Raw genomic sequence first — 57,671 nt, forward strand, 5'->3', positions numbered from 1 at the left:
GGGGTACGAAGGCATGCAGATTGCCCTGCCATCCGAGTACATGCCCGTTGTTCCGATGGAAAACCTGGCTCAGCGCCTGCTGGAGCTGGCCAGAAACATCCAGCCCAGACAGGTTGCGAAAAGCCCACGAGGCCCCAAGGTGCTCAAAGCGAAGGCCTGGGCGCAAGGGACGGCTGTACATGCTCATGTTTCGACGGATCGGGTCATCAAAGCCGCCAAAACCAAAAGACCTTGAAAGGGATGGCCGTAAGGGCGAAAAGGTGAGTCAGCGTCGCCATCGCAAATGGACGGTTCGCCGAGTCAAAACAGACGAGTTCGCTCTTTGCTTCTTGCTTCTTGCTTCTTGGATGTGAGCATCCACATCAAGTAGGTATTCATTCGCGAAGGTGGCGCATAGTCACCTTTCCGCCCTTACGGCGGGTCCCTTTTTGTCGTGGCAAAAAGGAACCAAAAACCGTCGGCTCCCATCATCCGGCCCCTGCGCTGCGCTCCGGGGTCCCCTCGCTCCGGGCTTGCTCCCGGGAGGACCGCGCTGCAGGCCCCATCCTGGGGCCCAGCGCTTGACGGGCATCCATGCCCGTCACCTCCCTTCGCAAACCCTGCACTCGGCCTCCTGAAGTCGCAATCTGTGTCGCCTGAACTATCGCGCGCTTAGAAGCAACAGCAAAAGCAGAGGCAGAGGCAGAAACAGAACGACACGCTGGCCTCAGCGTGGCTTCAAATCGAGCCGCCGCAGGTGGCAGGTTACTTCTTCACGGTCGTGGTAAAGCTGCTTGCAGGCAATCGACACCCTGATCTTGCGTGCCTTGAATGTTGCCTCCATACGGTCGAGCAGGCGCCGTACTTCGGCATAACGCTGCTTCATCGGCAACTTCAGGTTGACCACTGCCTCGCGGCACAACCCCTCACCCAGCCAGGTTTCGATCAGCGAGGTGGTACGCGCCGGCTTCTCGACGATATCGCACACCATCCAGTCTACCGGCTGCTTTGGCTGCCAGGTAAAGCCATCGGCCATCAAGTGCTGGACCAGGCCGGTGTCCATCAGGCTTTCGGCCATCGGCCCGTTGTCAATGGCTGTCACCAGCATGCCACGGCGCACCAGCTGGTAGGTCCAGCCGCCCGGCGAGGCTCCCAGGTCGACACCGGTCATGTCATCACCCAGACGCTGCTCCCACTGCTCACGCGGAATGAATTGGTGCCAGGCTTCTTCCAGCTTGAGTGTCGAACGGCTAGGTGCCTCGCGAGGGAACTTCAGGCGCGGGATGCCCATGGGCCACAACGCGCTGTTGCTGGCCGATGCAACGCCGACAAATACCCGCCGGCCGCTGATGAAGGTCAGTAGCAAACGTGGGCGGCCAGGGTCGTCGACCAGGCGGCCGGCCTTCTCCAGGGCCTTGCGCAACGGCACTTCGAACTTTCGGCAAAAGGTAGACAATTCCTTGCCTTCGTTGCTGTCCAGCACCTCAAGCCACAAGCTACCGAACACCGGGAGATCGGCCAACTGCGCCAGCAGTACGCTGATGCGGTCACTTTCCGGCAGTTCGACGTAACCGCCACGTGCCCACTGCCGCGGGAAAATCAGCTGGTTGAAGCGCAGCTCCCCCATCAAGCGCTCGGCACCGCCCTCCTCGCTACAGACAAACTCGGCGCTGGCACTTTGCGGCTTGCCTTTGGCATAGCCGGCAATGCCCAGGCGGGCGGCATGTTCGCTGATTTCGGCGCAAACCTCGCCCTCGAAACCGGGCCGGCAATGCATGAACAGGGTATTCATCTCTCACTCCACTACGGCTGGCGCACCACAGGCGCCGGCAGGGCGGCGATGATAAAGGAAGTTCGGAACCTGCGACACGCCCCGCCGGTCCAGAAAAGGGTCAGGTAGCGTAAACCGGTCTAACCTGACCATTCAGCCAGGTCCGTGCCGTGCGGACCGATATAGAGCGGTGCTGCCGGCAAACCGTGAATATTTGCCGGGCACCGGTGCAGAAGGAGTTGGCAATGCCCTCGCTCGATAGCCTGAACACCCTCAAGCCCCTCAAGGTCGGCGACCAGACCTACCATTACTTCAGCCTCACCGAGGCCGCCCGCCAGCTGGGTGACCTGCAGCGTCTGCCCATGTCGCTGAAAGTGCTGCTGGAAAATCTGCTGCGCTGGGAGGATGGTGCGACCGTCACCGGCGACGACTTGCGCGCCATTGCCCACTGGCTGGGCGAACGGCGCTCCGACCGCGAGATCCAGTACCGCCCGGCGCGGGTGCTGATGCAGGACTTCACCGGCGTACCCGCCGTGGTCGACCTGGCGGCCATGCGCGCCGCCATGGCCAAGGCTGGCGGCGACCCGCAACGGATCAACCCGCTGTCACCGGTCGACCTGGTGATCGACCACTCGGTAATGGTCGACCGCTACGGCACGCCGCACGCCTTCGCCGAAAACGTCGACATCGAAATGCAGCGCAATGGTGAGCGCTATGCCTTTCTGCGCTGGGGCCAGAGCGCCTTCGACAATTTCCGCGTGGTCCCCCCGGGCACTGGCATTTGCCACCAGGTCAACCTGGAATACCTGGGCCGCACGGTGTGGACCCGTGAGGCTGATGGCCGCACCTATGCCTTCCCCGATACCTTGGTAGGCACAGACTCGCACACCACCATGATCAACGGCCTGGGCGTACTCGGCTGGGGTGTCGGCGGCATCGAAGCGGAAGCGGCCATGCTCGGCCAGCCGGTATCGATGCTGATCCCCGAAGTGATCGGCTTCAAGCTGACCGGCAAGCTGCGGGAGGGCATCACTGCCACTGACCTGGTGCTGACCGTGACGCAGATGCTGCGCAAGAAAGGCGTGGTGGGCAAGTTCGTTGAATTCTATGGCGACGGCCTGGCCGAGCTGCCCCTGGCCGACCGCGCGACCATCGCCAACATGGCACCGGAATACGGCGCCACCTGTGGTTTCTTCCCGGTCGACCAGGTCACCCTGGACTATCTGCGCCTTTCGGGCCGCCCCGAAGCGACCGTGCAGCTGGTGGAGCAGTACTGCAAGGCGCAGGGCATGTGGCGCCTGCCCGGCCATGAGCCGTCATTCAGCGACACGCTGGCACTGGACATGGACGAGGTCGAAGCCAGCCTGGCCGGGCCCAAACGGCCGCAGGACCGCGTAGCACTGGGCCAGGTCAGCCAAGCCTTCGACCACTTCATCGAGCTGCAGCCCAAACCGCTGGCCAAAGAAGTTGGCCGCCTGGAAAGCGAGGGCGGCGGCGGTGTGGCGGTGGGCAACGCCGACCAGACCGGCGCAATCGACTACAGCCATCAGGGCCAGACCCACACCCTGCGCGATGGGGCCGTGGTGATTGCCGCGATCACCTCATGTACCAACACGTCCAACCCCAGCGTGATGATGGCTGCCGGGCTGGTGGCGAAAAAAGCACTGGAAAAAGGCCTGCAACGCAAACCTTGGGTCAAGAGCTCGCTGGCACCGGGCTCCAAGGTGGTCACCGACTACTTCAAGGCAGCCGGGCTCACGCCCTACCTCGACCAACTCGGTTTTGATCTGGTCGGCTATGGCTGCACCACCTGCATCGGCAACTCCGGCCCGCTGGACGAGGCGATCGAAAAAGCCATTGGCAGCGCCGACCTCACCGTGGCCTCGGTGCTATCGGGCAACCGCAACTTCGAGGGCCGCGTGCACCCACTGGTCAAGACCAACTGGCTGGCCTCGCCCCCGCTGGTGGTGGCCTACGCCCTGGCCGGCAGCGTGCGCCTGGACCTGACACGCGACCCGCTGGGGTCAGGCAAGGACGGCCAACCGGTCTACCTGCGGGATATCTGGCCGAGCCAGCAGGAAATTGCCGAGGCCGTGGCCAAGGTCGATACGGCGATGTTCCACAAGGAATACGCCGAAGTGTTTGCCGGTGATGCGCAATGGCAGGCCATCGAGGTGCCACAGGCCGCCACTTACGTGTGGCAGGCTGACTCCACCTACATCCAGCACCCACCGTTCTTCGACGGCATCGGCGGGCCGCCGCCACAAATTGCCAATATTCACGGCGCACGGGTGCTGGCACTGTTGGGCGACTCCGTGACCACTGACCACATTTCCCCCGCCGGCAACATCAAGACCGACAGCCCGGCCGGGCGCTACCTGCGAGAACAGGGTGTGGAGCCACGCGATTTCAACTCCTACGGTTCGCGTCGTGGCAACCATGAAGTGATGATGCGCGGCACCTTCGCCAACATCCGTATCCGCAACGAAATGCTGCCAGGTGAAGAAGGCGGCAACACCTTGCATGTGCCCACTGGCGAGAAGCTGTCGATCTACGACGCAGCCATGCGTTACCAGCAGGAAGGCACCCCGCTGCTGGTGATTGCCGGCCAGGAGTACGGCACCGGCTCGAGCCGCGACTGGGCAGCCAAGGGCACCAACCTGCTGGGGGTCAAGGCCGTGCTGGCAGAAAGCTTCGAGCGTATTCACCGCTCCAACCTGGTAGGCATGGGCGTGTTGCCGCTGCAATTCAAGGCCGGGCACAACCGCAAACAGCTGGGGCTGACCGGCAAGGAGCAGATCGACGTACTGGGGCTGGACGACGCACATATCCGCCCCGGCATGAGCCTGTCCTTGCGCATTACCCGCGAGGATGGCCAGCAGGAACAGATCGAGGTGCTATGCCGGATTGATACCCTGAACGAGGTGGAGTACTTCAAGGCGGGGGGAATTCTGCATTATGTGTTGCGCCAGATGATCGCTGACTGAGACGCATAGCCCGGCACAAGATTTGTGCCGTTCTCTAAACCAAGCGCCGCGCGGGCGGCGCTTGGTTACATGGGCGCCGATGCCCCACAGCCGCAAGCGTCCTAGTCCCGCGCGACAGGGCTGGCCCTTGGCCACCCATTCGGTCATCATCTGACTCACCCGTCATTGATGGCAACCAATGAACCAAATATCCATTCAATAAAACCAGCGGCTTGCCGATACCTGTCGAAAGCCCTGCGGACTATCACCCATGCGTAACAACCAGCCGATTACCCAGAGAGAACGGACTTTCCCTGCCCAGCAGCGGTTGATCTCCACCACCAACGCCAAGGGTGTGGTCACCTACTGCAACGATGCCTTTATCGAAATCAGTGGTTTCACCCGCGAGGAGCTGACTGGCGCACCGCACAACCTGGTGCGCCACCCCGACGTACCGCCTGCCGTGTTTGCCCATATGTGGCAAACCCTCAAGCAGGGCCAGCCGTGGATGGGTATCGTCAAGAACCGCTGCAAGTCCGGTGACCATTACTGGGTCAACGCCTATGTCACCCCCATCTTCGATAACAACCAGGTCGTCGGCTTCGAGTCGGTGCGGGTCAAGCCCACCGCCGAGCAGATCCGCCGCGCCGAGGCCCTGTACCAGCGCATCAACCAGGGCAAGCCGCCGGTACCGCGCCGCGACAAGTGGCTGCCGGTGCTGCAGGACTGGCTACCGTTCATCCTGATCAGCCAGATGGGCTTCCTGATCGGCAACTGGCTGGGTCATTCCTGGGGCTTTGCCTTGGCCGCAGGGCTTTCGGTACCACTGGGCCTGCTTGGTCTGAGCTGGCAGCAACGCGGCCTCAAGCGCCTGCTGCGACTGGCCGAGCAAACCACTTCCGACCCACTGATCGCGCAGATGTACACCGACAGCCGTGGCGTGCAGGCGCGCCTGGAAATGGCGATGCTCAGCCAGGACGCACGCATGAAAACCTGCCTGACGCGCCTACAAGACAGTGCCGAACACCTGAGCGACCAGGCACGCCAGTCCGATGCCTTGGCGCACAAGAGCTCTTCGGGGCTGGAGCGCCAGCGGGTGGAGACCGAGCAAGTCGCCGCTGCGGTAAACCAGATGGCTGCCACCACTCAGGAAGTGGCCAACCATGTGCAGCGCACCGCCGATGCCACCCAGGAAGCCAACCGCCTGACCAGCCAGGGCCGGCAGATTGCCGGAGAAACCCGCGAGGCCATCGAACGTCTGTCGGCGGCTGTGGGCGAGACCGGCCAGACGGTTACGCAACTGGCCAAAGACAGCGACGAGATTGGAGGCGTGGTCGACGTGATCAAGGGCATCGCCGACCAGACCAACCTGCTGGCGCTGAACGCAGCCATTGAAGCGGCGCGCGCCGGTGAAATGGGCCGTGGTTTTGCCGTGGTGGCTGATGAAGTGCGTCAGTTGGCCCAGCGCACCGCCGAATCCACCGGGCAGATTCACGGTTTGATCGCCAAGCTGCAACAGACCGCCAGCAACGCAGTACTGACCATGGAAACCGGCCACCGCCAGGCACAGGAAGGTGTTGATCGGGTTATGCAGGCTGACGAGGCGCTGGTAGGCATCAGCGAAGCGGTGGCCAATATTACCGACATGGCCACGCAGATTGCAGCTGCAACCGAGGAGCAGACCGCTGTGGCTGACGAGATCAGCCGCAACATCAGCACCATTGCCGAACTGGCCGACCAGACCGCCGAACAGGCGCAGCACTCGGCACTGCTGAGCGAAGAACTGACCAGCACGGCGGGCAGCCAGTATTCGCTGGTGGAGCGCTTCAACCGCTGAAGCTCGAGACTTCCGCTGGGGGTGACACCGGCTCTGCCGGTGTTCGCGGGTAAACCCGCTCCTACAACGGCTGTGCCGAACCACCGTACGTATGTAGGAGCGGGTTTACCCGCGAATACGGTAGCGCCGGCAACGGTGAACGGCGGGTGGAGATTGGCCCGCAGGTCGGGCCCTTTCGCAGGCAAGCCCGCTTGCTGTGTTACCAGTCCAACCGCAAGCGGCTCTCGAAGTAGCGCTCTTCGCCACTCAGCGGGTCCTCGAAACGCAGGCTCTGCGCCAACAGTTTCAGCGGCCGCTGGTAGTCATCCTCTTCGTTGAGCAATTGCGGATAGAACGGGTCATTGCTGATCCCTGCCCCCAAGGCTGCCATGTGCACACGCAACTGATGGGTCTTGCCGGTCACTGGCGACAGCCCATAGCGCCATCGTTCACCGTTCTTCTCCAGCACCTCGGCCAGGGTTTCACTGTTGGCCTCACCCTCCACCTCATGCATGCGGAAAAATGGCTCGCCATGCACCAGGCGGCTTTTGTGCACCAGCGGAAAGGCATGCTGCGGCATGGCAGCGGCAATGGCCTGATAACGCTTGTCGATACGCCGCTCGGGGAACAGCCGCTGGTAGGCGCTGCGGCTGTGCGGGTTGGCGGAGAACAGCACAAGCCCCGCGGTGTGCCGGTCGATGCGGTGCAATGGCACCAGGTGCGGGTTGTCCAGGCGACGGATCAGGCGGCGCAACAAGGTCTGCTCGACGTATTCACCGGTCGGTGTCACCGGCAGGAAATGCGGTTTATCGGCCACCACCAGGTGCTCGTCCACATGCAGCACCACCTCCTGCACCGGGATCGGCCGTTCGTTCGGCACCTCGCGAAAGTAATGCAAACGCATGCCACGCTTGTAAGGCAGATCGGCGGCAACTGCCTGCCCCTCGGCATCCAGCACTCGGCCACGGGCAAAACGGTCAAGCCACTGGGCGCGGTCGATGGCCTTGAAATGGTCACACAAACAATCGAGCACCGTCACCCAGTTACCAGGTGGCAGGCACACCGTACTGGCTTGCTGGCGGGCAGGGTCGAAAGGCGTGATCATGGCTGGGCTCGAGACGTTCATGGCCGCGCATTATCGCCCAAGCCCGCCCCCTCAACCAGCCCGGGCCATCGCCTCGCAGCGTTCCTTCAGCCAGCGCAGCACCTGCACCGGCTCCCAGCGCCCAGGGTCGTAGAGTGCATAGAGCAACCCCTGATAGCCCACCACATCCAGTCCTCGGTGGTAACCGGCCCGCTGGAACAAGGCCTCGATCTCGGCGAAGCAGGTGTTGAAGTGGACTTTGCCGAACGGCGTGCAGTCGCCGGTCACCAGGCCTTCGAGGCGCAGTTCCAGAACGGCGTCAGCCACCCGCTCCACGGGCATGCGGTTGACGCTGTACTTGAGTTGCTCGACATTGAGCATGGCTTTACCTCGATACTGTATTTATATACAGCATACGAACATCCCCTTGCTGCCGTCAATGCGCTTCATTGCAGGCCCACCAGGTAGCCGCTGCCTTTGCGCAGGGTCAGCACCTGCCTGCGCGGCGTGCCGCGCGTCACCGACAGATGCACCCATTTGTCGAATTCCAGGATCAACTGATCGAAGGGCACCGCACTTTCGCTGATGCGCCGGGCGGTCTCGCGCGGGCTGACCTCGATCACCGTGAAGTCCGCCGCCAGCCCTTGCACGTGCTGGCTGCCGGAGGCGCCACCGATCAACTGATTGACCCTTTCACTGCGATACCCGCTGCTGATGATGATGGGCGCGTCGAACAATGCACGTACCTGTTCCAGCGCACAGCACAGCAACTGCAGGTTGGCCCTGGCTTCGAGGGGCGGTGCATTATCGAACCCATCCCGGGCAGCGAGCTGGGAGACGGTCATTTCATCGAAGGTGAAATGTGGAGTGATCAACATGGCGAGCTATTCCGATGATGGAGAAGGTTACCGGCGACGGTGCGCCTCCACACGATCATCAGCTCGCTTCACAGATCATGGAGCAGGGTTGCAACTCCTCTGCAGCCATCATTGCCCAAGAAAGGCCACCACTTGTTCGGTATCGAACGGCCAGTGCAGCTCGGCGCCGTTGTCACAGCGCCTCAGCACCGGAATGATCAGGCCATAACGCTCGAACAAAAGCTCGTTCTCGGCGATGTCGACCAGCTCTACCAGCAGGCCATGATCGACGAGAGGCATCAACACGGCCTCGGCCACTTCGCACAGGTGGCAGCCGAGGGTACCGAACAGTTGACATTCAGGCAGCATGGGGCAGGTCCCGGGTTGGCGTACACAGAAGCCTATTCTAGGCCCGCTACGCCCACCCTGCACCTGACCTGGCTCAATCCTGGCTGGTAGCACCGATTCGGTGCAGCGACAGGTCCGCGCCCTGGAACTCCTGCTCATGGTTCAAGCGAAGGCCATGCAGCGCACGAATTGCTCCGTACACGGCAAAGCCACCAGCCAAGGCCACCAGCACACCCATCAGGCTGCCCAGCAGCTGGCTGACCAGGCTGACACCGCCCATGCCGCCCAACGCCACCTGGCCGAACACACCACAGGCGATACCCCCCCACACGCCACACAGGCCATGCAACGGCCACACACCCAGGACATCGTCGATTTTCCAGCGATTTTGCGCTGCGGTGAAGGTCCAGACAAACAGAGCCCCCGCCACCAGGCCGGTGACCAGCGCTCCAACCGGGTGCATCAGATCGGAACCTGCGCAGATCGCTACCAGCCCGGCCAGCGGGCCGTTATGCAGGAAGCCCGGGTCGTTGCGCCCGGCCAGCAACGCTGACAGGGTCCCCCCCACCATGGCCATCAGCGAGTTGATCGCCACCAGGCCGCTGACGCCCTGCAAGGTCTGAGCACTCATGACGTTGAACCCGAACCAGCCGATGATGAGGATCCACGAGCCCAGCGCCAGAAAGGGAATGCTCGACGGCGCGAACGCCACCAAGCGGCCATCGCGGTAACGCCCACGGCGCGCTCCCAACAGCAGTACCGCCGCCAGCGCCAGCCAGCCCCCCATGGCATGTACCACGACAGACCCGGCAAAGTCATGGAACGGTGCGCCGAAGCGTGCCTGCAGCCAAGCCTGCACGCCCAGGTTGCCGTTCCACACCACACCCTCGAAGAACGGATAGACGAACGCCACGATCAACGCCGTGGCGCACAACTGCGGCACGAATCGCGCCCGCTCGGCGATGCCCCCGGAAATGATCGCCGGAATCGCCGCCGCAAAGGTCAGCAGGAAGAAGCACTTGACCAGCGCATAGCCATGGTCGACAGCCAGCGTCGTCGCCGGCTGGAAGAAGTTGACCCCATAGGCGATCCAGTAGCCTATAAAGAAGTAAACCAGCGCCGAGATGGCAAAGTCGCTGAGGATCTTCGACAAGGCGTTGACCTGGTTCTTGTGGCGCACCGTGCCCACTTCAAGAAACGCAAAGCCGGCATGCATGGCCAGCACCAGAATGGCGCCCATGAGAATGAACAGGGTATTGGAACCGTGGACCAGAGAGTCCATAGCGCTGTGCATGTTTTCCATGAAATAGGCAGACCTGCTGAAAAAGGCACCAGGACAGTTCAAGAACCTGCATCCCTGCACCGAAACGGTGCCAGCCCCTACCCTGTTCAGGTGAGCGGGGTGAAGCCTGCGTGGTTTTTTCTTGGGTTTGTCGTGGATTGGGTTAAGGTTTATCGGTATCCGCTGCGTGGGCGCCCTGAATCGGCGCAAAACCGGTCACAGGCGCTCCGCAACGTGGCAAAGACTTAGCAAGGCCCATACCAGCACCCGCACTTGAACCTTCAATGCGTGCTGTCACTCGAACTACCAACACTCATCGACAGGGAGAGACCCATGGCCAGCAAATCGGCAAAGAATGCACAAGAGATATTGATGGCTGACTTCCAGGCCTTGGTGCGCGACACCGAGAAGCTGCTGGCCGACACCGCCAACCTGGCCGGCGACCAGGCCGACGAATTGCGCGAGCAGATTCACGAGCGCCTGGCCCAGGCCCGCGAAACCCTGCAGCTGACCCAGGACTCGGTACGAGAACGCGGTCAGGCGGCGCTGGGCAGCGCCGAGCAGTACGTGCAGGAAAACCCGTGGCAGGCGATCGGCATCGCGGCCGGTGTCGGCCTGTTGATCGGTCTGCTGGCCAACCGGCGCTAAGGGGAACCCATGGAGAATGACGCCAACGGCGCCGGCGCTTCGGGCAAGCGCCTGGGCGCAGCCATGCTGGGGCTGCTGCACAGTCACATCGAGCTGTTCGGTATCGAGTTACAGGAGCAGAAGGGCCGCACCTTGAGCCTGCTGCTGTTCGCTGGCCTGGCGCTGGTGTTCGCCCTGCTGCTGCTGACCGCACTGTCCGGGCTGCTGCTGGTGCTGCTGTGGGACAGCTATCGACTGACCGGTATCATTGGCCTGTGCGTGTTCTATGGCATTGCCGCACTGTACTGTGCCATGCGCCTGAAGGCGGCGGTGTTCGACGAATCATCGCCCTTCGGCGCCACCCTCGAAGAACTTGCCAAGGACAGGGAGCGCCTGTTGCCATGAGCCTGCCAGAACTGCCAAACACGCGTAACCCGCGCGAACTGCGCAAGGCGCTGCTGCGCCTGCGCATGGAGATGCACCGCCAGGAAATCCGCCATGAGTCCGGGCAGTTGCTTGAACCACTGCGCCGCGTGCGCGGTATGGGCAGCTCGTTACATGAAGGCCTGGGTATCAAGCATGCGCCACTGTGGGGCATCGGCGCCGTGGTGGCGCTGGGCTTTCTTACCGGCAAGGGCGTACGCAGCGGCAACCTGACGCGCCTGGTACGGTTGGGCAGCACCCTGCTGCCGCTGGTACGCCTGTACCTGCAAGGCAGCCGCCGCCCCTGACCAGTGCGCGTCCCGGCAGCACAATGCCCTTGCTGCGGGTTATGCTGCTGCCTTCAAACTACAGGAGAACGCGCCTTGGACTGGCACACCTTGCTTACCCGCGAACGGCTGGGCAAAGCCCTGTACAGCGCCGATGAACTCGGGCGCAGCCCCTTCCACAAAGACCATGACCGCATCATTTTCTCCGGCGCCTTCCGCCGCCTCGGCCGCAAGACCCAGGTGCACCCGGTGTCGAGCAACGACCATATCCATACGCGCCTGACTCATTCGCTGGAAGTCAGCTGCGTCGGCCGCTCGCTGGGCATGCGCGTCGGCGAAACCCTGCGCGACAACCTGCCGGACTGGTGCGCCCCCAGTGACCTGGGGATGATCGTGCAGTCAGCCTGCCTGGCCCACGACATCGGCAACCCGCCATTCGGCCACTCCGGCGAGGACGCCATTCGCCATTGGTTCCAGCAGGCCGCCGGGCGTGGCTGGCTGGACGACATGAGCGATGACGAGCGGGCCGACTTTCTCAACTTCGAAGGCAATGCCCAAGGCTTTCGCGTGCTCACCCAACTGGAATACCACCAGTTCGATGGGGGGACGCGGCTGACCTATGCCACCCTCGGCACCTACCTCAAGTACCCTTGGAGCGCCCGCCATGCCGACGCCCTGGGCTACAAGAAACACAAGTTCGGCAGCTATCAGAGCGAACTGCCCCTGCTCGAACAGATCGCCCGCAAGCTCGGCCTGCCGCAGCTGGAACACCAGCGCTGGGCGCGCCACCCACTGGTGTATCTGATGGAGGCTGCCGATGACATCTGCTACGCGCTGATCGACCTGGAAGACGGCCTGGAAATGGAGCTGCTGCAATACGCCGAAGTCGAAGCGCTGTTGCTCGATCTGGTCGGCGATGACCTGCCAGAAACCTACCGCCAGCTCGGCCCACGCGACTCCCGCCGACGCAAACTGGCCATCCTGCGCGGCAAGGCCATCGAACACCTGACCAACGCCGCCGCCCACGCCTTCGTCGAACAACAGCAGGCGTTGCTGGCCGGGCAACTGGCGGGCGACCTGGTGGAACACATGCATGGCCCAGCCAAACGCTGCGTACTGCAAGCCAAGGACATGGCACGCAACAAGATCTTCCAGGACAAGCGCAAGACCCTGCACGAAATCGGCGCCTACACCACCCTGGAGATTCTGCTGAACACGTTCTGCGGTGCAGCCCTGGAACAGCACGGTGGACGTACGCCATCGTTCAAGAGTCGCAGGGTGCTGGACCTGATCGGCAACAATGCACCAGACCCGCATGCCTCGTTGCACAGCGCCTTCCTGCGCATGATCGACTTCATCGCCGGCATGACCGACAGCTATGCCAGCGAAATGGCCCGGGAGATGACCGGGCGCTCCAGCCCGACCTGAAACGCGTAGGTGCAGCGCGGGCCAGGCCAGACGCTGCACCACACTTGCAGGAAACTTCCTACACCAACGGGGGCCAGACTAAACAGCACGAATAAAAACTAATGAAAAGTTACCAAAATCGCTTTGACATCTAGTTAAACGCGCCTATTACGTAGTCTATTTTGTTTTATCCTGTAAGCCGTTTCCCATATGAGCCTAACAGCCATTCCTCGCACGCCCGAGGACTTCCAACTGCGATAAGGTGCCTTCTGTCACCCTCAATCGATCGCAGGGAAGTTGAACATGCACTCCATATTTATCGTTGACGACCACCCGGTCATTCGCCTGGCCGTCCGTATGTTGCTGGAAAACCAGAATTACAAGATTGTCGGCGAGTCGGACAACGGCGTAGACGCCATGCAGATGATCCGCGAGAGCAACCCCGACCTGGTCATCCTGGACATCAGCATCCCCAAGCTAGACGGCCTGGAGGTGCTGGCCCGCTTTCAGAGCATGGCCCTGCCCTTGAAGGTTCTGGTATTGACTGCACAGTCCCCGGCATTGTTTGCGGTACGTTGCATGCACTCGGGCGCAGCAGGTTATGTCTGCAAGCAGGAAGACCTGAGTGAACTGCTCAGCGCAATAAAGGCCGTACTGGCCGGTTATAACTACTTCCCCAGCCAGGCAATAAAAAACAACCAGGCGACCGACAGTGACCTGCAACTTTTCCGCCAGGTAAATGACCGCGAACTGATGGTACTTCAACTCTTCGCCCAAGGCCGCAGCAACAAGGAAATTGCCAAGGGCATGTTCCTCAGCAGCAAGACTGTCAGTACCTACAAGAAACGCCTCATGCACAAGCTGCAAGTCAATACGCTGGTCGACCTGATCGAGATGGCCAAGCGCAACGCGCTGGTCTAACGTGGTCATGGCCCGATCTATCAATCGTCTGCTGCTCGCCCTGCTGCTGTTCAGCGGCGCAGCACAGGCCAGCCACCGCGAAGCCGCTTCCTTTACGTTGATCGCGCGCTCATCGGCCCGACCGGTCCAGCCCGTGCTCACGTCCGAACAACGACAATGGCTCGAAGACCGTCAGGAACTGGTGCTGGGCACCTCGGCACCCGACTATCCGCCGTTCGACATCACCGGTGGCGGCAACGACTACCAGGGCCTGACCGCCGAATATGCAAGCCTGATCGGCAAGGCCTTGCAGTTACCAGTGAGGGTGCTGCGTTTCTCCAGCCGGCAGGCAGCAGTGGAGGCGCTACGACACGGCGATATCGACCTGCTGGGCAGCGCCAATGGCTACGAAGCGGCCAGTGACGGCCTGGTACTGTCGCAGCCCTACGCCGTCGACCAGCCCGTACTGGTAACGCGTGAAGACGAGAACCGGGCGCTGGACATGGACCTTGCCGGCATGCGCCTGAGCATGCTCTACCACTATTTGCCCAGACAGGAAGTCCTCAGCGTCTACCCAAAGGCCGACCTACTGGCCTTCGGTTCTTCCAGCCAGGCACTGAATGCCGTCGCGTTCGGCCAGGCCGACGTGTTCATCGGCGATACCATCTCCACGCACTATCAGCTCAACCGCGGCCATCTGCCCGGCCTGCGCATGGCCAACTTCGGCAAGCACGAGGCCATCGGCTTCGGTTTTGCCTTGCGCCAGCAAGATACCGTGCTGCTGGACCTGGTGAACTCCATCCTGGACAGGCAGAGCCCGGCCATACGCTCCAGTATCTTCAAACGCTGGAGTGCTGGCAGCGACCTGCTGCTGAGCGATCGCCAACTGCAGTTGAGCGAGGCCGAGCAACAGTGGTTGCAGAAGCATCCCGTGATGCGGGTGGCGGCAGATGACGCGGCTGCGCCTCTGTCCTATTTCGATGATTCGGGGCATTTCCGAGGCATCACCGCCGACCTGCTGGAGCTCATTCGCCTGCGCACCGGGTTGCGTTTCGAAGTGCAGCGCGCCAATGGCATTGCCGACATGGTCGCCCGCCTCAAGGATGGCCGGGCTGATGTCATCGCCGCACTGGCCAGTGCCGGGAAAGCAGGGGACGATCTGCAAATCAGCCGCCCCTACCTCGAAAGCGCCTATGTGCTGGTGAACCGCAAGGGCAACAACACACTGAGTTCACTGGAGCAGTTGCAGGGGCATCGCATCGCCATTACCCGCTACAGCACCCTGAACGCCATGCTGTCCCGGGACTATCCAAAGATAAGCTGGGTCGAGACCGAAAGCGCGTTCTACGCCATGGCGTTGCTCAACAGCGGGGCCGTCGATGCGGTGATCACCACCCTGATCGACGCCAACCACGCCTTGGCCAGCAACCCCGAGTTGGTCATCCGCACCTCGGTCGACAGCGAACCCGCCAACTTCGCCATGGCCACCACAGCCCCGTCACCGGCGCTGTTGTCTATCCTCGACAAGGCTTTGCTGAGCATCTCACCGGAGGAGCTGGGGATAATCAACAACCGCTGGCGCGGCTTTGGCAGGCATGAGGATGACAACACCAAAGGCTACAGCCGGCTTGCCCTGCAGGTGGTGCTGGCCACGGCCGTACTTCTGCTGCTGGCCTTGCTCTGGAATGCCCGCCTGCGCCTGCAGATTCGCCAACGCCAGCGCGCCGAACGCGCGCTGAACGACCAACTGGCATTCATGCGCGCCCTGCTCAACGGTACGCCCCACCCCATGTATGTGCGTGACCGCGAGGGTTGCCTGAAAAGTTGCAACTACAGCTACCTTGAAGCGGTGCAGGCCCGCTCCGATCAAGTGATCGGCAGAAAACTGAACGACAGCCTGTTTGCCGATTCCGAGCAGGCCCTGCAGATCCAGGCCGATTACCAGAAAGTCATGGCTGCTGGCTCGCCGCTGATCAAGGACCGTCCATTACGGATCAAGGGCCGGGACCTGACCATCTACCACTGGATCTTGCCGTACCGCGACTCCCTGGGTGAGGTGCAGGGGATCATCGGTGGCTGGATCGACATCAGCGAACGCCGCCAACTGGTCATGGAACTGCGCCAGGCCAAGCAGCAGGCCGACGATGCCAACCGCGCCAAGAGCACGTTCCTGGCAACCATCAGCCACGAAATCCGTACCCCGATGAACGCCGTGATCGGCATGCTGGAACTGGCGGTAAAGCGCGCCGACCAGGGCCGGGTGGACCGCAGCGCGCTGGAACTGGCGCACCATTCGGCCAAAGACCTGCTAGGCCTGATCGGTGACATTCTCGACATCGTACGCATCGAGTCCGGGCACTTGTCCCTGGCCCCGGAGGTGGTCGACCTGGCGGCGCTGGTCGAATCGGTGGGGCGCATGTTCGATGGCCAGGCGCGGCAGAAAGGCCTGGCCCTGGAGGTGCAGATCGCCCCGGCCGCACGCTGCCATGTCCTGCTTGACCCGCTGCGCTTCAAGCAGGTGCTGTCCAACCTGGTGAGCAATGCCATCAAGTTCACCGAGCATGGTCAGGTGCGCATCTGCGTCGGCTTGCTGGATGATGGTACCAGCACACCGGCAGTACTGGAGCTGGAGGTGCGCGACAGTGGCATTGGCATCCACCCCGATGACCTGCTGCGCCTGTTCAACCCGTTCATCCAGGCCAACCCGCACAGCCAGGGCGCCCGTGCAGGTACCGGGCTGGGCCTGGCCATCTGCCGCAACCTGTGCGAAATGATGGGCGGCAGCCTGACCATGAAAAGCCTGGAGGATGTCGGTACCCAGGTACGCCTGAAGATGCCGCTGCAACGGGTTGATGGCGCAGCGCAGCCGACACCGCTGCCCGAGCAGCTCGACGTGCCCGACCCACGGCTGAACGTGCTGGTCATTGATGACCACCCGGCCAACCTGCAACTGATGGCGCAACAACTTGGCTACCTGGGCCTGGAGCACGCCAGCGCCCGCGATGGGCGAGAAGGCCTGGCCGCCTGGCGCACAGGCGAGTTCGATGTACTGGTACTCGACTGCAACATGCCGCACATGAACGGTTACCAGCTGGCGACTGCCGTGCGCGCCGAAGAACGCCATGGCAAGCGGCCACGCTGCACCATCCTCGGCTATACCGCCAACGCACAGCCCGAAGTACGCCGCAAGTGCCTGACCGCCGGCATGGACGACTGCCTGCTCAAGCCCATCAGCCTGAGCACCCTCAGCCAGCGCCTGGCTGGCATTCGCCCGCGCCGCCAGCGCCGCCCCCGCCGCAGGCTGTACCAGCTGGACGGCCTGGCCGCCGTGGTCGGGCCTGACCCGGTCGACCGTCAGCGCTTCCTGGAAGCCTTGCATCAGAGCCTTCAGGCCGACCTGGCCAGCCTGATGGCGCTGCACCCGCAGCATGACAGCGGCGCCATTGCCGAGCAGGCCCACAAGGTGCTCAGCGCCGCGCGGATGCTGGAAGCCCCTGACCTGATGGCGGCCTGTGAAGCCCTCGAGGCCAGCGGCTTGTCCACTGCCCAGGTGCGCCTGCGGCGCCAGGCGCTGGCACGGCATATGTGCCGAGTGGAACGTGCGCTGGCCAAGGAATTGGCCACAAGCACAGACACTCAGGCAGGCAGCCAGCCATGTTAACTGGTAGACTGCGCGGCGTTATTACCTAAGAGGATTGTTTCATGGCCACAAACCGCTCCCGTCGTCTGCGCAAGAAGCTGTGTGTCGACGAGTTTCAGGAATTGGGCTTCGAGCTGAACCTGGAATTCAAGGAAGATCTGGACGACCAGGCAATCGATGCTTTCCTCGACGCGTTCCTGGAAGAAGCCATGGACGCCAACGGCCTGGATTATGTAGGCGGTGACGATTTCGGCCTGGTGTGCTCGGTCAAGCGCGGCTCGGTCAGCGAAGAACAGCGCGCTGCCGTTGAGGCCTGGCTGAAGGGCCGTGGCGAACTGACCAAGGTCGAAGTCAGCCCGCTGCTGGACGCCTGGTACCCGGAAAAGCCGATCAACAAGGCTGAGTGATACTTGTCAGCTTCGGGCTGAGAAGGTTGACTGCTGAAAAGGCCACCCCATTCGGGTGGCCTTTTTATTGACGATGCTTTTCCGTCGAACGTGACGCATCGCGGCTGCGCTTGGGGCATAATGCGTACTGTTTACGTCGTGGGGCCATCATCTCTTACAGCCCCAAAGCCCTTTTCCCTCGCCGCAGGGTATTCGCTCACTATGATCAAAATGCTTCGTCCCCTCGTTCTTGCCGGCCTGCTGTTGCCGCTTGCCTTGCCCAGCCACGCCGCCGTCAATACCACCCTGCCTGCCAAAGTGCAGCAGGCGCTCAAGGCCAACAAACTGCAGGACACAGCGCTGTCGCTGGTGATGCTGCCGCTGGACGGCCCCGGCACCCCGACCGTATTCAATGCCGATGTGTCGGTGAACCCGGCGTCGACCATGAAACTGGTTACCACCTACGCCGCCCTCGAGCTGCTTGGCCCGACCTTCCAGTGGAAAACCGAGTTCTACACTGACGGCACCCTGAACAACGGCGTGCTTAACGGCAACCTCTACCTTAAAGGTGGCGGTGACCCCAAACTGAACATGGAAAAGCTGTGGCTGCTGATGCGTGACCTGCGCGCCAATGGCGTGCGCACCGTCACCGGTGACCTGGTACTGGACCGCAGCCACTTCGTGCAACCCAACCTGCCGCAGTTCAACGACGACGGCGGTGATGAGAACAAGCCGTTCCTGGTCAAGCCCGACTCGCTGCTGGTCAACCTCAAGGCCCTGCGTTTCGTGGCCCGCAATGACGGTGGCAAAGTCACCGTCGCAGTCGAGCCGCCTATTGCCCGCATCCGCATCGACAACCAGGTCAAGGCGGTAGCCTCGAAGAAATGCACCGGTGATGTGCGCTACAACCCGGTGCCTCAGGCCGACGGCATCAGTGTAACGGTCAGCGGCCAACTGGGTGACGGCTGCAACTCGCAAACCTACCTGTCGCTGCTCGACCACCCAACCTACGCCGCCGGTGCCGTGCGCGCGATCTGGAGCGAACTGGGTGGCAACATCCAGGGTGGCGACCGCATCGAGAATGTGCCCAAGAGCGCTCGCCTGCTGGCCCGCGCCTTCTCGCCCGACCTGGTGGAAGTGATCCGCGACATCAACAAGTACAGCAACAACACCATGGCCCAGCAGCTGTTCCTAAGCCTTGGCGCGCAGTTCCGCACCGATGCCGATGGCGACGACGGCCGTGCTGCCCAACGCGTGGTACGCCAATGGCTGGCGAAAAAGGGCATTACCGCGCCGCATCTGGTGATGGAAAACGGCTCTGGCCTGTCGCGTGCCGAACGGGTCAGTACCCGGGAAATGGCCGAGATGCTCAAAGCCGCCTGGAAGAGCCCTTACGCGGCCGAGTTCATGAGCTCGATGCCGCTGGTGGGCATGGACGGCACGATGCGCAAGCGTCTCAAGCGCACTGCGATGACCGGTGAAGGCCATATCAAGACCGGCACACTGAACACTGTGCGTGCGATTGCCGGCTTCAGCCGTGACCGCAACGGGCATACCTGGGCGGTGGCGGCGATCCTCAACGATCCGAAACCGTGGGGAGCCTCGCAGGTGCTGGACCAGGTGTTGCTTGACCTGTATCGCCAGCCGAAGCTGGCTGGCAGCACAGCGTCCAACTGACTCCACCGGCATTACCCGGGCCGGCTTCCGCGGTCGACGCGGGAGCGGCCTTGCGTCGCGCAAGGGCCGCAAAGCGGCCCCTACGCCGACCGCGCGCACTGTTTTATACCGGCTCTCCCTCCACCCGGTCCCGGCCGGCCTGTTTGGCCGCGTACACGCCGGCATCGGCGCGCAACAGCAAGGCATCGGCGCCCTCGCCCGACCGCCACTGCGCCACACCAAAGCTCGCGGTCACCTGGCCCACACCTTCCACCGGCACATTGCGCACCCCTTGCCACAACTCCAACGCCAGCAGCCGCGCCTGGTCGACATCACTGCCCGGGCAAAGCACCATGAACTCTTCCCCGCCCAAGCGGCAGAACACATCGGTACGGCGTAGACGCTGACCGATGCGCTGGCACAGGCTGCGCAACACCCGGTCGCCGACGGCATGACCGAAACGGTCGTTGATGCGCTTGAAGTGATCGATGTCGAGCATGATCACCGACAGTGCCAAGCCATCGCGCTGGGCCCGTTCCAGTTCGATCTTGAGCCGCTCCTGGAAGTAGCGACGGTTATGGATTCCGGTCAGCGAGTCGGTGACCGACAGCGCCCGCAACTCTTCCTCCACGCCCTTCAGGTCGGAGATGTCTGTCAGGTAGCCATGCCACAGGGTGCAGCCCTGCTCGCCCACTTCCGGCGTTGCCTCGCCACGCACCCAGCGCAGCCCCGCCCGTGGCAGGCAGACACGATACTCCTCGCGCCAGGGTGACAGGTGTTCGGCCGAATAGCGCACCGAGCGGCGCACACGCTCCAGGTCATCAGGGTGGATACGTTCGAACACCGCCGCGGCATCCTCACGCAACTGCATCAGGTCGACCTCGTAAATGTCATACAGGCCCATGCTGGCGTATGGAAAGCACGAATGGCCATTGGCGTCCAGGCGGTATTGGTAGATGCCGCCCGGCACCTCGGCGCTGAGCTTTTCCAGCAACCGGTCACGTGCAGCCAACGCCTCATGCACCCGGCACCGCTCGGTAACGTCAATGCAGATGGCCAGGTAGCCAACCCACAACCCCTGTTCGTCGAGCATGGCAGTCACCAGCATGTTGGCGACCAGCTGGCTGCCATCGGCACGTAGCAAGGTCCACTCGCCGGGCTCGGCCCCGTGCGCCTGCACCGTTTCAGCGAACATCGCCTGGCCGCCAGCAATGGCGCGGCCAAAGCGCAAGCTCAAGGCCTGGGCACGCAGGTTGAGCTCCTCCGGCAGTACCAGGTCTTCAAGGCGCAACCGGCCGATCGCTTCGCTGGCCGCGTAACCGAGCATGCGTTCGGCACCGGCGTTGAACGTGCTGACCACCCCTTTGAGGTTGGTGGCGATGATCGCCACCTGGGTCGCGGCATCCAGCACACTGCGCAGTTGGTTGTGGGTGCCACGCAACGACTGCTCGCTGACCTGCAACTCTGCAGTACGCTGCGCCACCAGGGCCAGGGCGCGCTGACGCTGGCTGAACAGGCTGTAGAGCAGCACGCTGAGCAACAAGCTCAACAATCCGCCCAACAAACCGACCGCCAGCACTGCCGAGGAGCGGTTCCACTGCACGAACGCCTGGCTCGGTTGAATGCTCAGCTGGAAATGGTGATCGGCCAGGCGCAACAACTGATTGCTGGCCAGGGCCAAGGGCGCGACCGGATTTTGCGAATCGAACATCACGACCGGGCCTTGTAACCCAGACGGGTCCGTGATGCGCACGACAAGGTTGTCATCAGCCGCGACCGGCCGACCGTCGCCGACCAGCTCGCGCATGCTCAGCAAGGCCACCACATAACCGGCTGCCGCACCGCGAGGATCGGCATCGGAAAATACCGGCGCCACCATCAGCAGGCCGCGCTCTGCCGAGCGGGAATCGAACAGGGCCAATGGCTCGGACACCGCCATGCTGCCCGGCCCCAGCGCCCGCGCCAGGGCCGCCTGGGGCCCGCTTTGACCAGCGAGGTCCAGGCCATAAGGCAACCCAGGCCGTTCGCCCGATTGGGTATAGAGCACCGGAAAGTAATGGTCGCGCTGCGACGCCGGGCGCCATTGGCCTTGCGCGTCCTGGTCACGGATCACATAGCCTGGGCCGGTATGGGCACTGGCCAGACGCTCGAATTCGGCGCGTTGCACAGCCTCGACGCGGGGCGCCCAGGCATAGGCCAGGGTGCGTTGCAGCAATGGCCGAGCATAGCCTTCGAATTCGCGCGGGGTGATTTCGTTGGAAAAGCTGAAAAACCGCCGAAGCCCATCCAGGCGCTGCTGCTGTTCGTCAAAGCGCTCGGCAATACGGCTGAAGCGCTCGCTGGCCAGCAACTCGAAGCGCTGGCGCAGCTGCTGCTTGTAGAAGGTGTGCGCGGCAAATGCCAAGACAGCGGTCAACAAGCCGCCGGCCACCAGTGCGATCAGCGCCATCACCCAGGCGGACGCCCTCTCTGTGCACAAGCCAAGCAACCGCGCACGCACGCCACACTTTGACATACACCCATCTCGTCACGTCAGCGTCCTGCGGATTATCTTGCCCTGCCCTCAGTTATAGCTATTGGCCATTAGCCGCGCAATGTACCTCGTCGCCTCACCGAAGCTGCATACGCCAGGCGCGATGGATACGGTTATTACGGGCGAAGTCCGGGTCCAGGGTCTGGGCGCTGATTTCTTCTACCACGTACCGCGCCATCAGGTGTTCGTCCAACTGGAACTTGCGGAAGTTGTTGGAGAAATACAGCACGCCACCCGGCGCCAGACGGGCCATGGCCAGGTCCAGCAGTTGCACATGATCACGCTGCACGTCGAATACGCCTTCCATACGCTTGGAGTTGGAGAAGGTTGGCGGGTCGATGAAGATCAGGTCGTAGCTGTCACGGTTGCCTTCCAGCCAGGCCATTACATCGCTCTGCTCCAGGCGGTTGCGCTCGGAATAGCCATTGAGCGCCAGGTTGCGCCGTGCCCAGTCCAGGTAGGTTTTCGACAGGTCGACGCTGGTGGTGCTGCGCGCACCGCCCTTGGCCGCGTGCACGGTGGCCGTGGCGGTGTAGCAGAACAGGTTGAGGAAGCGCTTGCCAGCGGCCTCGCGCTGGATGCGCATACGCATCGGGCGGTGGTCGAGGAACAGGCCGGTATCCAGGTAGTCGGTGAGGTTGACCAGCAGCTTGACGCCACCTTCGTTCACCTCCTGGAAGCGGCCCTCGGTAGCCTGACGTTCGTACTGGCGCGTACCGCTTTGCCGCTCGCGACGCTTGAGCACTACACGCTGCGGCGAAATGCCCAGCGCCTGCGGGATGGCCGCCAGTGCATCGAGCAGACGCGCCTGAGCCTTGTCCGGGTCGACCGAACGTGGCGCGGCGTATTCCTGCACGTGTACCCAGTCCTGGTACAGGTCGACCGCCAAGGCATATTCGGGCATGTCGGCATCGTACAGGCGGTAGCAGTCGACCTGCTCGCGACGGGCCCACTTGCCCAGTTGCTTGAGGTTCTTCTGCAGGCGGTTGGCGAACATCTGCGCCCCTTCCGACAGCCGCGCTGGCTCACTGGCCTGCGGCGCCTGCTGACGTGTTTCGCTGCCTTCAGGCTGCGCTTCGCGGCGTTCACCCGTGACGAACTGGTCAGGCTGCACCTTGAACAGCAGTAGCTTGCATGGCAATGCGCCGTTCCAGAACGCGTACTGCTTGTGGCTACGAATGCCCATGCGCTTGCCCAGTTGCGGCGCGCCGGTGAATACCGCTGCTTCCCAGCCCATGCAGGCCTGGCGCAGGCGCTCGCCCAGATTCTGGTAGAGGTACAGCAGGCTGGCTTCGTCACCCAGACGCTCACCGTAGGGCGGGTTGCTGATGACCAGGCCTTTCTGGTTCTGGTCCGGGCGTGGCTCGAAGGTGCTGACTTCGCCTTGGTAGATCTTCACCCAGTCGCCCAAGCCGGCACGCTCGACGTTGTTGCGACCCGGCTGGATCAGCCGCGGGTCAGCCTCGTAGCCACGGATCCACAATGGTGGCTTGGCCAGGCCGGCCTGCGCGCGCGCCTGAGCCTCGTCATGCACCTTGCGCCACAGCGCCGGCACATGGCCGAGCCAGGCGCTGAAGCCCCAGCGTTCGCGCTTGAGGTTGGGGGCGATATCGGCGGCGATCATCGCGGCCTCGACCAGGAAGGTACCCACACCGCACATCGGGTCGGCCAGGGCACCACCTTCGGCCGCGATACGCGGCCAGCCAGCACGGATCAGCACCGCTGCCGCCAGGTTTTCCTTCAGCGGCGCGGCACCTTGCTGCAGGCGGTAGCCACGCTGGTGCAGGCTGTGCCCGGACAGGTCGAGGGACAGAATGGCCTCGCCGCGGTCCAGGCGCAGGTGCACACGCACGTCAGGGTCGATCTTTTCCACGGACGGGCGCAGGCCTTCACGGTTACGCAGCTTGTCGACGATGGCATCCTTGACCTTCAGCGCACCGAAGTGGGTATTGTCGATGCCGGAGCCATGGCCGCTGAACTCCACAGCCAGGGTGCCGTCGGCTGCCAGGTGGTCGGCCCAGTCAACCGCGTGCACACCGTCGTAAAGGTCGTCGGCGTTCTTCATCGAGAAGCGCTTGAGCACCAGCAATACGCGGTTGGCCAGCCGCGACCAGACACACAGGCGGTAGGCAGTTTCCATGTCGGCGGCGCCGCGAATGGCCGAGGTGTGCTCGCGCACCTCGTCAAGGCCGAGGCTTTTGGCCTCTTCGGCGAGCAGGCTTTCAAGGCCTTTGGGACAGGTGAGGTAAAGTTCGAAACGGTCCGACATGAGTATTCCAGCGCCTTGGGCTATTTGACTGACGGGGCGACGCATCGCCCCGCGATGTTTGCCCGTACACCTTTCCAGCAGGCGTGCGGGTGGCCTTCTGCGGCACACAACGTGCGGCAGAAAAGCCGGGCCGCCTGACCGATCCGTGCTTGGCCCAGTGGCAAAGACAGCTTAGATCATCAGGCAGTACGAGAAATTCTGGCGATCTGCGGGCCGATGTGACCCTTCGTCGCATTTCAAATTATTTCTGTCATCCGCATCAACGCTGGCGAAATGACGTCAAAGAACGGCAAAACCCGATCAATACGGGGCTAAACAGCAAACAAGGTTGAGTCGCATTTATTTACTTATCCCCTCACCCTTGGAAAGGTTACGTGCTTATGACAAATCGGTCATTCACACCGTGACTCGCATTCGATAGAACTGGTCTCAGGCCACTTCGCAACGAGGCGGCACTTTCAGCTCGCCACGCCGGCAGCGAGCGCAAACCGGCAGAACGACTCTGCCCGGCCTCGGAGAGGCCGACGGGACATTACAGTCAACAAGTGAGGGCAACACCCTATGAGAAGACTTAAGCGTGATCCGTTGGAAAGAGCATATTCACGTGGTTACCAATACGGGGTCACCGGCAAATCCCGCGAACTTTGCCCCTTCAATCTTCCTTCTGTTCGCCAAGCCTGGATCAACGGCTGGCGTGAAGGTCGCGGTGATAACTGGGACGGAATGACTGGCACCGCTGGCATCCATAGACTCAACGAAAATCACGCCGTTGGCTGAACGAGGACACTGAATTCGATTTACCATGCACGCCCCATCCGGGCGGCGGGCGAAGGCCCAGGGGCCCCTTGAAGGGGCCCTTTTTTATGCCTTGGAAAATCTCATCAGCTGTACCCACACTGTCCCTGCTGGGGCGGGCTTGTCAGGTCACCGCGGCATTGCCGCGATAGCATCCACCGCTTCGCGAATCAGCGCCGGCCCCTTGTAAATGAAGCCCGAGTAGATCTGCACCAGGCTCGCCCCGGCCGCGATCTTATCGGCAGCATGGCGGCCTTCGGTAATGCCACCGGCGGCAATGATCGGCAACTTGCCGCCCAGCTCACCTGCCAGCACCTTGACGATATGAGTGCTTTTCTCCAGCACCGGTGCGCCCGAAAGGCCACCCGCCTCGCCACCGTACGGCAATGTTTCGACACCTTCACGGCCCAGCGTGGTGTTGGTGGCGATCACCGCATCCATGCCCGACTCCATCAGCGCGGCGGCCACCAGCGCCGTTTCTTCGTCGCTCATGTCCGGCGCAATCTTGATTGCCAGCGGCACGCGCTTGCCATGTGTACCGGCCAGTTGCTCGCGGCGCTCGGCCAGGGCGTCGAGCAACTGCTTGAGCGAGTCCCCGAACTGCAGGCTGCGCAGGCCCGGGGTATTTGGCGAGCTGACATTGACCGTGATGTAGCTGGCGGCGGTGTAGACCTTGTCCAGGCAGATCAGGTAGTCATCGACGGCACGCTCGACCGGTGTATCGAAGTTCTTGCCGATGTTGATGCCCAGTACCCCCTTGTAGCGCGAAGCGCGTACGCGCTCGAGCAGGTGATCAACGCCCAGGTTGTTGAAGCCCATGCGGTTGATGATGGCCGTGGCTTCCGGCAGACGGAACAACCGCGGCTTGGGGTTGCCAGGCTGCGGACGCGGGGTGACAGTGCCGATTTCGACAAAACCGAAGCCCAACTGGGCGAAGCCGTCGATGGCCGCGCCGTTCTTGTCCAGGCCGGCTGCGAGCCCCACCGGGTTGGCGAAGTTCAAGCCCATGACCGAAACCGTCAATGATGCCGGTTGCTTGCACAGCATGCCGTTGAGGCCCATACGGCCACCGGCGCCGATCAGGTCCAGGGACAGGTCGTGGGAAGTTTCCGGGGAAAGCTTGAACAGCAGCTGGCGGGCCAGGGTATACATGGGCGGGCAAGGCTCAGGGTGAGTGAGGGGGCGATTATAGCCAGCGAGGAGCTGGCAGGACAGCAAATCGTGGAGCGCTTGGCACATCGGTTGCACCCTTTCAGCCCACAGCCTTATCAGTAAGGGCGAGGACTCTTGTGAACACTGTACCCCGAGCAACGCCCCTGGCCTGGGTCAACGGCAGCGACGCGCCGGAAAAAACCAGCCTGAACATCGGCTACATGGCCCTGACCGACTGCGCTTCGGTAGTGGTCGCCGCCACCCAGGGCTTCGCCCAGCAGCACGGCCTTACCCTCAACCTCAAGCGCCAAGGCTCGTGGGCCGGGCTGCGCGACAAGCTGGTCAGCGGCGAACTGGACGCCGCGCACTGCCTGTATGGCCTGGTCTACGCCGTGCACCTGGGCATTGGCGGCGTACCTGCCAACGACATGGCCGTGCTCATGGGGCTGAACCAGAACGCCCAGGCTATCAACCTGTCCCCTGCCCTGCAGCGCAAGGGCGTGACCAACCCTGAGGCACTGGCACGCCTGGTGCACCAGCATGGCGCGCGCCTGACGTTCGCCCAGACCTTCCCCACCGGCACCCACGCCATGTGGCTGTATTACTGGCTGGCCAGCCACGGCATCCACCCGCTGCGCGACGTCGACAGCGTCGTGGTGCCACCGGCGCAGATGGCTGCACACCTTCAAGCCGGGCGCATTGACGGCTTCTGCGTCGGTGAGCCCTGGGCCGCCGACGCCGTGGCCACAGGCCAAGGCTTCACCCTGGCCACCAGCCAGTCGATCTGGCCGGATCACCCGGAAAAGGTCCTGGCCTGCACACGCGCCTTTGCCGGGCAATATCCCAACAGCGCCCGTGCGCTGATCAAGGCGATCCTCACCGCCAGCCGGTTCATCGAGCAAAGCCCGGAAAACCGCCGCAGCACCGCGCAACTGCTGAGCGCAAGCGCCTACCTGGACACCCCGCTGGACAGCATAGCCCCCCGCCTGCTCGGCCACTATGAGGATGGCCTGGGCAATGAGTGGCAAGACCCACACGCCCTGCGCCTGTTCGACCAAGGCCGGGCCAACCTGCCCTACCTGTCCGACGGCATGTGGTTCATGACCCAGTTCCGCCGCTGGGGCCTGCTGCGCGAAGACCCCGACTACCTCGGCGTGGCCCGGCAGGTCCAGCAACTGCAGTTGTACAGCGAGGCCGCACAGAGCCTGGGCATCGCTTGCCCGGACCAACCGATGCGCAGCAGCCTGCTGATCGATGGCTCCCGCTGGGACGGCAGCGACCCCTTCGGCTATGCCCGCAGTTTCAGCTTGCATGCCTTGGGCGACCTGCCCGATGCCCGTGTCGGCGCGTGAGGGGGGGGACGAACATGTTGCGCATCCTGCTGATCGACGATACCCAGAGCAAGCTTGGTCGTCTCAGGGCGGCGTTGAGTGAGGCCGGCTTCGAGGTCATCGAAGCCCCGGACCTGACCATCGACCTTCCCGCCTGCGTCGAAACGGTGCGCCCGGACGTGGTGCTGATCGATACCGACTCACCAGACCGCGATGTGATGGAACAGGTGGTGCTGGTCAGCCGTGACCAGCCCAGGCCCATCGTGTTGTTCACCGACGAGCACGACCCCGGGATGATGCGCCAGGCGATTCAGGCAGGGGTCAGCGCCTATATCGTCGAGGGCATCCACGCTGCGCGGCTGCAGCCGATCCTGGATGTGGCCATGGCCCGCTTCGAAAGCGACCAGGCACTCAAGGCGCAGTTGCTGGCGCGCGATCAGCAATTGGCCGAACGCAAGCGCATCGAGCAAGCCAAGGGATTGCTGATGAAGATGAAGGATTGCAACGAAGAGCAGGCCTATACCCTGATGCGTCGCCAGGCCATGAGCCGGCAGCAGAAGCTGATCCAGGTGGCCGAACAGATCATTGCCATGCATGAGATGCTCGGCTGACGCGCTGAAAATCTCTTGCCGGCCGCGCCAGAAGTTGGCCCATCTCTTGCTCGACAAATCGTACCGGTAGCCAACGGCGGTTACCCCACTTGAATCCCGACAAAGACGTCGCTCGCCCCTCCACCTCGTGGAGCGGGTGGCGACGTCTTTTTCGTTCCGTTGTACTACCGAGTGAGGTGTTCGATGAGTACCAGCTTCTGGAAATCCGGGCATGTGCCCACGCTGTTCGCCGCGTTTCTGTACTTCGACCTCAGCTTCATGGTCTGGTACCTGCTGGGCCCGCTGGCGGTGCAGATTGCTGCCGACCTGCAACTGAGCGCACAACAACGGGGCCTGATGGTCGCCACGCCGATCCTGGCCGGGGCGCTCCTGCGGTTTGCCTTGGGCGTTCTGGTCGACCGCCTGTCGCCCAAGACTGCCGGCCTGATCGCCCAGGTGGTGGTTATCGTCGCCCTGGCTGCGGCCTGGCACCTTGGCGTGCACAGCTATGAACAGGCACTGCTGCTAGGCGTGTTCCTGGGCTTTGCCGGTGCTTCCTTCGCCGTCTCGCTGCCGCTGGCCTCGCAGTGGTACCCGCCACAGCACCAGGGCAAGGCCATGGGCATCGCCGGCGCGGGCAACTCCGGCACGGTGTTCGCTGCCTTGCTGGCACCGGCACTGGCAGCGGCCTTTGGCTGGAACAATGTATTCGGCTTTGCCTTGATCCCGCTGTCACTGGCGCTGGTGGTGTTCGCCCTGCTGGCGCGCAATGCCCCACAACGGCCCAAGCCGAAAGCCATGGCCGACTACCTCAAGGCACTGGGCGACCGTGACAGCTGGTGGTTCATGTTCTTCTACAGCGTCACCTTCGGCGGCTTCATCGGCCTGGCCAGCGCCCTGCCCGGCTACTTCAGCGACCAATACGGCCTGAGCCCGGTCACCGCCGGCTACTACACCGCCGCTTGCGTGTTCGCCGGCAGCCTGATGCGCCCGCTCGGCGGCGCCCTGGCTGACCGTTTTGGCGGCATCCGCACCCTGCTGGGCATGTACGGCGTGGCCGCCATCTGCATTGCCGCAGTCGGTTTCAACCTGCCCTCTGCCGCGGCCGCACTGGCGCTGTTCGTCAGCGCCATGCTCGGCCTGGGGGCGGGCAATGGCGCGGTATTCCAACTGGTACCGCAACGCTTCCGCCAAGAGATCGGGGTAATGACCGGCCTGATCGGCATGGCCGGCGGCATCGGCGGCTTCCTGTTGGCGGCCGGGCTGGGCACCATCAAACAGCACACCGGTGACTACCAGATGGGGTTGTGGCTGTTCGCCAGCCTGGGCCTGCTGGCCTGGTTCGGCCTGCACGGTGTGAAACAGCGCTGGCGCACCACCTGGGGCTCGACTGCAGTCACCGCAGCGCGGGTCTGAGGCACGCCGATGAGTCTGCAACTGAGCTTTGCCCAGGCCAGCGCCACCGGGCCGCGCGAGGAAAACCAGGACGCCCTGCGCCTGGTCACGCCGGCACCAGAGCTGGCCGCCAGCAAAGGCTACCTGTTCGCCTTGGCCGACGGCGTAAGCCAATGTGCCGATGGCGGCCTCGCGGCGCGGGCCAGCCTGCAGGCACTGGCTCTGGATTACTACGCCACCCCAGCCACCTGGAGCGTGGCCCAGGCCCTCGACCGCCTGCTGCTGGCGCAGAACCGCTGGTTGCGCGCCCAGGGCAGCGGCCAGCCGTTGCTGACCACGCTTAGCGCGCTGGTGTTGCGCGGCAGGCGCTTTACCCTGGCCCATGTCGGCGACTGCCGGGTGTACCGCTGGCACGAGGGGCACCTGCAATGCCTGAGCGAAGACCATGTATGGGACCAACCGGGCATGCAGCATGTACTGAAACGGGCGCTGGGCCTGGACCAGCACCTGCTGGTGGATTATCTGGAGGGCGAGCTGCAAGCGGGCGAGTGCTTCCTGCTGCTCAGCGACGGGGTCTGGGCCAGCCTGGGCGAACAACACATACAGGCCGTGCTGCGCGAGCAAACTGACCTGCAACTGGCCGCCGACACCTTGGTGGCCAGCGCCCACTTCAACGGTAGCAAGGACAACGCCAGCGCCTTGCTGGTGCAAGTCGAACAACTGGGCACGGCCAACCTGGGCGATACCCTGGCGCAACTGCAACAGTGGCCAGTGCCCGGCCCCCTGCGCGAGGGCCAGGTGATCGACGGCTGGCAGGTCGAAACACTGCACGCGCACAGCCGCCAGTCCTTGCTGTACAAAGTACGCGATAGCAAGACCCAGCCTTGGCTGCTCAAGACCCTCCCCACTGCACGCGAACAGGAGCCGGGGGCGGCCCAAGGGCTGTTGCTGGAAGAGTGGTTTCTGCGCCGCATCGCCGGCCGGCACTTCCCCGAGCTACACACCGCCAGTCAGCGCCAGCACCTGTACTACGTAATGCGCGAATATCCCGGCCAAAACCTGGCGGCGTTACTGGCCGAACAAGGCCCGCTGCCCCTGCCGCAATGGCTGGAGGTCGCCCGGCAACTGCTGCAGGCAGTCGGCGTGCTGCATCGGCGCAACTTGCTGCACCGCGATATCAAGCCAGACAACCTGCACCTGGGCCGCGATGGGCAACTGCGCCTGCTGGACTTCGGCCTGGCCTATTGCCCGGGCCTGTCCGAAGACCCGCTGCACGAGCTGCCCGGCACGCCCTCGTACATCGCCCCGGAAGCATTCGATGGCCACCCGCCCAGCCCGCGTCAGGACTTGTATGCAGTCGGCGTAACCCTGTACCACCTGCTGACCGGACACTACCCGTACGGCGAGGTCGAGGCCTTTCAGCGCCCGCGCTTCGGCCAGCCGGTCAACGCCGCGCGCTACCGACCCGACCTGCCGGAATGGCTGCAGCACAATCTGCTGCAGGCTGTGGCGAGCGACCCGGCGCAGCGCTTCGAAACCGCCGAACACTGGTTGCTGCTGCTCGAGCGCGGCGACCGCCAGGATCTGCCCAGCCGACCACGGCCGCTGCTGGAACGCGAGCCGCTGAAGGTGTGGCGCACCCTGGCCCTGCTGTCGTTGCTGATCAACCTGATACTGCTGTTCACCCTGCTCAAGGGCTGACCGCACCTTGCCGATGAGGAAACCCTGATGAATGCAAAAGTATGGCTGGTCGGTGCCGGCCCTGGCGACCCTGAACTGATCACCCTCAAGGCAGTGCGTGCGTTGCAGCAAGCCGCCGTGGTCATGGTCGACGACCTCGTCAACCCGGCAGTGCTTGAGCATTGCCCGCAGGCCCGGGTGATGACCGTGGGCAAGCGCGGCGGTTGCCGCTCTACACCGCAAGCGTTCATACAGCGCCTGATGCTGCGCCACGCGCGACAGGGTCGTTGCGTGGTGCGACTCAAGGGCGGCGACCCTTGCATCTTTGGCCGTGGCGGTGAAGAGGCGCTGTGGTTGCAGGGGCATGGCATCGAGGTAGAGGTGATCAACGGCATCACCGCCGGCCTTGCCGGGGCCACCCAATGTGGGATTCCCCTGACTTCACGGGGTGTGAGCCGAGGGGTGACGCTGGTGACGGCGCACACACAGGACGATAGCGAGCTGAACTGGGCGGCCTTGGCTCAGGGCGGAACAACGCTGGTGGTATACATGGGGGTGGCGCGGCTGGAGCAGGTGCGCCAGGGATTGCTGGCGGGAGGCATGGCGCCGGGGATGCCGGTGGCGATGATCGAAAATGCCTCGTTGCCGCAGCAGCGGGAGTGCAGAAGCGATGTGCAGGGAATGGTGGAAGCTGCGAGCGGGTTTGGCTTACGTAGCCCGGCGATCTTGGTGATTGGGGAGGTGGTCGGAGAGCAACTGGCTCCGGGGCGCATCGCAATCGCAGGCTGACCTGGGGCAGCCTTTGAGGTCGGTTAAAACCCAGGCAAAGAAAAACCCGGCCGAGGCCGGGTTTTTCATGAAGCTTCACACCAATTACTTGGCCTGGGCTTCTACCTGAGCTTCAACGCGACGGTTGATAGCACGGCCTTCTTCGGTAGCGTTGTCAGCAACCGGACGGGTTTCGCCGTAGCCAACCGAGTCAACACGGCTGGATTCTACGCCGTACTGCTGGGTCAGGACTTGCTTGACAGCGTTGGCACGACGCTCGGACAGCTTCTGGTTGTAAGCGTCTGGACCCACGGAGTCAGTGTGACCTTCAACCACGGTGGTGGTTTGTGGGTACTGGTTCATGAAGTCAGCCAGGTTTTTGATGTCGCCGTAGCTGTTAGGCTTGACGACCGACTTGTCGAAGTCGAACTTGACGTCCAGCTCAACGCGAACGACTTCGGCAACAGCCGGGCAGCCGTCGGCGTCAACGGTAACGTTGGCCGGGGTGTCTGGGCACTTGTCGACGTTGTCGCACACGCCGTCGTTGTCGGAGTCGGAGCAGACTTCAGCAACTGGAGCCGGAGCAGCTTCAGCTTGCTTCGGGCTACCGCCGAAGTTCAGGCCAACACCAACGCTCGGGGCCCACTCGGTGTCGCCCTGGTCGATGTTGTACTGAGCTTCTACGCCGGCACGGGCGTAGAACATGTCGGTGATGTACCACTTGGCACCAGCGCCAACGTTGGCGAAGGTGGAGTGGTCACGACCGCCACGGCCGGTCTGGCCCAGCGACTGGTGCGAGAAACCAGCGGAAACGTATGGACGGATAGCGTCGTACGGGTTGTTGAAGTGGTAAACGGCGTCCAGGGCGGTGTTCGAGCCCTTGATGTTCTTGCCGTCTTCGCCACGAGCGTTGTGCACTTCGTCGTAGCCCAGACGCAGCTCAACGTCGTCGGTCAGGAAGTAACCGATCGAACCGCCGAACAGGTTGCCGTCGTTCTTGAAGTCGCGCTGGCTGTCGAAGAATTCTTTCTTGTAGAAGATTTCAGTCTCGACGGCGCCTTGACCTTGTGCCATAGCGCCAATCGAAGTGGCGGCTACAAGCGAACCAATGGCCAAGCCCAAGGTGTTTTTCAATTTCATCCGTTAAATCCCCATCTGGTGATAGTTAAGCAGTCCCACCACAAACAAGAGGGACAACTCGACGGCGAGTCTAGCAGAACTCGCCGGTTCGTTAGAGATACTTGCACGCCTCTAAGTTTCATCAAGGCCGGCAAATTTCTCCCGAAGCTTGTCTAGCGCACGCTTGTAACGCATTTTCGTGGCGCTCAGGCCCATGTGCATGATGTCGGCAATTTCCTGAAACTCCAGCTCTGCGACAAAACGAAGCACCAGAATTTCCCGGTCAATCGGGTTCACATGCACCAGCCACTTGTCCAGCCCGCCTTTTTCTTCCGGTTTCGGAGCCTTGTCTTCGGACGCCTCTTCAACAGGGTCCAGACTCAAGGCATCCATCAACCGACGTTTGCGGCGCTCCTTGCGGTACTGGGTAATGCACTCGTTGTAGGTGATGCTGTAGAGCCAGGTCTTGAACTTCGACTTACCCTCGAAGTTTTTCAGCCCGTACAGCACTTTCAGCATCACTTCCTGACAGACATCGTCCGCGTCACGGTCGTTCCCCAGATAACGCGCACAGACGTTGAACAGGGTCCGCTGGTAGCGCCGCATGAGCTCCTCATAGGCGCGGGTAACGTGGTACAGCTCCTCATGCGAACGCGCCACCAACTCTTCGTCTGTGAGCTCGCGGGGGTCATAGCGCATGGGCGGCGAATGAACTTTATTCAAAACGGATCTGGCCGACAGTCAGGTCAATGTCGCCGCGCGACCCCGTGGGTCGAATTTCGCGGCGGCATACATTAACAGCTTTTGTGCGGTTAGCGGCTATTGACTCGCTGTTCAAGCAGCTCGCGGTTAGACAGCGACACCAGTTCGCCATCATCGGTCAGCAGCGTCGTCTTCACCGTACCGATCTCCTCGATATGCCCTTCGACCTCTCCAATCCGCACCTGCTGGCCCACTTGGTACAGCTCGCGTACGTAGATGCCGGCCAGGATCTGCCCGGCGATTTCGCGACTGCCAAGGCCCATGGCCAAGGCAACGGCCAGACCAACGGTAATCAGCCCGATAACGATGACGTGGTTCAGCAGGTCGGTTTTCACTTCCAACTGGCTGATGGCCACCGAGATGCTGATGATGATCACCAGACCTTGGGTGATACGCCCCAGGCCCGCCGAGTATTCCAGGCCGATACCTTCGGCAGCGCCACGTACCAGGCCGTTGGCCACCTGCGCCAGCAGCACGCCGGCCAGCAGCACCAGGGCCGCGCCGAACACCTTGGGCAAGTACAGGGCGAGCATGTCGAGGGTTGCCGAAACCCGCTCCAGGCCCAGCGATTCCGCGGCCGAGACCAGGAAAATGAGCAGCACGAACCAGTAGACGATCTTGCCGATCAGGGTCGAGATCGGCACCTGGATACCGCCCCGACCGAGCATTTTGGTGAGGCCGGTGCCGGCCATCAGGCGGTCCAGGCCAAATTTGGCCAACAGTTTGGACAGCAGCGTGTCGAGCAGCTTGGCCACCACGAAACCGAGCAGCACCACGACCAGCGCGCCAAACAGGTTGGGGATGAAGTTCGCTACCTTGGTCCAAAGGGCAGTCATCGCGGTGACCAGGCTCTGGGTCCAGAGATCGAGTTCCATATTCAATCGGCCTTATCTGCTTTGCTGCCGCTGGCAGCGTTGCGGGAAGAGTGTCGACGCACCGGCGCAACGTGCGCCGAGCCATTGTTCACGGCAATCAGCAGCGCCTGGCACCAGCGGCCAAGCAAGCTGAACAGATCACCCGCGCCAACCTGGCGGTTGGCGGTTTTCAGCACGCGACCCAGGCAAGCGGCGTCATCCCGGTCGTCCCGGTCATTGCCGGAGGGTGACGCCTTGAGCAGGTCGCGCAGGGATTCTTCAAACGGATCGTGCATGGGCACCTCGCGCAGTGTCAGCAAGAGACGAGATGGCCGGGCAACGGGTCACACATCCCGTTGGGACGAATGTTTCAAATTGCACAGCTATACCCACCGCAACCGCCGGAACAGCCACCACTGCCCCACGGCCAACCCCAGCACGACGATGCAGGCGAACAGGAAGCCCAAAGGGTTTTGCGCCCCGGGGATGCCGCCGACATTGATGCCCAGCAGCCCGGTGACAAAGCTCATGGGCAGGAAGATGCAGGTGATGATGCCAAAGCGGTACATGGTGCGGTTCATCCGCTCGCTGCGCCGCCGGTCCTCGCTTTCCAGCACCAGTGCAGCGCGTTCGCGGGCCAGCTCCAGCTCTTCGAGATAACGGATCAGGCTGTTGTTGAGTTCATTCCAGTAATCGGCGTCGGCATTGGCGAACCAGCTCCATTTGCTGCGCGACAACTGCGCGTAGATTTCCCGTTGCGGGGCGAGAAAGCGGCGCAAGCCAGCGGCGCGACGGCGGATCTGCTGCAGGCTGCCCTGTTCCGGGGTATACCGCTCGTCGGATTCAACCTTTTCTTCCTCCAGGTCGACCAGCTCGGCCAGGTCGCTGACCAGGCCCTGAACCTTTTCGGTCAGCAACTCACCCATCAACAGCAACAGTTCCGAGGCCGATTTCGGTCCCCTGCCCTGTTCCAGCAGCTGGAGAATTTCATCGCTGGCGCGCAACGGCCTCAGGCGCAGCGAGATAACCCGCTGCGCCTCGGCAAAGATGCGTACCGAAACCATGTCTTCGGGCTCGGCACCCGGGTTGAGGTTGACGCCCCGCAGGAACAGCAACAGCTGTTCGTCCGCCAAGGGCAGCAGGCGCGGCCGGGTGTTTTCCTCCAGCAGCAGCTCGCAGGCGAACTCGCTCAGGCCGCTGTCGTGCAACAGCCAGGTACGGGTTTGCGGATGGCTGCGGTCCCAGTGCAGCCACAGGCTCTGCTCCGGTTGCAGCTGCAGGTCATCCAGTTCGGTACGGGCAATCGAGCGCGCGCCGCCTTTGCCATCGAGCACCAGGGCATGCACCAGCCCCCACTGCGCGTTGTCTTCCTCCAGCATCAAAGCTCCATCAGCGCGTGCAGCGCATTACTCCGGCATTTTCAGCGGGCTCGGCGAAACCAGCACGCCATTGTTGTCGGCATATACATACTCGCCCGGACGGAAGGTTACCCCGGCGAAGGTCACCACCACGTTGAGATCGCCAATACCGCGTTTGTCAGTCTTCATGGGGTGACTGGCCAGGGCCTGCACGCCGACGTCGGTCTGGATCAGCACGTCGACATCACGCACACAGCCGTAGATCACCAAGCCTTCCCAACCGTTTTTTGCGGCTTTTTCGGCGAGCATGTCACCGAGCAGCGCACGGCGTAGCGACCCCCCGCCATCGACTACCAGTACTTTGCCCTTGCCGTCGAGTTCAACCTGCTCCTTGACCAGCGAATTGTCCTCGAAACACTTGATGGTGACGATCTGGCCACCGAACGAGTCGCGGCCACCAAAATTGCTGAACATCGGCTCCAGTACTTGTACCAGGTCCGGGTAGGCGTCACACAGGTCGGGCGTTACGTAATGCTGCATGGGAAGCTCCTGTCAGTCACAACGAAAGCGGGTATCGGCCAAGGCTACACCTTGGAGGCTGTCGCAGTCATCCGGGACCGGGCAGTCATTTGTATTCATCCTGTACCGGCCCACTCACGCGAGACCCGCGCCTGCACAGGAACACGCCGTTATCCAGGTGTAGGAGCGGGTTTACCCGCGAATACGGTGGCGGCGTCAACGGTGAACGGCGGAGGGAAATTGGCCAGCAGGGCCGGCCCTTTCGCGGGTAAACCCGCTCCTACGACGGCCTGTGTCCACCACCAATCTGTGTAGGAGCGGGTTCACCCGCGAAGAGGCCATGACAGGTGCAGCAAAGTCAGCTGGCAGGCACAGGTTCCGCAACCACAGTGGACGCATGCACCGGCAGCAGCGGATTGCGCAGCCAGCGCTCCACCAGCGGCCACACCTGCACCTGCGCGGCCTTGCTCACCAGCATGTCGACATGCCCGAAGGCCTCGAAGCCCTCCTCACGCCCCAGCCGGAGGAACTGCTTGCGCTCGCCGCCCAACTGCTCGAACAGCTTGCGGCAGGCCCACACCGGGTCCTGGAAGTCCCCAGCGCCGGCCACCGCCAGCAGCGGCACATCCACCTCTGCCAGCCCCGCCCACCAATCGTGCTTTTTGTCGCCAAAGCGCCCGAACAGGCCGTGCCAGCGCATGCTCTCCAGGGCCAGGCCTATCGGCTCGTCTTCAGGCCCACGCTTGAAGCGTGGCCCGGATATCTGCCCCCAACGCTTGAGCACCAGCTTCGCACCCCAAGCCAGCGGTGGCACTTTCAACGGCCAATAGACACGGCTGATCTGGGTGCCGAACAACGCCACGCTGGCCACTTGCTCGGCAGCCAGAAAACCACCGCCCAGCGCAGCTACCAGGGTGGTGCCACCCAAGGAATGGCCAACCCAGTGCGGCGCCTGGCCCGACTGCTCGCGCACGAATGCGTTGATCAACGGCAGGTCATCACGGGCGTAGGCGGCAACGCTGTTGTGCTTCCAGTCCTGGTTACGCGGCGACAGGCCATGGCCGCGCATTTCCGGGATCCAGACATCGAAACCGGCGCGCGCAAGATAGGCACCCAGGCCAACCCCTTTGGGCGAATACCAGAAGCGCCGATTGGAAAAACTGCCGTGCAGGAGAACGACCGGCACGCCTTGGGCCTGACCCTGGTCGGCCAGCCCCAGACGGGTGATGGCGAGCTCGACGCTGGGGTCCGGGCCATTACCGGCCTTGATCCGATACACGTCTTCGCTGAGATCGCCGCGGCGCTCGGCACTGAGCAGGGCCACGGGGAATAGAGTGCTGCTGCTTTGCATAAGGTTGCTTGGTGCACAAAAAAGGGCGGGATCCATTGCTGGAGCTCGCCCTGGAAAAAACCAGGCAAGAGGACGCCAGACGTCCCCCTGCGTTTTACAGCCTCAGGCCGCGCCTTGGCCTTCGGCCAGGAAGAACCAGGTCTCGAGTACCGAGTCCGGGTTCAGCGATACACTTTCGATGCCCTGTTCCATCAGCCACTTGGCAAGGTCCGGATGGTCCGATGGGCCTTGGCCGCAGATGCCGATGTACTTGCCGGCCTTGTTGCACGCGGCAATGGCGTTAGCCAGCAGCTTCTTCACCGCAGGATTTCGCTCGTCGAACAGGTGGGCAATGATGCCCGAGTCACGGTCCAGCCCCAGGGTCAGCTGGGTCAGGTCGTTGGAGCCGATCGAGAAGCCGTCGAAGTATTCCAGGAACTCTTCGGCGAGGATGGCGTTGGACGGCAGTTCGCACATCATGATCACGCGCAGGCCGTTGTCGCCGCGGGCCAGGCCGTTTTCTGCGAGCAGGTCGACAACCTGGCTGGCTTCGCCCAAGGTGCGCACGAACGGCACCATGATCTCGACGTTGGTCAGGCCCATCTCGTTGCGCACACGCTTCAGTGCACGGCACTCGAGCTCGAAGCAGTCACGGAACGATTCGCTGATGTAACGCGAAGCACCGCGGAAGCCCAGCATCGGGTTTTCTTCTTCCGGCTCGTACAGCTTGCCGCCGATCAGGTTGGCGTACTCGTTGGACTTGAAGTCCGACAGGCGCACGATGACCTTTTTCGGGTAGAAGGCCGCCGCCAGGGTGCTGATGCCTTCTACCAGCTTCTCGACGTAGAAGCCGACCGGGTCGTTGTAGCCGGCGATGCGCTTGTCGACGCTGTCTTTCAGGTCGGCAGGCAGGCCCGCATAGTTCAGCAGCGCCTTGGGGTGCACGCCGATCATACGGTTGATGATGAACTCCAGGCGTGCCAGACCGACACCGGCGTTGGGCAACTGGGCGAAGTCGAAGGCGCGGTCCGGGTTGCCGACGTTCATCATGATCTTGAACGGCAGTTCCGGCATGGCATCGACCGAGTTTTGCTTGATGTCGAAGCCCAGCTCACCTTCGAAGATGAAGCCGGTATCGCCTTCGGCACAGGAAACGGTCACGCCCTGGCCGTCTTTCAGTACCTGGGTAGCATTGCCGCAACCGACTACCGCCGGAATACCCAGCTCACGGGCGATGATCGCCGCGTGGCAGGTACGGCCACCGCGGTTGGTGACGATGGCACTGGCGCGCTTCATCACCGGTTCCCAGTCCGGGTCGGTCATGTCGGAGACCAGTACGTCGCCCGGCTGGACCTTGTCCATTTCCGATACGTCGTTGATGACACGAACCTTGCCAGCGCCGATACGTTGGCCAATGGCACGACCTTCGACCAGCACGGTGCCTTTCTCTTTGAGCAGGTAGCGTTCCATGACGTTGGCGCTGGAACGGCTCTTCACCGTTTCAGGGCGGGCCTGGACGATGTACAGCTTGCCGTCGTCACCGTCCTTGGCCCACTCGATGTCCATCGGGCGCTGGTAGTGCTGTTCGATGATCATGGCCTGCTTGGCCAGCTCGCTGACCTCGGCATCGGTCAGGCAGAAGCGTGCGCGCTCGGCGCGGTCGACTTCGACGGTCTTGACCGAACGGCCGGCCTTGGCTTCGTCGCCATAGACCATCTTGATCGCCTTGCTGCCCAGGTTGCGGCGCAAGATGGCCGGACGGCCGGCCTGCAGGGTGTTCTTGTGCACGTAGAATTCGTCAGGGTTGACTGCACCCTGTACGACGGTTTCGCCCAGACCATAGGCACCAGTGATGAATACCACATCGCGGAAGCCCGACTCGGTGTCGAGGGTGAACATGACGCCGGCGGTGCCGGTTTCGGAGCGGACCATGCGCTGCACACCGGCAGACAGGGCAACCAGCTTGTGATCGAAGCCCTGGTGCACGCGGTAGGCGATGGCGCGGTCGTTGAACAGCGAAGCGAACACTTCCTTGGCCGCGCGGATCACGTTATCGACGCCGCGGATGTTGAGGAAGGTTTCCTGCTGGCCGGCGAACGAGGCGTCCGGCAGGTCTTCGGCGGTAGCCGAGGAACGCACGGCAACGGCCATGTTGTCATTGCCGGCGGCCATTTCGGCGAAGGCCGTACGGATTTCCGAATCCAGACGTGGCGGGAATTCGGCTTCCATGACCCACTGGCGAATCTGCGCGCCGGTCTTGGTCAGGGCGTTGATGTCATCTACGTCCAGTGCGTCGAGCGCAGCGTGAATCCTGTCGTTCAGACCACTCTGTTCGAGAAAATCGCGGTACGCCTGCGCCGTAGTGGCAAAGCCGCCCGGCACCGATACACCAGCACCGGCAAGGTTGCTGATCATCTCGCCCAGGGATGCGTTCTTGCCCCCCACATGCTCCACATCATGGACGCCGAGCTTATCGAGGGAAACTACGTACTCTACCAAGGTGATCTCTCCACTAACTGTGTTGGAAAAGCTCAAAAGGCGCCCGCCTGTCTTCTTTGACTTGGCCGGGCGTTTGTGGCCTGTACCTGGAAAATAGGCTCTGCAAATGTGGCAGAATGTCGACAGCCGCATTCGGCAAACCGAACTTATCATATCCAAGAATCGTCATCAGCTTAAGGCCCAGATCGCAAATGAAACGAACCGCGTTCTTCATCTCCGACGGCACGGGTATCACTGCCGAAACCCTGGGCCAGAGTTTGCTCGCGCAATTCGAGAGCATTCCCTTCAACAAATTCACCCGTCCTTACATCGATTCACCGGACAAAGCGCGGGCCATGGTCCAGCAAATCAACGCTGCGGCCGAGCGGGATGGGGTCCGTCCGATCATCTTCGACACCATCGTCAACCAGGACATCCGCGAGATCCTGGCGACCTCGAATGGCTTCATGATCGACATCTTTTCTTCGTTTTTATCCCCACTTGAGCAGGAATTGATTGCCCATTCGTCGTATTCCGTGGGCAAATCCCACTCGATCGGCGGCAATTCCAACTACATGGAACGCATCGAGGCGGTGAATTTCGCCCTGGATAACGACGACGGTGCACGCACCCACTACTACGACAAAGCCGACCTGATTCTGGTTGGCGTTTCGCGTTGCGGCAAGACCCCAACCTGCCTTTACATGGCCATGCAGTTCGGCATCCGTGCCGCCAACTACCCGCTGACCGAGGACGACATGGAGCGCCTGCAACTGCCGGCGGTGCTGAAAAAGCACCACAACAAGCTGTTCGGCCTGACCATCGACCCCGACCGCCTCACCGCCATCCGCCACGAGCGCAAGCCCAACAGCCGCTATTCCAGCTTTGCCCAGTGCGAGTTCGAAGTACGTGAAGTGGAAAGCCTGTTCCGCCGGGAGAACATTCCCAACATCAATTCCACGCATTTTTCGGTGGAAGAAATTTCCGCCAAGATCCTGGTCGAAAAAGGCGTGGAGAGGCGGTTCAAGTAAACCTGTCCGGGCCCGCTCCCCTATAGGACCGGGTTCACCCGCGAAAGGGCCGGCCCTGCTGGCCAATCTCCCCGGCCACTCACCGTTACCGCCGCTACCGTATTCGCGGGTAAACCCGCTCCTACACAGATCAGTGTTGGACACACATCGAGGGTTGGACACAGGCCGTTGTAGGAGCGGGTTCACCCGCGAAAGGGCCAGCCCAGGCATACAAAAAAAAGCCCCGGCATCACTGCCGGGGCTTTGCTTTACCTCACCACAAGGCTCAGGACGGCACCACGGCTGCCTGCCCACTCATGGCCAGGTCGACCAGCTCGCGGTTGGCCACCGCGTACATCGCATAGTCAATACCCGTGGCATTGCGCAGGTCGTCGAGCATGGCGCGCCAGCGTTCCACCATTCCCCGGTGCTGCTCTGCCCACAGCGCCACACGAGCATCCATGTCTTCCGGTGCATCAACCATCTGCAGGACCGAAATGGTGATCGCCCGCTGCTGCAAGTCGATATCGTCGCGGAATGCCTCGCGGGCCAGCGCCTGCCAGTTGTTTTCCACCGGCAGGTTGCTGATTTCCTGCAGGTACCAGGTCAGGTCCAGCGCGCTGCCCACGGCGAAGAATGCCTTGGCCACCTGCGCCGGCTCATGGCCGGTAACGTCGGCCGCTTCAATGATCGGCAGCAGGGTGTACAGGTGGCTGGTACCTGCCACCATACGCGCCAGCAACTCCGGCACACCGGCCTCGACAAAGCCCTGGTAGCGCACCATCCAGCGTTCGCGGGTGGGGCCTTCGAGCAGCTCATCAAGTTTCAGACCCAACTGCGCGATCTTCGGCCCGAAGTGCGCGGTATCGCGCCCAGCGTCCTGTTCGTTACGGCGGCTACGCAGGAACCAGCGGGTGGCACGGCGGCCCAGGCGCATCAGCTCGTCCATCAGGGTGAGCTGGATTTCTGCTGGTACCTGATAGTCCAGTGCCTCGATCTGGCGGAACCAGTGCGGCAGGTGGAAGATGTCGCGCACGATCACATAAGCGCCGGCCACGTTGGCCGGGCTCATGCCGGTCGACTCCTTCAGGCGCTGGACGAAGGTGATACCCATGTTGTTGACCAGGTCGTTGGCGATCTGGGTGCTGACAATTTCGCGCTTCAGGCGGTGGCGGCGCATGGCCTCGGCGAACTTGCTGACCAGGGACGGCGGGAAAGCGGTGTCCATGTCACGGGTCAGGTAGTCGTCGTCCGGCACCAGCGACTTGAGCAGTTGCTCCTTGAGGTCGATCTTGCTGTACGAGATCAGCACCGACAGCTCGGCGCGGGTCAGGCCCTGACCGGCAGCCAGACGTTCGGCCAACTGCTCTTCGGACGGCAGGAATTCGATGGCGCGGTCCAGCTTGCCACGCGCCTCGAGGTCGGCCATCAGGCGCTTGTACTCGGCAATCCGCTCGCGGGCGCGGCGGGCGGCCAACGACAGCGCCTGGGTCTGCTTGTAGTTGTTGCCCAGCACCAGCCCGGCGACTTCGTCGGTCATGCTGCCCAGCAGCTGGTTGCGCTGCTTCTCGGTCATGTCGCCACCCTGCACCACTTCGTTGAGCAGGATCTTGATGTTGACCTCGTGGTCGGAGCAGTCCACGCCGCCGGCGTTGTCGATGAAGTCGGTGTTGGTGGCGCCGCCGTTCAGGCCGAACTCGACCCGGCCGAGCTGGGTCATGCCCAGGTTGCCACCCTCGCCCACCACCTTGCAGCGCAGTTCGTTACCGTTGACCCGCAGCGCATCGTTGGCCTTGTCGCCCACATCGGCGTGGCTTTCAGTGCTGGCCTTCACGTAGGTTCCGATGCCGCCGTTCCACAGCAAGTCCACCGGGGCCTTGAGCAGCGCGTTCAGCAGCTCGGTCGGGGTCAGGCGGTCGGCTTCGATGGCGAAGCGCTCCTTCATCTGCGCACTGATGGCGATGCTCTTGGCACTGCGCGGGAAGATCCCGCCGCCTTCGGACATGATGCTGGTGTCGTAGTCGCTCCAGGCCGAACGCGGCAGATCGAACAAACGCTTGCGCTCGGCAAAGCTGGCGGCTGGCTCGGGGTTGGGGTCGATGAAGATATGCAGGTGGTTGAACGCTGCCACCAGTTGCAGTTTGTCGGACATCAGCAGGCCATTGCCGAACACGTCGCCCGCCATGTCGCCCACCCCGATGACGGTGATCGGGTCTTCCTGCACGTTGATGCCACGCTCGCGGAAGTGACGCTGTACGCCCACCCAGGCGCCGCGTGCGGTAATGCCCATTTTCTTGTGGTCGTAACCGGCCGAGCCGCCCGAGGCAAAGGCGTCGCCGAGCCAGAAGCCGTAGTCGATGGCAATGCCGTTGGCGATGTCGGAGAACGTCGCGGTGCCTTTGTCGGCCGCCACCACCAGGTACGGGTCGTCATCGTCATGACGCACCACGTTGGCCGGCGGCACCACGCCACCGTCCTTGAGGTTGTCGGTGATGTCGAGCAGGCCGGAAATGAAGATGCGATAGCACGCCACGCCTTCGGCGGCAATCTCGTCACGGCTACCGCCAATCGGCAGACGCCGCGGCAGGAAGCCGCCCTTGGCGCCGACCGGCACGATGACCGAGTTTTTCACTTGCTGGGCTTTGACCAGGCCCAGCACTTCAGTGCGGAAGTCTTCTTCCCGGTCGGACCAGCGCAAGCCGCCACGGGCGACGTTGCCAAAGCGCAGGTGCACGCCCTCGACGCGTGGCGAATAGACGAATATCTCGAACTTTGGCACCGGTTTGGGCAGTTCGGGGATCAGCTTGGGGTTGAACTTGAAGCTGAAGTACGACTTGTTCTGGCCGTTTGCGTCGGGCTGGTAGAAGTTGGTACGCAGGGTGGCCTTGATCAGGTCCAGGTAGCGCCGCAGGATGCGGTCTTCGTTGAGCACCTGAACGTCGTCCAGCGCAGCCAGAATGGCCTGCTCCAGGCGCTGCTGCTTGTCGTCAAGGTCGTCCTGGGTGAGCTTGCGTGCCAAGTAGAAGCGGGTCTTGAACAACCGGGTCAGCTCGCGCGCGATATCGGTGTGGTTGTTCAGGGTACTGGCGATGTAACCCAGGTCGAAGCCCAGGCGAATCTGCTTCAGGTAACGGGCGTAAGCGCGCAGCAGGGCCACGTCGCGCCATGGCAGGCCGGCAGTCAGTACCAGGCGGTTGAAGGCGTCGTTCTCGGCGTCACCACGGACGATGTGGATGAAAGCGTCCTGCAGGGTGTCGTTGAGCTGCTGGATCTCCAGGCTCAGGCCTTCGCTGTAGGTGAAGGCGAAGTCGTGAATCCAGTATTCCCGGCCATTAGCATGGCGCAGGCGATACGGGAACTCGCCGAGCACGCGCAGGCCAAGGTTTTCCAGAATCGGCAGCACATCGGACAGCGCCAGCGGGGTGTCGGCGTGGTACAGCTTGCAGTGCAGCGTGCGCTCGCCAACCTGGGTCAATGGTTGGTAGAAGCTCATTGCCAGCGGCTTGCTTTCCGACAGGCTCAGCACATGCTGCAGGTCGACCACCGCCGAGTGTGCAGCGAAGCGCTCGCGGTACCCGGCCGGGAAGCCTTTGGGGAACTCGGCAAGGATGTTGGTGCCCTGGGCTTCGCCGAAGTTCTCTACAACCAGTGCCGAGTAATCGTCATGCCACGAGCGGCAGGCCTGGATGACTTCGCGTTCCAGCTGCTGCGGGTCGATGTCGATGCGGTTCTTGGGGTCGACCCGCAGAATCAGTTGCACACGGGCCAGAACCGATTCGGAGAAGAAGGTCCAGAACTCGCAGTCGCTGGCCTTCAGACGCTCCATCAGCACCTGCTGGATCTTCTGCCGCACTTCGGTGGAGTAGATTTCCCGCGGGACGTAGGCCAGGCAGTAGCAGAAGCGGCCGTACGGATCTTTGCGCAGGAACACGCGGATCTTGTTGCGCTCCTGGATCTGCACGATTGCCATGACTGTGCTGAACAGCTCGTCGATCGGCGTCTGGAACAGGTCGTCGCGCGGCAGCACTTCCAGCACCTGGGCCAGTTCCTTGCCCAGGTGGGCCTTGGGATCGAAGCCCGAACGGCGCTCGACTTCGGCCACCTTCACGCGGATGTACGGAATGGCATGCACGCTTTCGCCATACACCGACGAGGTGTACAGCCCCATGAAGCGGTGCTCCTTGATCACCTTGCCATCGGCGTCCAGCTGACGGATCGACACGTAGTCCGGGTAGGCCGGGCGGTGCACGCGGCTGGGCAGCGCGGCCTTGGCGAACGACAGCAACAGCGGCTCGTTGAGGTAGGCCACGGCATAGTCTTCGATGCGCAGCTCTTCTGCCTTCAAACCCACGCGCAGGCGACGCGGCAAGCCGAGGAACGACTGCCCGTCGTAGACCATCTGGCCGCCATCGGCGTCGCCCTTGACGGTGAATTCTTCATAGCCCAGGAAGGTGAAGTGGTTATCCAGCAGCCACTCGAGGAAGGCCTTGACTTCGCCCTTCTCGTTTTGGGCAGGGCCAAAGGCAGTCTGCTCCACCTGCGCCACCACTTCACGCAGCTTGGCCTTCATCGGTTCGAAGTCGGCCACCACCACCCGTACCTCGGCCAGCACCTGCTCGATTTCGCGGGTCAGCACTGTCAGCTCGGCGGCGTTGGCGCAGCGGTCGATCTCCAGGTACATCAGTGACTCGTAGCACACGCCCTCGCCCTGGGTACCCTTGGGCAGCAGTTCCAACAGCTCGCCCTTGGCACCACGGCGCACGCTGAGTACGGTGGTTTGCAGGGTGTGGATGCTGTAACCACGGCGATTGAGCTCGGTGCGCACCGAATCGACCAGGAACGGCAGGTCATGGTGCAGCACTTCGACCACGGTATGGGTCGACTGCCAGCCATTGCGTTCGTAATCAGGGTTGTACACCCGTACTTGCGGATATTCGGGGTCGAAACGCTCGATGATGCGCCAGGCTGACAGGGTGCAGCCGGCCAGGTCGGAAAGCCTGCGTTGGGTGAGTTCGTCCAGAGAGATGATGCCGAAGAACTGCTCGGCGAACAGCGCCACTTGTGGCAGGGACTGCTCGCTGATGTGCTGCGCCAGGGCCGCTTGCAGTTGATGCTGAAAGTCGGCTTTGCTGGCTGCGGTGAAGAACGCCATCTGTGGTACTCCGCTTGGGCTTTGTAATAATTGAAGCGTCGCTGCGTGCGCCGTGTTCGGATCAACGATAGCCAACCCGTGGCATGGCGGACGGTAAAAAACCAGACGTTGAACGTGCGCAGGCACGCTCAGGGCTCGCCGAAGCTTAACGACTGATCGGTCATCTACGCTTGCAGCGCTGCGACAATTTCGGTCAAGGGGCGGTAACTTTACGTTTATGCCTGTACGCAAGACTGTCAGAATTCCCTTCCGTTTCCGTTGACCCGAGCCTGCTCATGCAAATCAACACCGCCCTGCTGTTCGCCACCCCTTGCGATGACGAGGAAGACAACATGGCGACCCTGTGCTGCCACAGCGACAAGGGTCAGATGTTCCTGCTTACCCGTTACCCGGACGAGGACACCGTCGACCTGACCCTGGATGACGAGCCGTCGACGCTGGATGGCCTTAAAGTGACCCTGAGCGCCAAGCGCCTGCTGATCGAAGTGGCGGCCGGTGACCGGGACGCGCTGAAGGGGGATGAAGTGCTGGAGATCAACCTGACCAGCGAGTTGAGTGACATGGATGAAGTGAAAGAAACCCTTGAAAACATCCTGGCCGGTACTGGAACCTTGGTCTGCGAGCTGTAGGAGCGGGTTTACCCGCGAAGCAGGCACAGCGGTGGGTGGCATGGAATCTGAGTGCCCCGGAAAGCCCTAGCCCAATGCTGCCTGCATTTCTTGCGCCTGCACCCGCAACGCCTCGCAAAACGGCTCCACCGCTGCCGATGCCGGCCGATGGTCCGGGCGTATCAGCATCACCTGATAGGGCACCGATACCCGTAACCGGCGGATCGGCAACCCGCTTTGCGCCGCCTCCAGCCCGCTCAGCGGGTTGATGATCGCCACCCCAAGGCCTTGCCTGACCATGGCGCACACCGACGCGGCACTGGTGGTCTCGATAACCGTGCGGCGGTTGACCCCGGCCGCACGAAAGTGCTGATCAAGACGCTGCCGGTAGGTATCCAGGCTGGCCAGGTTGATGAAATCGACCTCATGGAAATCACTCAGCTCCAGTTCAGCCTTCACCTGCAGCGGGTGATGCTCGGGCAACACGCACACCATGTTGGCACTGAACAGCAATTCTCCATACGCGCCACGCGGTATCTGTTCGACTTCAGTCAGGCCAAGGTCATGCTGCTGGGCAACCAGTGACTCCTCCAGCAAAGGCGACTCCTGCGCCAGAATGCTCACGCTCACGCCCCTGTGCTGCTGGTGAAAGCGCTGGCAAGCCTTGGGCAACAAGGTTTGCGAGAACAGCGGCAGGCAGGTGATGGCCAGCCGGCCCTGCTCGAAGTTGCGGATGGCCTGGGCAAAGCGATCGATCCGCTCCAGCCCGACGTAGGCGCGCTCGACCTCCTCGATCAGCAGCAACGCCTGGGCGGTGGCCACCAGGCGCCCTCCCTCGCGTTCGAACAGATTCAGGCCGGTCACTTGCTCCAACCGGGCCAACTCGCGGCTGACGGTGGGCTGCGAGGTGAACAGCAGGCGCGCGGCACCCGTGACACTGCCAGCGGCCATGATGGCGCGGAACACTTCGATGTGGCGGACGGACAGTTTCACGGCAAATACCCGAAGCGTTGACAATAGGTATATCAGATATGAATGGCTGGCAGAAGAATAGCTATTTTTCTGAATTCACCCTTTGGCTCATCCTCGTGGCCTTCCTTATACGAGTGACGCCACCATGACCGCACCCTTCACCCTCCTGGCCGAGGCTGTTCGCCAGCACGGCTCGCCGCTATGGGCATACGACACCCGCACAATCGCCGATCGCGTCGAGCAGCTGAACGTATTCGACACCGTACGTTTCGCCCAGAAAGCCAACCCGAACGTGCATGTGCTGCGCCTGATGCGCGCCCATGGCCTGGTGCTGGATGCAGTGTCGCTGGGTGAGATGGAGCGGGCCTTCGCCGCCGGCGCGAGCGTTGACGGTGACCCAGCCGGCGTGGTGCTGACCTGTGACGCACTGGACCGCCCCACCCTGGAGCGGGTGGTGGCCTCGAAGATCGAAGTCAACGCTGGCTCCATCGACATGCTGCGCCAACTGGGTGAACGCTCGCCCGGCCACCGTGTGTGGATCCGCATCAATCCGGGTTTCGGCCATGGCCACAGCCGCAAGACCAATACCGGCGGCGAAAACAGCAAGCATGGTATCTGGCACGAAGAACTGGACGAGGCGCTGGCGTGCATCAAGATCCATGGCCTGCACCTGGTGGGCGTGCACATGCACATTGGCTCCGGGGTGGATTACCAGCACCTGGAACAGGTGGCCCGCTCGATGATCGAGCTGATCGGCCGCCTGGGCGTGGACATCGAGGCGTTCTCCATCGGCGGTGGGCTTTCTACCCCTTACCGCAGCACCGACAAACCGGTCGACCTGCAGCGCTATGCGCAGACCTGGGCGATAGCGCGCAAGGAAATCGAAGCGCTGCTCGGCCACCCCGTGCGCATGGAAATCGAGCCAGGGCGCTTCCTGGTGGCCGAGTCGGGCTACCTGGTGGCCGAAGTGCGCGCTGTCAAGCAAGTGGGCCGCAATACCTTCGTCATGATCGACGCCGGCTTCAACGACCTGATGCGCCCGGCGATGTACGGCGCCTACCACGGCATGACCCTGCTCGATGCCAACGGTCAGCCGGTGGACCGCCCACGGCAGCCGACCGTGGTGGCCGGGCCGTTGTGTGAATCGGGTGACGTGTTCACTCAGAATGACCAGGAACTGACCCCGCAGGACCTGCCTCAGGCACAGGTAGGCGACCTGCTGGTGATCCACGATGCCGGCGCCTATGGCGCGTCGATGTCGTCGAACTACAACAGCCGGCCGCTGCTGCCGGAGTTTCTGATCGAGGGCGGGGAGTTGCGGATGATCCGCCGGCGGCAGACGGTGCAGGATCTGCTGAGCCTGGAGACCGACATCATCCCATGACCGCTTCCCGTAGTCCGCCCATATAGTGCTCCAGGCGACTACGCAGCCAACGCTCGGCCGGGTCGCTGTCGGTGGTGCTCAACCAGACCATGGCCAGCTCCAGTGCAGCAGTCTCGAACGGCAGCGTCTCGGCCTGCAGGTTGCCCCAACGCTCCATGCCTTGTGCGGCATAGTCCGGGCAGCAGGCCAGCAGGTCGGTACCGGCCAGAATCGCCGGCAGCGAACTGAACTGCGGCACCGACAACACCACCTTGCGTTCACGGCCGATGTCTTTCAACCAGTCGTCGACCACACCCTGGGTGTTGGCGGTCGGCGAAACCTGAACATGCGGGCGTTGACAAAACTCATCCAGCGAAAGCGGCGTGGTGGATTTGTCGGCCCGTACTACCCTGGCTTGCAGGGTGCGTAGCACCTTGCGTTTGGCATTGGCGGGCAGGCCCTTGGTCTGGCTGATACCCACCGTCACGTCGCCCGCCGCCAGCAGGTCCGGAATGCGCCAGTAGTCCACATGCTGCACGACCACCACCACGTTTGGCGCCTCCACCCGCAGCGCCCGCAACAGCGGCGGCAACAGGCCCGACTCGACATCATCGGACAAGCCGATGCGGAAGGTCATCTTGCTGGTCAGCGGGTCGAAATCATGGGTCATGCTGAGGGCGACGGACATCGCATCCAAGGCTGGCGTGAGGTACTTGATCACCTCTTCGGCCCTGGCCGAGGGCTCCATGCGGTTGCCCACTCGAACCAGCAACGGGTCGTTGAACATCGCACGCAACCTGGCCAGCGCGGCGCTGACCGTGGGTTGGGCGACGAACAGCTTCTCCGCGGCACGGGTGAGGTTGCGTTCCTGCATCAGCGCTTCGAACACCACCATCAGGTTGATATCGGCTTTGCGCAGTTCGTTGCGGTTCATGGGTGCTCCCGGGCCGTTCTTGTTGTTCGGGTTCAATTCCAGCATCGACATGCATCCTAGCCGAGTCGAAACCTGCACTGCACCCTACCCAATCGCCATTGCCCTCTACTGAGCGACCGGGGTAATCTTCCGCTTTCTTCCCTTCCGGCCTCCCCTGCCGTGCACCGCCCAGGCGTTGACTCGCGAAGCGGTCATTCATGATGCCGACACTTGCATGGCCGCCGCTCACTGGCGCGCCCATCCGCCATCAATGCACTCAGGATGACAACATGATCATTCGCCAAGGCATCGCTGCAGACTACCCGCAGCTGCTCGACATCTGGCTGCGCGCTGTTCGCGCGACGCACCACTTTCTGCAACCCTCCGACATCGACGCACTATTGCCACAGCTGCGCGACGTGTACTTCCCGGCCGTGGAGCTGTGGGTTGCGGTAGACACCGATGACCAACCACAGGGCTTTATCGGCTTCAATGAAAACCATGTGGAAATGCTCTTCGTCGATCCAGCGCGTCACGGCCAGGGCATTGGCCGTGCACTGCTGGATTTCGGCCGCCAGTCACGCAGTGCGATGAGTGTCGATGTCAACGAGCAGAACCCACAGGCAACAGCGTTCTACCAGCACTATGGCTTCGTCCAGACTGGCCGTTCACCACTGGATGGCGAAGGTCGCCCGTTCCCCTTGCTGCACATGAGCCTGCCCACCCGGGCGTGAGCAGGAGGCACTGACCGCGATGGCCCGCAAAGCGAAGCCCCTACCGCCGTCCGACTGGGTCATCCGTAGTGCCCAACCGGGCGGTATCGAGCGTATCGAAGCCTGGTTCGGTAGCCACGGCTACGACCCGCATCGCCACGATACCTATTCGATCGGCCGTACGCTGGCCGGCGTGCAAAGCTTCCACTACAAGGGTTCGCTGCGGCACGGCATACCGGGCAACACGCTGGTGCTGCACCCGGACGAACAGCATGACGGCATGGCCGGCACCGACGCAGGCTTTCGCTACCGCATGGCCTACGTCGACCCGGCACTGATCCAGAACGTGCTGGGTGGTCAGCCTTTGCCCTTCATCGCTGGCGGGCTGTCCAGCGACCCGCGTCTGTACCACGCCAGCGAAGCGTTCGTACAGGCAGTGGACCACGCGCTGGAACCATTGGAAGAACAGGACGCCCTGTATGACCTGGCGATCGCCTTGCGGGCCGTCGGCGGCAAGCCGCGCGGGCGCAAGCGCCTGGATTACCAGGCAGCCGAACGCGCCCGAGCCTTCATCATGGAACACCTGCATGTGGGCATAACACTGGACATGCTGGAACAGGCCAGTGGCCGCGAACGCTGGAGCCTGTCGCGGGACTTTCGCACGCTGTACGGCACCAGCCCCTATCGCTTTGTCACCCTGCGCCGCCTCGACTGCTTGCGCCGAATGATCCTGGACGGCTTCACCTTGGTCGACGCCGCCATTGCCGCAGGCTTTCATGACCAGAGCCACATGACCCGGCACTTCACCCGCTGCTATGGCGTACCGCCGTTACGCTGGCTGGAGCGTTTGCGAGCGTCACGCTGAGTTACCGCAGGCGCCCGCGCACCCCGTGAGAACAGGCTTGCAGGATCGTACAAGAACCGGACTCACCCGGAGCGATAGGCTGAACACTCCACTTTCCGAGGAACTGTCATGCCTGAATCCCGTCACCCACATCCCTCCCTGCCAGTGAACCTGGTCCACAAGGCAGCGCTTATCGAACAGCAATGGAGCCCCAGGGTCGTTGCCGAGATGAACGATTACCAGTTCAAGGTCGTGCGCATCGAAGGCGAATTCATCTGGCACGCGCACCCGGAGACCGACGAAGCATTCCTGGTGCTGGAAGGCACCCTGCGTATCGACCTGCCGGATGGCTGCGTGCATGTGAACCCCGGGGAACTCTATGTTGTGCCCCGCGGCGTCGAGCACCGGACCGCTGCGCAAGGCGAAGCGAAACTGATGATGATCGAACCGCGGGGCATTCTGAATACCGGTCATGAAGGGGGGAATCGCACAGCAGAGAGCGATGTCTGGATTTAACAAGACTCACAACTTTCAAGCTGTAGTCTCTGACTTCACAGCAATAATTAACCATAAAAAATCGCCTTACAGCCATTTGTAATCATGGCAATTCGCTCGTAGCCCACACTTCGCAACCCGGCACAGGGTCGCCTCGATATAATTGGATCCAATAACGAGGATGGCCTGCATGCAAGCACTGGAAAGGGACTACGGACACGGCGATGAAGTGGCCTGCCACTGCCACGCCGAAGACCAGCTGATCTACGCCGCCAGCGGCGTGATGCGGGTCAGCAGCGAAGGCGGCAGCTGGGTGATCCCCGGCGGGCATGCCTTGTGGATGCCCGCGGGGGTCAGCCATGCCATCCGCATGGAAGGCGTGGTCTGCATGCGCACCTTGCTGCTCGACGCCCACATCGAACGCTGCCAGGTCATCGTCGTGTCCGGCCTGCTGCGCGAACTGATCCTGGCGGCGTCACGGGTGCTGAACCTGCGCGACGGTGCGCATGCTCGGGCGCTGATCCTGTACGAACTCGCCGCCGCCCGGCGCATCGATGCCTTCGTCCCGACGCCGCAGCACGCACGCCTGCGTGCCTGGTGCGAGCGCTTCCTGCAGGACCCGGCCCAGGACCTGACCCTGGAGCAATGCGGCGCACAACTGAACATGAGTGCCCGCAGTGTGGCCAGGCTGTTCCAGCGCGAGGTGGGCATGTCGTATGGCCAATGGCGCGCCCGTGCCCGGGTGATGCTCAGCCAGCAGTGCCTGGCCGATGGCAAGCCGATCCTGAACGTTGCGCTGGAGCACGGCTACCAGAGCGCCAGCGCCTTTACTGCCATGTTCAAGCGCATCCTCGGCTATGCGCCGAGTGATTGGCAAAACGGTGCCGCGCGCGAGTACTGAGCCTCAGGTTGTCCCGCTTGCGCGCAGGGTTGTCCCGCTTGCGACAGCGACGCCCATGCAACCCTCGTTAACCTCGCATCACAACCTTTGAGCGACAACCGTGATGCCCTTACTGCACTCATTTCCCGGCCCTGCCCGGCTTGCCACAGCCCTCGGCATGCTTGCTGCACTCGCGGCGTGCGGCCACCAACCCACACCTGCCGAACCCGCTGTAGCGCTGCAGGCAGACCCGCTGGCGAACATGCCGGCCGGCGTCAGCAAACAGCCCCTGCCCGAACGCTGGTGGGCACTGTATCAAGACCCCCAACTCAATCGCTGGGTACAGCAAGCCCTGGCGCACAACCAAGGCCTGGCACAGGCCGAGGCCAACGTGCAGGCCATGCTGGCCGGCATCGGCGAGTTCGACGCCAGGCGCTGGCCGTCTACCGAGATGGGCGTTGCCGCTACCTATGGCAGGCGCGCCGATGACCAGACGCTGGCCGAGGCGACCGACAGCAACGCGCCGTCGCAATGGCAATTCAACCCGGGCATCGAACTGGCCTATCAGGTGGATATCTGGGGCCAGGTACGCGCCGCCATCCAACGTGCCAGGGTGCAAGCCGAAGCCAGCGCTGCGGCGCTAGACCTGGTACGCCTGCAGGTGGTCGCCCAGACCACCCGCGCCTACATCGACCAGTGCACCTACGCGGCGCGCCTGGAGGCAGCGAAGCAGGCCTTGCAAACCCTCGACCACAGCGTGCAACTCCGCCAGCGTCAGCGCCAGGCCGGTGTGGCCACTGCCCTCGACAGCGAGCGCCTGCTGGGCTTGCGGGAACAGGTGCGTGCGCAACTGCCGATGCTCTCAGCCCGGCGGCAGATGGCACTTTACGAACTGAGCATGCTCAGTGGCCAGGCCTCGGTGGCCGAGGCCACGACCTGCGTAGCCATCCCCACGCTGTCGGTGCCGCTGCCGGCTGGCGATGGCTGGCATTTGCTCGAACGCCGGCCAGATGTGCGCCAGGCCGAACGGGAACTGCAGGCGGCCACCCTGGAGACCGACATCGTGCGGGCCGACCTTTACCCAAAGGTCAGCTTCGGCGCTTCGTTGACGTCTTCGGACCATCACCTTGCCAACCTCGGCGACAGCCGCGCGGTGATGTTCGGCATTGGCCCGCTGATCCGCTGGGAGTTTCCCAACCTGAAAGCCAACCGCGCACGGGTGAGCAAGGCCGAGGCATTGCAGCGGGCGCAGGTCGCCCGTTACCGCGGCGTAGCGCTGAGCGCGCTGAAAGACGTGCGCCAGGCACTGGCCCGCTACGACGGCGAGCGACAACGGTTGCAGGCGCTGGACGCAGCCCTGGCGCACAGCCAGCACAGCTTTGCCCTGGCCCAGGGTAACTACCGTGCCGGCACCGTGGACGGGCTGGCCCTGCTCGACAGCGAGCGCGAAATGATCAGCCTGCAGGCCAACCACACAGAAGCCCGAGGGCGCCTGGCGCAAGCGCAGGTAAACCTGTTCCGCGCGCTGGGCGGGCGGTGGTAGCGAGAAGCAAGACCAGCAGCGAGCACCGCTCACTGTAGGAGCGGGTTTACCCGCGAAGAATACACCGCGGTGGATGGCACGGGCTTCGCCCGTGTTCGCGGGCAAGCCCGCTCCCACACGGATCGCGCCAGCTTTTAGAAATTGAGCAAGACAGTGGCTCCCACAACCGACAGCCAGCAGGCCCAATTCGAGATTGGAAACCAACCATGAATGTTGCCGTAGACAAACCCTCACCCGCCGAAACTGAACAGCGGCCGAGCGCTAAAACCCGTCGCCGCCTGGCAGTCATCGCCAGCGGCAGCCTGGCCGCAATCACCCTGCTGGCCTTCACCAGCTACTGGTTCAGCACCGGCCGCTATCTGGAAACCACCGACGATGCCTACGTCCGCGCCGACTGGGTGGCCCTGAGCCCACGCGTGGCGGGTTACGTAGTCGAGGTCGAGGTGGCTGACGACCAGCCGGTGAAAGCCGGCGATGTGCTGGTGCGCCTGCAAAACCGCGACTACCGCGCCCGCCTCGACCAGGCCCGGGCTGGTGTGACCGAGGCACAGGCGGCACTGGCCGCCGCCCAGGCCAGCCAACAGGTAGCGACCGAGCGCATCGACCAGCAACAGCAAGCCATCCTGCAGGCCGAGGCCGTCGTGCGCAGCGCCACCGCCGAACAGCGTCGCAGTGAACTGGATGTCCAACGCTACCGTGGCCTGGTGCGTGACGACGCAGCGACCGTGCAGCGCCTGGAAACCGCCAGTGCCCATGCCAGCCAGGCACAAGCCGCGCTGCAAGGTGCCCAGGCCGCGCTGCGCCAGCAACGCTCACAACTGGCCATGGCCAAGGCCCGGTCAGCCCAGGCCGAGGCCGAACTGCAACAACGGGCAGCGGCCCTGGCAAGCGCCCAGGCCCACCAGCAGCTCGCCGAGCAGGACGAACAGGACACCGTGATCCGCGCGCCGATCACTGGCGTGGTCGGCCAGCGCCGCGTGCGCACCGGCCAGTACGTGGTGCCGGGCCAGCCGCTGTTGGCTGTGGTGCCCCTGCAGCAAGCCTATGTGGTGGCCAACTACAAGGAAACCCAACTGGCCCGCATGCGCCCCGGGCAACCGGTAGAAATACGGGTCGACAGCTTCGCCAGCCAGCCACTGCATGGCCATGTGGCCAGTTTTTCGCCAGCCTCGGGCAATGTCTTCGCCTTGCTGCCGTCGGACAACGCCACCGGCAACTTCACCAAAATCGTCCAGCGTTTCCCGGTGCGCATTTTGCTCGACAAACCGCTGGATGGCCCGCAGGTACTGCCCGGCATGTCGGTGGTCAGTACAGTCGACACACGCCCCGCAGAGGTCGCCGATGCGCACTGAGCAAACGGTCTCGCTGCGCGCCTGGGTAGCGGTGCTTGGCGGCCTGTTCGGCTGCTTCATGGCGGGCATGAACGTGCATGTCACCAGCGCCGCACTGCCGGAAATCCGCGGCTCGCTGGGTGCCAGCTTCGAGGAAGGCTCATGGATCTCCACCGCCTACCTGGTGGCGGAAATCGTGATGATTCCGCTGACGGCCTGGTTGGTGGACGTGTTCTCGCTGCGCCGGGTCATGTGGACCGGCTCGCTCATCTTTCTGATCGCCTCGGTGGCCTGCTCATGGGCGCCCAACCTGGAGGCGATGATCGTAATCCGGGTGATCCAGGGGGCTGCGGGCGCGGTGCTGATTCCCCTGTCGTTCCAGCTGATCATCACCGAACTGCCGGCCAGCAAGATGGCCATGGGCATGGCGCTGTTCAGCCTGGCCAACAGCGTGGCGCAGGCCGCCGGGCCGTCGATTGGCGGCTGGCTGACCGATGCCTATTCGTGGCGCTGGATCTTCTATCTGCAACTTTTCCCCGGCATTGCGCTGCTGTTGGCCATCGCCTGGTCGATCGAGGCCAAGCCGATGAAGCTCGAACTGTTACGCAAAGGTGATTGGCTGGGTATCGCGGCCATGGTGATCGGCCTGGGCGGCTTGCAGATCGTGCTGGAAGAAGGCGGCCGGCTGGACTGGTTCGGCTCGCCGCTCATCGTCGGCATGAGCGTGGTCGCCACCATTGCCTTGGTGGTGTTCGTGGTGACCCAGCTGTTCGGCCAGCGCGCGTTCATCAATCTGCGCTTGCTGGGGCACTACAACTTCGGCGTTGCCAGCGTGGCGATGTTCATCTTTGGCGCTGCCACGTTCGGCCTGGTGTTCCTGGTGCCCAACTACCTCTCGCAGTTGCAGGGGTTCAGCGCGCACGACGTGGGCGTAGCGCTGATCGCCTATGGCGTGGTGCAGTTGCTGCTGGCGCCGTTGATGCCCCGGCTGATGGGCTGGACCAGTGCCAAGTTCATGGTCGCCAGCGGCTTTTTGATCATGGCGCTGGGCTGCTGGCTGGGGGCCAGCCTGAGCGCCGACAGTGCCGACAACGTGATCATCCCGTCCACGGTGGTGCGTGGTATTGGCCAGCCTTTCATCATGGTTGCGTTATCGGTGCTGGCGGTGGCCGGGCTGGACAAGCGTGAAGCCGGCTCAGCCTCGGCGGTGTTCTCGATGTTGCGCAACCTGGGTGGCGCCATCGGCACGGCCGGGTTGACGCAACTGGTGGCGACCCGTGAACGCTTTCACAGTGAGCGCATTCACGAGCAGGTGACGCTGTTCGAGCCAAGCGTGCAGGCGCGCATCAACCAGACGGTGCAAAGCTGGCTGCCGCATCAGCAGCAAATGCTGGAAGCGTTGGCGGCGACCATTCGGCGAGAGGCTTACCTGATGGCCTACAGTGATGCGTTCTACCTGGCGTGCCTGGCATTGGTCGGGTGTGC

General features: G+C 62.9%; 46 protein-coding genes and 1 pseudogene (1 of these 47 running past the window's edge). 27 read left to right on the forward strand and 20 right to left on the reverse strand.

Translation table 11 applies throughout. The features are described 5' to 3' along the window. Window positions 1–235: pseudogene (locus tag ACF8GF_RS19935) on the forward strand (IS4 family transposase); the annotation flags it as partial. A gap of 471 nt (window positions 236–706) precedes the next feature. Here ACF8GF_RS19935 and rlmM read toward each other — a convergent pair. Next, a complete protein-coding gene (gene rlmM / locus ACF8GF_RS19940; protein ID WP_176684415.1) occupies window positions 707–1,771 on the reverse strand; it encodes a 23S rRNA (cytidine(2498)-2'-O)-methyltransferase RlmM in 1,065 nt (354 codons plus the stop codon). A gap of 224 nt (window positions 1,772–1,995) precedes the next feature. On the opposite strand from rlmM, the gene acnA reads away from it, so the two are divergent. Both acnA and ACF8GF_RS19950 read left to right on the forward strand, forming a co-directional pair. Further along, window positions 1,996–4,737 carry an aconitate hydratase AcnA gene (gene acnA / locus ACF8GF_RS19945; protein WP_392488397.1) on the forward strand — a complete coding sequence of 914 codons (2,742 nt, stop codon included), beginning with the start codon at window positions 1,996–1,998 and terminating at the stop codon, window positions 4,735–4,737. Window positions 4,738–4,987: 250 nt separating this feature from the next. Then, a complete protein-coding gene (locus tag ACF8GF_RS19950; protein WP_176684417.1) occupies window positions 4,988–6,553 on the forward strand; it encodes a PAS domain-containing methyl-accepting chemotaxis protein in 1,566 nt (521 codons plus the stop codon). A gap of 199 nt (window positions 6,554–6,752) precedes the next feature. On the opposite strand, the gene ACF8GF_RS19955 is transcribed toward ACF8GF_RS19950, so the two are convergent. The 5 genes from ACF8GF_RS19955 to ACF8GF_RS19975 all read right to left on the reverse strand — a co-directional run bounded on the left by ACF8GF_RS19955 (window position 6,753) and on the right by ACF8GF_RS19975 (window position 10,124). Next, a complete protein-coding gene (locus ACF8GF_RS19955) occupies window positions 6,753–7,637 on the reverse strand; it encodes a pseudouridine synthase (RefSeq protein WP_392460972.1) in 885 nt (294 codons plus the stop codon). 51 nt (window positions 7,638–7,688) lie between these two features. Further along, window positions 7,689–7,997, reverse strand: coding sequence for a transcriptional regulator (locus ACF8GF_RS19960; protein ID WP_103443928.1), 309 nt, complete (start codon window positions 7,995–7,997; stop codon window positions 7,689–7,691). A 65-nt stretch (window positions 7,998–8,062) separates the two neighbouring features. Continuing rightward, on the reverse strand, window positions 8,063–8,494 hold the full coding sequence (locus ACF8GF_RS19965) for a D-Ala-D-Ala carboxypeptidase family metallohydrolase (RefSeq protein WP_339444116.1): 432 nt from the start codon (window positions 8,492–8,494) through the stop codon (window positions 8,063–8,065). Between the two features lie 108 nt (window positions 8,495–8,602). After that, window positions 8,603–8,842 carry a glutaredoxin family protein gene (locus ACF8GF_RS19970; RefSeq protein ID WP_176684420.1) on the reverse strand — a complete coding sequence of 80 codons (240 nt, stop codon included), beginning with the start codon at window positions 8,840–8,842 and terminating at the stop codon, window positions 8,603–8,605. 73 nt (window positions 8,843–8,915) lie between these two features. Continuing rightward, window positions 8,916–10,124, reverse strand: coding sequence for an ammonium transporter (locus tag ACF8GF_RS19975; protein ID WP_392488398.1), 1,209 nt, complete (start codon window positions 10,122–10,124; stop codon window positions 8,916–8,918). Window positions 10,125–10,436: 312 nt separating this feature from the next. Between ACF8GF_RS19975 and ACF8GF_RS19980 the strand changes: the two genes are divergently transcribed. The 8 genes from ACF8GF_RS19980 to dacB all read left to right on the forward strand — a co-directional run bounded on the left by ACF8GF_RS19980 (window position 10,437) and on the right by dacB (window position 19,450). Next, complete coding sequence (locus ACF8GF_RS19980) at window positions 10,437–10,751, forward strand: YqjD family protein (protein ID WP_021785453.1); 315 nt, start codon at window positions 10,437–10,439, stop codon at window positions 10,749–10,751. Window positions 10,752–10,760: 9 nt separating this feature from the next. Then, the gene (locus ACF8GF_RS19985; protein ID WP_392460975.1) at window positions 10,761–11,135 is read left to right on the forward strand and encodes a phage holin family protein; all 375 of its coding nucleotides are present in this window, start codon (window positions 10,761–10,763) and stop codon (window positions 11,133–11,135) included. Next, a complete protein-coding gene (locus ACF8GF_RS19990; protein WP_014591805.1) occupies window positions 11,132–11,461 on the forward strand; it encodes a hypothetical protein in 330 nt (109 codons plus the stop codon). The genes ACF8GF_RS19985 and ACF8GF_RS19990 overlap by 4 nt, the downstream gene beginning before the upstream one ends. A 75-nt stretch (window positions 11,462–11,536) precedes the next feature. Further along, window positions 11,537–12,868 carry a deoxyguanosinetriphosphate triphosphohydrolase gene (locus ACF8GF_RS19995; protein WP_176684422.1) on the forward strand — a complete coding sequence of 444 codons (1,332 nt, stop codon included), beginning with the start codon at window positions 11,537–11,539 and terminating at the stop codon, window positions 12,866–12,868. A gap of 282 nt (window positions 12,869–13,150) precedes the next feature. Continuing rightward, window positions 13,151–13,768, forward strand: a complete 618-nt coding sequence (locus ACF8GF_RS20000) for a response regulator transcription factor (RefSeq protein WP_176684423.1) — start codon at window positions 13,151–13,153, stop codon at window positions 13,766–13,768. Between the two features lie 7 nt (window positions 13,769–13,775). Then, entirely contained in the window at window positions 13,776–17,408 is a 3,633-nt protein-coding gene (locus ACF8GF_RS20005) for an ATP-binding protein (RefSeq protein ID WP_392488399.1), read from the forward strand. A 41-nt stretch (window positions 17,409–17,449) separates the two neighbouring features. Then, window positions 17,450–17,794 (forward strand): YggL family protein, encoded by a 345-nt coding sequence (locus ACF8GF_RS20010; RefSeq protein ID WP_176684425.1) that lies wholly within the window; start codon window positions 17,450–17,452, stop codon window positions 17,792–17,794. Between the two features lie 201 nt (window positions 17,795–17,995). Next, window positions 17,996–19,450, forward strand: a complete 1,455-nt coding sequence (gene dacB, locus ACF8GF_RS20015; protein WP_392488400.1) for a D-alanyl-D-alanine carboxypeptidase/D-alanyl-D-alanine-endopeptidase — start codon at window positions 17,996–17,998, stop codon at window positions 19,448–19,450. 103 nt (window positions 19,451–19,553) lie between these two features. On the opposite strand, the gene ACF8GF_RS20020 is transcribed toward dacB, so the two are convergent. Then, window positions 19,554–21,944: a diguanylate cyclase gene (locus tag ACF8GF_RS20020; protein WP_392488401.1), complete on the reverse strand. Its 2,391-nt coding sequence runs from the start codon at window positions 21,942–21,944 to the stop codon at window positions 19,554–19,556. A gap of 94 nt (window positions 21,945–22,038) precedes the next feature. Next, window positions 22,039–24,231 (reverse strand): bifunctional 23S rRNA (guanine(2069)-N(7))-methyltransferase RlmK/23S rRNA (guanine(2445)-N(2))-methyltransferase RlmL, encoded by a 2,193-nt coding sequence (rlmKL, locus tag ACF8GF_RS20025; protein WP_392488402.1) that lies wholly within the window; start codon window positions 24,229–24,231, stop codon window positions 22,039–22,041. A 561-nt stretch (window positions 24,232–24,792) separates the two neighbouring features. On the opposite strand from rlmKL, the gene rmf reads away from it, so the two are divergent. Next, window positions 24,793–25,008: a ribosome modulation factor gene (gene rmf / locus ACF8GF_RS20030; protein WP_003248687.1), complete on the forward strand. Its 216-nt coding sequence runs from the start codon at window positions 24,793–24,795 to the stop codon at window positions 25,006–25,008. Window positions 25,009–25,155: 147 nt separating this feature from the next. Here the strand turns inward: rmf and ACF8GF_RS20035 are convergent, their stop codons facing one another. After that, on the reverse strand, window positions 25,156–26,178 hold the full coding sequence (locus ACF8GF_RS20035; protein ID WP_392488403.1) for a quinone-dependent dihydroorotate dehydrogenase: 1,023 nt from the start codon (window positions 26,176–26,178) through the stop codon (window positions 25,156–25,158). 137 nt (window positions 26,179–26,315) lie between these two features. Here ACF8GF_RS20035 and ACF8GF_RS20040 point away from each other — a divergent pair, with 137 nt between their 5' ends. The 5 genes from ACF8GF_RS20040 to cobA all read left to right on the forward strand — a co-directional run bounded on the left by ACF8GF_RS20040 (window position 26,316) and on the right by cobA (window position 31,963). Beyond that, window positions 26,316–27,530, forward strand: coding sequence for a CmpA/NrtA family ABC transporter substrate-binding protein (locus ACF8GF_RS20040; RefSeq protein WP_209964588.1), 1,215 nt, complete (start codon window positions 26,316–26,318; stop codon window positions 27,528–27,530). A gap of 14 nt (window positions 27,531–27,544) precedes the next feature. Next, complete coding sequence (locus ACF8GF_RS20045; protein WP_176684431.1) at window positions 27,545–28,120, forward strand: ANTAR domain-containing response regulator; 576 nt, start codon at window positions 27,545–27,547, stop codon at window positions 28,118–28,120. Window positions 28,121–28,303: 183 nt separating this feature from the next. Beyond that, a complete protein-coding gene (locus ACF8GF_RS20050; protein WP_392488404.1) occupies window positions 28,304–29,515 on the forward strand; it encodes a nitrate/nitrite transporter in 1,212 nt (403 codons plus the stop codon). Window positions 29,516–29,524: 9 nt separating this feature from the next. Further along, on the forward strand, window positions 29,525–31,195 hold the full coding sequence (locus ACF8GF_RS20055; RefSeq protein WP_392460979.1) for a protein kinase: 1,671 nt from the start codon (window positions 29,525–29,527) through the stop codon (window positions 31,193–31,195). Window positions 31,196–31,222: 27 nt separating this feature from the next. Beyond that, window positions 31,223–31,963 carry a uroporphyrinogen-III C-methyltransferase gene (gene cobA / locus ACF8GF_RS20060; protein ID WP_392488405.1) on the forward strand — a complete coding sequence of 247 codons (741 nt, stop codon included), beginning with the start codon at window positions 31,223–31,225 and terminating at the stop codon, window positions 31,961–31,963. 84 nt (window positions 31,964–32,047) lie between these two features. Here cobA and ACF8GF_RS20065 read toward each other — a convergent pair whose 3' ends face one another. From ACF8GF_RS20065 to ppsA, 8 genes are all read right to left on the reverse strand, one after another. Next, complete coding sequence (locus tag ACF8GF_RS20065) at window positions 32,048–33,082, reverse strand: OmpA family protein (protein WP_176684435.1); 1,035 nt, start codon at window positions 33,080–33,082, stop codon at window positions 32,048–32,050. A 111-nt stretch (window positions 33,083–33,193) separates the two neighbouring features. Then, window positions 33,194–33,760: an RNA polymerase sigma factor SigX gene (sigX, locus tag ACF8GF_RS20070; protein WP_003248665.1), complete on the reverse strand. Its 567-nt coding sequence runs from the start codon at window positions 33,758–33,760 to the stop codon at window positions 33,194–33,196. Between the two features lie 113 nt (window positions 33,761–33,873). Then, entirely contained in the window at window positions 33,874–34,698 is an 825-nt protein-coding gene (locus ACF8GF_RS20075; RefSeq protein ID WP_003248659.1) for a mechanosensitive ion channel domain-containing protein, read from the reverse strand. A gap of 2 nt (window positions 34,699–34,700) precedes the next feature. After that, window positions 34,701–34,973 carry a hypothetical protein gene (locus tag ACF8GF_RS20080; RefSeq protein WP_028697557.1) on the reverse strand — a complete coding sequence of 91 codons (273 nt, stop codon included), beginning with the start codon at window positions 34,971–34,973 and terminating at the stop codon, window positions 34,701–34,703. An 87-nt stretch (window positions 34,974–35,060) separates the two neighbouring features. Beyond that, window positions 35,061–36,056 carry a zinc transporter ZntB gene (locus tag ACF8GF_RS20085; protein ID WP_176684436.1) on the reverse strand — a complete coding sequence of 332 codons (996 nt, stop codon included), beginning with the start codon at window positions 36,054–36,056 and terminating at the stop codon, window positions 35,061–35,063. A gap of 27 nt (window positions 36,057–36,083) precedes the next feature. Then, window positions 36,084–36,575 (reverse strand): ribonuclease E activity regulator RraA, encoded by a 492-nt coding sequence (rraA, locus tag ACF8GF_RS20090; protein ID WP_003248652.1) that lies wholly within the window; start codon window positions 36,573–36,575, stop codon window positions 36,084–36,086. Window positions 36,576–36,912: 337 nt separating this feature from the next. Then, window positions 36,913–37,905 (reverse strand): alpha/beta fold hydrolase, encoded by a 993-nt coding sequence (locus ACF8GF_RS20095; protein ID WP_339534362.1) that lies wholly within the window; start codon window positions 37,903–37,905, stop codon window positions 36,913–36,915. Between the two features lie 102 nt (window positions 37,906–38,007). Further along, window positions 38,008–40,383 (reverse strand): phosphoenolpyruvate synthase, encoded by a 2,376-nt coding sequence (gene ppsA / locus ACF8GF_RS20100; protein WP_019752139.1) that lies wholly within the window; start codon window positions 40,381–40,383, stop codon window positions 38,008–38,010. 191 nt (window positions 40,384–40,574) lie between these two features. On the opposite strand from ppsA, the gene ACF8GF_RS20105 reads away from it, so the two are divergent. Beyond that, window positions 40,575–41,393, forward strand: a complete 819-nt coding sequence (locus tag ACF8GF_RS20105) for a pyruvate, water dikinase regulatory protein (RefSeq protein ID WP_021785502.1) — start codon at window positions 40,575–40,577, stop codon at window positions 41,391–41,393. A gap of 265 nt (window positions 41,394–41,658) precedes the next feature. Here ACF8GF_RS20105 and ACF8GF_RS20110 read toward each other — a convergent pair whose 3' ends face one another. Continuing rightward, window positions 41,659–46,524: an NAD-glutamate dehydrogenase gene (locus ACF8GF_RS20110; protein ID WP_392460981.1), complete on the reverse strand. Its 4,866-nt coding sequence runs from the start codon at window positions 46,522–46,524 to the stop codon at window positions 41,659–41,661. 275 nt (window positions 46,525–46,799) lie between these two features. On the opposite strand from ACF8GF_RS20110, the gene ACF8GF_RS20115 reads away from it, so the two are divergent. Next, window positions 46,800–47,153 carry a hypothetical protein gene (locus ACF8GF_RS20115; protein ID WP_014591821.1) on the forward strand — a complete coding sequence of 118 codons (354 nt, stop codon included), beginning with the start codon at window positions 46,800–46,802 and terminating at the stop codon, window positions 47,151–47,153. Between the two features lie 66 nt (window positions 47,154–47,219). Here the strand turns inward: ACF8GF_RS20115 and ACF8GF_RS20120 are convergent, their stop codons facing one another. After that, a complete protein-coding gene (locus tag ACF8GF_RS20120; RefSeq protein ID WP_392488406.1) occupies window positions 47,220–48,125 on the reverse strand; it encodes a LysR family transcriptional regulator in 906 nt (301 codons plus the stop codon). Between the two features lie 124 nt (window positions 48,126–48,249). Between ACF8GF_RS20120 and lysA the strand changes: the two genes are divergently transcribed. Further along, window positions 48,250–49,488 carry a diaminopimelate decarboxylase gene (lysA, locus tag ACF8GF_RS20125; RefSeq protein ID WP_176684440.1) on the forward strand — a complete coding sequence of 413 codons (1,239 nt, stop codon included), beginning with the start codon at window positions 48,250–48,252 and terminating at the stop codon, window positions 49,486–49,488. Here the strand turns inward: lysA and ACF8GF_RS20130 are convergent. After that, complete coding sequence (locus tag ACF8GF_RS20130) at window positions 49,478–50,401, reverse strand: LysR family transcriptional regulator (protein WP_209964571.1); 924 nt, start codon at window positions 50,399–50,401, stop codon at window positions 49,478–49,480. The genes lysA and ACF8GF_RS20130 overlap by 11 nt on opposite strands. 269 nt (window positions 50,402–50,670) lie before the next feature. Between ACF8GF_RS20130 and ACF8GF_RS20135 the strand changes: the two genes are divergently transcribed. From ACF8GF_RS20135 to ACF8GF_RS20165, 7 genes are all read left to right on the forward strand, one after another. Further along, a complete protein-coding gene (locus tag ACF8GF_RS20135) occupies window positions 50,671–51,114 on the forward strand; it encodes an acetyltransferase (RefSeq protein WP_392488407.1) in 444 nt (147 codons plus the stop codon). A 19-nt stretch (window positions 51,115–51,133) separates the two neighbouring features. After that, window positions 51,134–51,958, forward strand: a complete 825-nt coding sequence (locus tag ACF8GF_RS20140) for an AraC family transcriptional regulator (protein WP_392460983.1) — start codon at window positions 51,134–51,136, stop codon at window positions 51,956–51,958. Window positions 51,959–52,066: 108 nt separating this feature from the next. Next, window positions 52,067–52,453, forward strand: a complete 387-nt coding sequence (locus tag ACF8GF_RS20145; protein ID WP_010953073.1) for a cupin domain-containing protein — start codon at window positions 52,067–52,069, stop codon at window positions 52,451–52,453. A gap of 169 nt (window positions 52,454–52,622) precedes the next feature. Beyond that, window positions 52,623–53,333, forward strand: coding sequence for an AraC family transcriptional regulator (locus ACF8GF_RS20150; protein WP_392488408.1), 711 nt, complete (start codon window positions 52,623–52,625; stop codon window positions 53,331–53,333). A 103-nt stretch (window positions 53,334–53,436) separates the two neighbouring features. Then, window positions 53,437–54,855, forward strand: a complete 1,419-nt coding sequence (locus ACF8GF_RS20155; RefSeq protein WP_176684444.1) for an efflux transporter outer membrane subunit — start codon at window positions 53,437–53,439, stop codon at window positions 54,853–54,855. A 206-nt stretch (window positions 54,856–55,061) separates the two neighbouring features. Next, window positions 55,062–56,207: an HlyD family secretion protein gene (locus ACF8GF_RS20160; RefSeq protein ID WP_176684445.1), complete on the forward strand. Its 1,146-nt coding sequence runs from the start codon at window positions 55,062–55,064 to the stop codon at window positions 56,205–56,207. Further along, on the forward strand, window positions 56,197–57,671 hold the 5' portion of the coding sequence (locus ACF8GF_RS20165) for a DHA2 family efflux MFS transporter permease subunit (protein ID WP_176684446.1). The gene runs 40 nt beyond the window's last position; only the first 1,475 of its 1,515 coding nucleotides appear in the window; its start codon is at window positions 56,197–56,199; its stop codon lies beyond the right edge, outside the window. The genes ACF8GF_RS20160 and ACF8GF_RS20165 overlap by 11 nt, the downstream gene beginning before the upstream one ends.

Origin of the sequence: Pseudomonas sp. yb_5, from assembly GCF_043103865.1 — a bacterium.
Lineage (GTDB): Bacteria > Pseudomonadota > Gammaproteobacteria > Pseudomonadales > Pseudomonadaceae > Aquipseudomonas > Aquipseudomonas putida_Y.

Coding starts and splice junctions, on each gene's coding strand:
- rlmM (WP_176684415.1), bottom strand. CDS start 1,771: ATGAATACCCTGTTCATGCATTGCCGGCCCGGTTTCGAGGGCGAGGTT.
- acnA (WP_392488397.1), top strand. CDS start 1,996: ATGCCCTCGCTCGATAGCCTGAACACCCTCAAGCCCCTCAAGGTCGGC.
- ACF8GF_RS19950 (WP_176684417.1), top strand. CDS start 4,988: ATGCGTAACAACCAGCCGATTACCCAGAGAGAACGGACTTTCCCTGCC.
- ACF8GF_RS19955 (WP_392460972.1), bottom strand. CDS start 7,637: ATGATCACGCCTTTCGACCCTGCCCGCCAGCAAGCCAGTACGGTGTGC.
- ACF8GF_RS19960 (WP_103443928.1), bottom strand. CDS start 7,997: ATGCTCAATGTCGAGCAACTCAAGTACAGCGTCAACCGCATGCCCGTG.
- ACF8GF_RS19965 (WP_339444116.1), bottom strand. CDS start 8,494: ATGTTGATCACTCCACATTTCACCTTCGATGAAATGACCGTCTCCCAG.
- ACF8GF_RS19970 (WP_176684420.1), bottom strand. CDS start 8,842: ATGCTGCCTGAATGTCAACTGTTCGGTACCCTCGGCTGCCACCTGTGC.
- ACF8GF_RS19975 (WP_392488398.1), bottom strand. CDS start 10,124: ATGGAAAACATGCACAGCGCTATGGACTCTCTGGTCCACGGTTCCAAT.
- ACF8GF_RS19980 (WP_021785453.1), top strand. CDS start 10,437: ATGGCCAGCAAATCGGCAAAGAATGCACAAGAGATATTGATGGCTGAC.
- ACF8GF_RS19985 (WP_392460975.1), top strand. CDS start 10,761: ATGGAGAATGACGCCAACGGCGCCGGCGCTTCGGGCAAGCGCCTGGGC.
- ACF8GF_RS19990 (WP_014591805.1), top strand. CDS start 11,132: ATGAGCCTGCCAGAACTGCCAAACACGCGTAACCCGCGCGAACTGCGC.
- ACF8GF_RS20000 (WP_176684423.1), top strand. CDS start 13,151: ATGCACTCCATATTTATCGTTGACGACCACCCGGTCATTCGCCTGGCC.
- ACF8GF_RS20005 (WP_392488399.1), top strand. CDS start 13,776: ATGGCCCGATCTATCAATCGTCTGCTGCTCGCCCTGCTGCTGTTCAGC.
- ACF8GF_RS20010 (WP_176684425.1), top strand. CDS start 17,450: ATGGCCACAAACCGCTCCCGTCGTCTGCGCAAGAAGCTGTGTGTCGAC.
- dacB (WP_392488400.1), top strand. CDS start 17,996: ATGATCAAAATGCTTCGTCCCCTCGTTCTTGCCGGCCTGCTGTTGCCG.
- ACF8GF_RS20020 (WP_392488401.1), bottom strand. CDS start 21,944: ATGTCAAAGTGTGGCGTGCGTGCGCGGTTGCTTGGCTTGTGCACAGAG.
- rlmKL (WP_392488402.1), bottom strand. CDS start 24,231: ATGTCGGACCGTTTCGAACTTTACCTCACCTGTCCCAAAGGCCTTGAA.
- rmf (WP_003248687.1), top strand. CDS start 24,793: ATGAGAAGACTTAAGCGTGATCCGTTGGAAAGAGCATATTCACGTGGT.
- ACF8GF_RS20035 (WP_392488403.1), bottom strand. CDS start 26,178: ATGTATACCCTGGCCCGCCAGCTGCTGTTCAAGCTTTCCCCGGAAACT.
- ACF8GF_RS20045 (WP_176684431.1), top strand. CDS start 27,545: ATGTTGCGCATCCTGCTGATCGACGATACCCAGAGCAAGCTTGGTCGT.
- ACF8GF_RS20050 (WP_392488404.1), top strand. CDS start 28,304: ATGAGTACCAGCTTCTGGAAATCCGGGCATGTGCCCACGCTGTTCGCC.
- ACF8GF_RS20055 (WP_392460979.1), top strand. CDS start 29,525: ATGAGTCTGCAACTGAGCTTTGCCCAGGCCAGCGCCACCGGGCCGCGC.
- cobA (WP_392488405.1), top strand. CDS start 31,223: ATGAATGCAAAAGTATGGCTGGTCGGTGCCGGCCCTGGCGACCCTGAA.
- ACF8GF_RS20065 (WP_176684435.1), bottom strand. CDS start 33,082: ATGAAATTGAAAAACACCTTGGGCTTGGCCATTGGTTCGCTTGTAGCC.
- sigX (WP_003248665.1), bottom strand. CDS start 33,760: ATGCGCTATGACCCCCGCGAGCTCACAGACGAAGAGTTGGTGGCGCGT.
- ACF8GF_RS20075 (WP_003248659.1), bottom strand. CDS start 34,698: ATGGAACTCGATCTCTGGACCCAGAGCCTGGTCACCGCGATGACTGCC.
- ACF8GF_RS20080 (WP_028697557.1), bottom strand. CDS start 34,973: ATGCACGATCCGTTTGAAGAATCCCTGCGCGACCTGCTCAAGGCGTCA.
- ACF8GF_RS20085 (WP_176684436.1), bottom strand. CDS start 36,056: ATGCTGGAGGAAGACAACGCGCAGTGGGGGCTGGTGCATGCCCTGGTG.
- rraA (WP_003248652.1), bottom strand. CDS start 36,575: ATGCAGCATTACGTAACGCCCGACCTGTGTGACGCCTACCCGGACCTG.
- ACF8GF_RS20095 (WP_339534362.1), bottom strand. CDS start 37,905: ATGCAAAGCAGCAGCACTCTATTCCCCGTGGCCCTGCTCAGTGCCGAG.
- ACF8GF_RS20105 (WP_021785502.1), top strand. CDS start 40,575: ATGAAACGAACCGCGTTCTTCATCTCCGACGGCACGGGTATCACTGCC.
- ACF8GF_RS20110 (WP_392460981.1), bottom strand. CDS start 46,524: ATGGCGTTCTTCACCGCAGCCAGCAAAGCCGACTTTCAGCATCAACTG.
- ACF8GF_RS20115 (WP_014591821.1), top strand. CDS start 46,800: ATGCAAATCAACACCGCCCTGCTGTTCGCCACCCCTTGCGATGACGAG.
- lysA (WP_176684440.1), top strand. CDS start 48,250: ATGACCGCACCCTTCACCCTCCTGGCCGAGGCTGTTCGCCAGCACGGC.
- ACF8GF_RS20130 (WP_209964571.1), bottom strand. CDS start 50,401: ATGAACCGCAACGAACTGCGCAAAGCCGATATCAACCTGATGGTGGTG.
- ACF8GF_RS20135 (WP_392488407.1), top strand. CDS start 50,671: ATGATCATTCGCCAAGGCATCGCTGCAGACTACCCGCAGCTGCTCGAC.
- ACF8GF_RS20140 (WP_392460983.1), top strand. CDS start 51,134: ATGGCCCGCAAAGCGAAGCCCCTACCGCCGTCCGACTGGGTCATCCGT.
- ACF8GF_RS20145 (WP_010953073.1), top strand. CDS start 52,067: ATGCCTGAATCCCGTCACCCACATCCCTCCCTGCCAGTGAACCTGGTC.
- ACF8GF_RS20150 (WP_392488408.1), top strand. CDS start 52,623: ATGCAAGCACTGGAAAGGGACTACGGACACGGCGATGAAGTGGCCTGC.
- ACF8GF_RS20155 (WP_176684444.1), top strand. CDS start 53,437: ATGCCCTTACTGCACTCATTTCCCGGCCCTGCCCGGCTTGCCACAGCC.
- ACF8GF_RS20160 (WP_176684445.1), top strand. CDS start 55,062: ATGAATGTTGCCGTAGACAAACCCTCACCCGCCGAAACTGAACAGCGG.